The organism is Micavibrio sp. TMED2 (assembly GCA_002168225.1).
In the GTDB taxonomy this organism is placed as follows: Bacteria; Pseudomonadota; Alphaproteobacteria; order TMED2; family TMED2; genus TMED2.
This window is the reverse complement of record NHBH01000001.1, coordinates 398,037-455,707: the sequence shown is the minus strand read 5'-3', so window position 1 is coordinate 455,707 and position 57,671 is coordinate 398,037. Positions and strand designations below refer to the sequence as shown.

Below are 57,671 nucleotides of genomic sequence, written 5' to 3'. Positions count from 1 at the left end.
CGATGACCGAACAGGCCATTGCCCTGAAACAGGCACTTGCCCCTCATAGGGTGCCGCTGATCATCAATGATCGGCTGTCGGTTGCCTTGGCGAGCAGGGCCGATGGCCTGCATCTGGGCCAATCTGATGGCCAACTTTCCGTGGCCCGGCTGGCACTCGGCCCCGATGCCATCCTCGGCCTGTCGGTCGATCAGCCAGAGCATTTATCGGCGAAAGACATGGCAGCCGTGGATTATTTCGGGGTCGGACCTATTTTTCAAACCGCAACAAAGCCGGGCCATGCCACGCCCATCGGGTTTGATGGTCTGGCCGCGATCTGTCGGCGGACGGACAAGCCCTGCGTCGCCATCGGCGGACTGGACGAGCGCCATGCCCCCAGCGTGCGCCGATCACGGGCATCGGGCATGGCCGTGGTCTCTGCAATCTGCGCAGCCGATGACCCGGCACAGGCAACCCGAACCATTCTCCAGCGGTGGCAGGCAATATGAGCAAAAGCATGATCCCCAATATCCTGAGCATTGCCGGGTCAGATCCCTCGGGCGGGGCCGGTATTCAGGCCGATCTGAAGGCGATTTCGGCCAATGGCGGCTATGGCATGGCCGCCCTGACCGCGCTGACGGCACAGAACACCCGCGGCGTGCAGGCAGTGCTGGCCCTCGACCCGGATTTCCTCCGCCAGCAGCTGCAATCGATCTTCGACGATATCAGGGTCGATGCGATCAAGATCGGCGTGGTGGCCAATGCCAGCCTTGCCGGGGTGATCGCCGATGTGTTGGCTGATCATCCGGTGCCCCATGTGGTGCTCGATCCGGTCATGGTGGCCAAAGGTGGTGACCGGCTGCTGGCTGAAGACGCGATCGCGACAATCCGCGAACGTCTGTTGCCACTTGCCACAATCATCACCCCGAACCTGCCCGAGGCAGCGGTGCTGATCGACAGCGATGTCGACATAACCGAACGCGATGCCATGATCGGTGCAGCGCGGCAGTTGCAAATGATGGGTGCCCGCGCGGTGCTGATGAAGGGCGGGCATCTGGCCGACAGCACCAGCCCGGATTACCTGCTGACCCCCGCGGGCGACCAGTGGTTCGAGGCCCCGCGCATCGCCACCGACAACACGCACGGCACCGGTTGCACCCTGTCTGCCGCCCTTGCCACCCGGCTGGCACTGACCGGCGGCGACATGGTGCGCGCCGTCAGTGAAGCCAAGGCCTATCTCGGCGGGGCGATAGCGGCGGCGGGGCAGCTCGATGTCGGGCACGGCCATGGCCCGACCCATCATTTCTGGTATGCGAGCTAGGAACAGCAAGTATCGGGCTGCATCGGTTATTCTGCGGGGGCTAGGGTAGCGCATCCATCCCTAATAACGGCAGCACCATGACCCGAACCACAGCACCTGACAGCGCCACGCCCCTGACCAATACCGCCACGATCAACACGGTCATGGACTGGCGCAACTGGCTGTCGCTGATCATCCTGTCGATCCTCTGGGGCGGGTCGTTTTTCTTTGTCGAGATTGCGGTCCGCGATCTGCCGACCTTCACCATCGTCGTCTGCCGGGTGGTGCTGGCGGCGCTGATCCTCAATCTGGTGATGGTCATGCAGGGCCAGCACATGCCCAACCCGGCAACGGCAGCCGGTCGGCGCATCTGGGCTGCGTTTCTGGTCATGGGCCTGATCAACAACGCCATCCCGTTCAGCCTTATTGTCTGGGGACAGGCACATATCGCCTCGGGCGTGGCGTCAATCCTCAATGCAACGACACCGCTGTTTGCCGTCGTGGTTACCCATCTCATGACCAGCGATGAACGCATGACCCTGCCGCGCCTTGCCGGGGTGATACTCGGCATCATCGGCGTGGCGGTCCTGATCGGCGGCACCGCGTTGCAATCCCTCGGGGTCAATGTGGTGGCACAGCTGGCCGTGCTCGGCGCGGCCATCTCCTATGCCTTCGCCGGTACCTTCGGTCGCCGCTTCAAGACCATGGGCATCAGCCCGATCGCCACCGCCACCGGTCAGGTCAGCGCCTCCAGCCTGCTCATGCTGCCGCTCGTGCTCGCGGTGGATCAGCCATGGACGCTGGCCATGCCCTCAACCGGCACGGTTCTGGCCCTGATCGCGCTCGCCGCCTTATCGACCGCGCTCGCCTATATCCTGTATTTCCACATTCTGGCGAGTTCCGGGGCAACCAATGTGCTGCTGGTCACCTTTCTGGTGCCGGTCAGCGCCATCATGCTCGGCATCCTGTTCCTGAATGAAAGCCTCGGCACCAAGCATATCATCGGCATAGCGCTGATCGGCGCCGGACTGGCCGCCATCGACGGCCGCCTGCTGCGCTTGTTGAAGCGTTAGACCGGATCAGCGCTTGCGGGTGGGCACCGGTCCATGGGCCATGACGGCGGCGAGGCTGCCGCCGCGGCTCAGATTGGCGTGGAGCTGTTCCTTACCCGGTGTCTGGGCCAGTGCTGTCATCAGCGAGGTGCCGGCCTCATAATCGGCGGGCTGACCGATATTGTGATGCAGGTTCGCGCGCTGGATCACCAGCTTGGTTCTGAGCGCCTTGCCAGCCTCGCTGCGGATCTGGCCACCACCGGAGCGGGCCCAGACCATATCCATGTTTTCCTTAAGCGTCGGGATCTGTGATTCCACATGCAGGGCGCGGTGCAGGGTCTGCAGCTTGCCGGTATCGCAGACCCAGCGCGCCATCTGGCTGTTACCCGCCCGCACCCGCTCGGCGGTTTTCAGATAGCCATAGCGGTCTTTGGGAAACATCAGCCGGGCACCAATCATGCCGATACGCTGGCGGTCGGCCTTGGCCAGTTTCGCGTCACCAACCACATGATCGGCGATGCCGCGCACGACCTCATCCGCACGCGCCCATTCGGCAGCGGTATGCGGGTCCTGTATCTTGACCGGGGCAAACAACTCGGCCATGCGGGCACGGTCATGGGCGCGTTCGGCACGGGTCTGACGCCAGGCATCGGGAATGCCGAGGGCGGCGGCGGTACGATCCAGCCGCTCCCCCATGATGGCGGGAACCAGTTTCGCGCGCTCTTCCGGATTGCGCCGGGCGATGGCGGTCAGGCGGTCGGCAATGCCGGGCTGGCCCTGCAACATGGCCTGCAGATAATCACGATCCGCCGGGGCGATCTGGTTCAGTAAGGCGCGCATTGATTTTACCCCACCTCTTGTTTGCCGCTCTTTATATCACTTGGCCGTATATCACTTGGCTGTGCTTTCGCAGCGGGTGTGAACCGGTAAATACGCTTGATAGGCGAAAGTTGAAACCCGGCAGCGGCAGATCAGGGGCGCACAAAACGCAGGAGTGGCGTGCCGCCGGGATCGGCCAGATACAACTCGCCGCTGCGCAGCCACCACTGGCTGGCATTGCTCAACCGGCGCATGAAGTCCTCTTCCATCAGCCCTATCTCGCGCAGACAGGCGCGGCGGCTCATGCGCAAGGGCGATATGTTAAAATTGCCGCCGGTAAGGTCACCCTTGCCGCCATAACCGTTGCAGCCGGTGGAGCCTGAAATGCCGCCATCATTGCGAAAGGTGATGGTCTGGCCAACCCCGTCCGGTATTGCCTCCTCGGCCCGTGACATGCGCACCCGGGTCCAGACCGGACCGATCAGCTGCTTGATATGACCATCCTGCGCCGCAGCCGGTTGCGGCAGTACCGTCCCCAACGCGGTCAGAAACAGACCCAGCATAAGGGCGGTAAACAGGCCAGTGCCGATATGGCGGCGCATCCTCGTCATGATCCCGTATCCCTCGTTCGGCAGGGGGTGGTTGATGGCGATCAGCCTAGCATCATTCCTGTTCGAAATGGGTAATCACCGAGCCGGAACGGCGCATCACCACCACAACGCTGCCCGGCTGTTGCTTAAACCGAACAATCGCCTGCACCCGCTCGACGATATCCTCGACGCTGTTGCGCCGGATCGCCAGCAGCTGAATGTCGCCGATGGCAGCAGGGACGAAGCCCAGATCCTCGACCACATAGTCGCGCGCAACCTGCTTATAATCATAAGGCACATCGATATAGCTGTCATGCTGGCCAAATCTGATGCCGCCCTCCTGAGCCAGGGCCGGGCTCTGGCCCATGACCAGACCGGTAACGGCAAGACCGAGCATGACTGCGAAGGAAGTACGGTTCAGCATGGAAATTCCTTGATTGAGTAACAGGCAGGGCATGTACAGGAAATGGGATCGCGCCATCCGGCACACAAGCCCATGACCGTTATGGCACAGATTACGCGATCGGCACCTGCCCGATTTCCGGTCGCATATAAAAATCATTCTGCTATATCCCAATGCGCACAGCCGCCCCGACACCCTGAACCCGTGACCGACCCAAGCCGATGGATTTCTACCTGCTACAGGCTCTGACCGGACTTGCCAGCGCGGCCTCGCTGTTTCTGGTGGCAGCCGGGCTGACGATCATTTTCGGGGTTGTACGTGTGGTCAACTTCGCCCATGGCTCGTTCTACATGCTCGGTGCCTATATCGGTTACAGCATCAGCGCCTGGGCCATGGCCTCACCACTCGACCAGATTGCCGGATTCTGGCTGGCCCTGCCGCTTGCCGCCATTACGGTCGGGCTCATCGGTGTGGCATTCGAGGTTGTCGTGCTCCGCCGCCTCTACAGGGGTGATGAGCTGCTGCCGCTGCTTGCCAGCTTCGCCCTCGTACTCGTCATACAGGATCTGACACGTACGATATGGGGACCGACCGAGTTGCTCGGCCCGCGTGCGCCGTTGCTTGATGGCAGTATCCGTATGCTCGGCGGGCGTCTGCCCAGCTATGACCTGTTCCTGATCGTGCTGGCACCGCTGGTTCTGCTGGGTTTGTGGCTGCTGTTCAACCGTACGCGCTTTGGTGTACTTGTCCGGGCCGCAACCAATGATCGCGACATGCTGAGCGCGCTTGGCGTTGATCAGGCACGGCTGTTTACGCTGGTCTTCTTCATCGGTGCGGCACTGGCCGGGCTGGGCGGTGCCCTGCAACTGCCGCGCAGCACCGCCAATCTGGAAATGGACCTGTCCCTCATCGCCGAGGTCTTCGTCATTGTGGTAATCGGCGGGCTAGGCTCAATCACCGGGGCGTTTCTGGCAGCGATACTGGTCGGGCTGGTGCAATCCTTCGGGCTGCTGTTTTTCCCGGAACTGGCACTGGTTTTCATCTTCCTCGTGATGGCCGTCATCCTCACCATCCGGCCCAACGGGCTGCTCGGTCGGGCACCATCGGCCATGGTGCAGGCACCGGCCCACCGGCGCAGGATAAGCCGGGAACCGCTTGGTATCGTTGCGCAATCCATACTGGCAATAGCGCTGCTGGCGGCCCCGCTCTACGCCTCGCCCTACCTCGTTTCCGTCATCGCCGAGTTCTGGGTACTGGCGCTGCTGGCTTCCAGCCTGTTCCTGATCATGGGCACGGGCGGGCTGGTTTCCTTCGGCCATGCCGCCCTGTTCGGGACCGGTGCCTATATGCTCGCCTTCATCAATGCCTGGACCGCCGGGGCCGATTACGCCTGGTGGGTAGGGCTGGGGCTGGCGATGGTGCTGGGTGCGGTCATGGGGGCCGTGATCGGGGCCGTCGCGGCCCGGCGCAGCGGCGTCTATCTCGCCATGTTGACCCTCGCCGCCGCACAGGTATTGTGGTCGATCAGCGTCCAGTGGATCAGCGTCACCGGCGGCGATAACGGCATTCTCGGCCTATGGCTACCCGATGCCATGCGCGATCCGGCGGTCTCCTACTGGCTGATTGCCGTACTTGCCCTTGCCGGGCTGGTCGCCATCCGGCGCATTGACCGCAGCGGCTTCGGCCTCAGCATACAGGCGATCAGTGATGCACCCTTGCGCGCCACGCTCTCCGGTTTCGAGCCGTGGCAACGGCATGTGGCACTGTTCGCCCTCGCCGGGGCACTGGCGGGATTGGCGGGCGCGCTTCATGCCCTGCTCAAGGGCTCGGTGTTTCCCAATGATCTTGGCATCCCGCTCTCGGTGGATGCACTTGCAATGCTGCTGCTCGGCGGGATCGGCAGCGTTATCGGCCCGGTTATCGGTGCCGCTGTGTTCTTCGGCATCAAGGTTTCTTTTGCCGCGCTGGATTACTGGCGCTTTGTGTTGGGTGTGCTGATTATCCTGACCTGTGTTGTGGCACCGGGCGGCATCGCCAAGGCCATGCTCGATATCCGCCTGCTGCTGACCCGCCAGCGTGACGGGGAGGCAGAGGTATGACCGACACGCCACTGCTTTCCGTTGAGCACCTGACCAAACGCTTCGGCGGCATTGCCGCCTGTGATGATGTCTCCTTCCACCTGATGGCCGGGGAGCGGCTGGCCCTGATTGGTCCCAACGGGGCGGGCAAGACCACCTGTTTCAACCTGCTGTCGGGCCTGCTGAAACCAGACAGTGGCACGATCAGCGTCAATGGTTGCGACATTACCCGACAGCCCGCGCACCGTCGTATCAGCACTGGCATGGCCCGTACGTTCCAGATCGCCATGCCCTATCGCCAGCTTCGGGTGATCGAGAATGTCGCGCTTGCGCTCGCCGGACAGCAACGGCGTGGCAGCTGGCGGCTGTTCACCAGCCTGCCCGCCGATCAGTTCGAGCAGGCCGCCGGTATTCTCGACCGCATCGGCCTCCCCCACCTCGCCGACATGCGAGCGGAGAACCTGGCCTATGGCGACCAGAAGCGGCTTGAAATTGCCATGGTGATGGCGGCAAAGCCCCGGCTGCTGCTGCTCGATGAACCAATGGCGGGCATTACCAATCATGAACGTGCCGCCCTGATGGCACAGGCCCGGGCGCTGTCCGAGGCGGAGCAGGAAACTCCAGCCGCCATCCTGTTTACCGAGCATGACATGGACATTGTCTTCGACCATGCGACCCGCATTATCGTGCTTGATCACGGGCGAATCATTGCCGATGGCAAACCCGAGGAGATTGCCGACAATGCGCTGGTGCAGAATATTTATCTCGGAACCGAAACGGTTTACGAAGAGGGCGGGGCATGAGCGACGCATTCTTCACCGTCGAATACCTGACCGCCGGTTATGGCAAGGCGACCGTCCTGCATAATGTCAGCTTCACCCTGTCCGCCGGCAGCGTCACCCTGCTCACCGGTCGCAACGGGGTTGGCAAATCCACCCTGATGAAATCGCTGATCGGGCTGGTGCCGACCAGCAAGGCCATGGTCCGGCTTGAAAACACCACACTGATTACCGCCCGGAAACCTGGCAATCCGATTGAAATTGCCCGCGCCGGGATCGGCTATGTGCCCGAGGAACGGCGGGTATTCAGCGATCTGAGCGTGGCCGAAAACCTGATCGCCGGGGAGAAACAGGGACCGGGGCCGGTCTGGAATCAGGCGGATATCATGGAGCTGTTCCCGCCCCTGCGACCGCTGCTGTCACGCCGGGCCGGGCAGCTCTCCGGTGGAGAACAGCAAATGCTGGCGATTGCCCGGACCCTGATGGGCGCGCCGAAACTGCTGTTGCTCGACGAGCCATCCGAGGGACTAGCACCGGTCATCGTCAACCGTCTGGCCGGGGCGCTGCGTGATCTGGCGGCACGCGGCCTGACCATCCTGATTGCCGAACAGAACTGGCGCTTTGCCATCTCTGTTGCCAGTGATGTGCTGGTCATGGATCAGGGCCAGATCGTACACCGGGACAGCATGGCTGGGTTTGCCGCCGATACCGACGCGCAAAGCCGTCTGCTCGGCATTGGCAACAGCTAAAACAGCGAGCCCTGTACCGCTGCCGCTGTTGTCGCGACCGGTGGCGCGTAAGGCTCAATGCACCACGGCCCCTCGGCATCGCGCTTGTTGATGTCCGGCGATACCTGTCGACACTGCAGCGCCTGTCCGGACCATGGATGCAACAGACCGCCGAGCCGGGCCGGGTCGCGCTCCTCACCATTCAGCCACAGAGACCATTGCGCATCCGGAACGATAACCGGCATACGGCCATGGATCGGCTCAACATGCGTGTTTGGCGGGCAGGTGAGGATGGCAAAACTGGCGCTATTCCCAGCCACCGGTCCATCGGGATAGGCAGCCTCGATACCGGCAAGCGCAAATAGCGAGCGGTTCGGCAGATCGAAGTAATATTGCTCACGCTTACTTCCGGCTTCCCCTTTTGGCTCATAAAAGCCATCGACCAGCACCAGACAGCGGTTGAAACGCACGGCATCGGCAAAAGCGCGGGCCTCGAACACTGTTTCCGACCGGGCATTGATAAACGGCCCGCGTTTTGACTGGCGGATATAGTCATCACTCATCCAGCCGGGCCGATAGCCCCAGCGTGACAAGGTCAGGGAAGGAATATTTTCAGTGTTTGAGCCGGAACCGGAACGAATAATCAGGCACTGGCTCGACGGGCGGATATTATAGCGACCGGCAGCGGCTTCGTAACCGGCTGCAAAGCCCGGATCGACGGTGATGTCGTCCAGCACCTCCGCCACCTCGATGACGGCGTCTTTATGCTTCTTTGACTGGGAAAACCGGCCGCACATCAGGCAATCAGGTTTTCGAGCGGCTCACCGGCGATATAACGGCTGATGTTACCGACGAAGAAATCGGCGTAACGCGCTGTAAAGCCGACAACATTATCAGCCGTATGCGGCGTGATCAGGGTATTCGGCGCACCCCATAACGGGTCATCTTCCGGCAGTGGCTCCTTGTCGAACACATCAAGATAGGCCCCCATCAGCCTGCCGCCATAGAGCGCCTCGGTCAGGGCCGGTTGATCGACAACCTTGCCACGGGCGGTATTGATGAAGATCGCACCGCGCTTCATCGCAGCGAAGGCTTCGGCGTCGAATGCGCGCTTGGTCGTGGCATCGAACCGCAGATGCAGGCTGACCACATCGGCCCGTGGCAGCAGGGACAGCAGGGCGTCACGCTCCGGCCCGTGGACCTCATCGGCAAGCGGATGCTCCGCCGGAGTATTGCGCGTTGCCAGAACCTTCATGCCCAGCGCCTTGGCATTATGGGCCAGCCGCTGACCGATCGCGCCGAAACCGACCACGAGCAGGGTCTTGCCAGCCAGCGGACGAAACGGCATCGGTCGCCAGTCGCCCATGGTCTGCAACGTACGGTAGCTCAGGAAATGGCCATTGATCGCCAGCATCGCGCCGGTAATCGTCTCTGCCAGCGACTGCGCCAGCACACCGGCGCAGTGGGTCACCTGCACCTTGTCACGGTCCCAGTCAGGCAGATGGTCATAGCCGGACCCGCCGAGCTGGACCCATTTCACCGTCGGGTGCTCAAACACCGCGCGCAGGCTGTCACGCGGAAAAGCAGGCCCGGAGATAGAAAACACAATCTCCGGATCTGTGGCGGCCAGCACGCCGGGCAACATCTCGCCATGGGTCGCCACCTCGAACTCCTGCCCCGGAAACCGCGATTGCAGCACTTTCAGGCAATCGGCGGGTTCCGTATGCAGGACCAGAACCGGACGTTCGGAGATAACGGCTTGCTGTTGCTCGGACATTATTGCTGATCAGGTAAGTTTAGTTGGCAGGACGCATGGCGGCGGCTTCATCACCACCGGGCAGGTAATCGCCACCCTTGGCATAATGCCAGTCAACCATGCGTGGCTGACCGTCAACCACGGCGGTACGACCGACAAAGGCACCGAGCGTCGACTGGTGATCGGCGGAACGATAGACGATCGGACCGAACGGGCTGTCAACCTCAAGACCGCTCAGCGCCTCGATGATCGCGCCTGCATCGGTGCTGCCGGCCTTGTCGAGCGCTGCTGCAATTGACTTCATCGTGGTATAGCCAACGATGGAACCTACCATCGGCTCCTCATTGAAGCTCGCGCGATAGGCCTCGGCGAATTTGTCATGTTCCGGAGTATCGATCTGATCGAACGGATAACCGGTCACGATCCAGCCTTCCGGTGCCTCGGCACCGAGCGGCAGCAGATATTCCGGCTCACCGGTCAGCAGGCTGACCACAGAACGGTCGTCGAACAGGCCACGCAGGCTGCCTTCACGCACGAATTTCGCCAGATCGGCACCAAAGGTGACGTTGTAGATTGCATCGGGACGCTCACGCAGCAGCGCCTGAACCGTGACACCGGCCTCGATCTTGCCAAGGGCGGGCCATTGCTCGCCGACAAACTCCACATCGGGGCGCAGCTCCTTCAGCGCGGCCTTGAAGTTCTCAACCGCAGACTGGCCATACTCATAGTTCGGCGCAACGGTAACCCAGCGCTTGGCGGGCAGTTTCGCGGCTTCCTCGGCCAGCATTTTGGCTTGCATATAGGTGCTTGGACGCAGGCGGAAGGTGTAGTCATTGCCCTTCGACCAGACCATGGCATCGCTCAGCGGTTCGGACGCCAGGAACGGCACCTGCTCTTTCGCGGCATAATCGGCAACGGCGAGGCCAACATGGCTGAAGAAGGTACCGGCGATCAACACGGCCTTATGCGCCTGAACCAGCTCGCTGGCAACGCGCTGGGCATCGGCAGGGGTACCGCCATCATCACGGCTGATAACGCTCAACGGGCGGCCATTGAGCACGCCACCGGCGGCATTGATTTCCTCAACCGCCAGTTCCCAGCCTTTTTTGTATGGCTCGGTAAAGGCAGGCAGGCGGGTATAGCTGTTCAGTTCACCGATCACCACCGGCTCGGCCGCAACAGCAGGCAGGCCCGGCACCGAAAGGGCGAGCACACCGGCAGCGATAACGGCACGACGTGAGATGATGCCCAGACGGGCAAAGGATGACTTGGTATTCATTGGGGGCAACTCCGGGGGCAAAGTCCGAAAAAGGGATGGCCGCAGTCATAGCAGCGCAGACCCCCGAGGTTAAGTGCTGTTTACCCCGAAACCGTAATTTGTCGTGATCAGCCGAGCTTCTTCAGCAGTCTGACAATTTCCACCCGTTCATCCTGTGACAGCGGACCAAGCACAGCCGGGGTCACCCGGCTGGCCGTCGGCAGGCATTCGATCAGCAGATCACGGCCCTGATCGGTCAGGCTCAGCAAGGACCGTCGTCGGTCATTGGGATCATCGCGGCGGCAGATAAGGCCGCGCTTGATCAGCCTGCGGACAACCCCCTGATTGGTGGCCGGGTCGAGATTGACCAGACGCCCCAGATGGTTCTGCGATACTTCCTCGATTTCCGCCATTTTGCACAAGGATGCAAACTGGGTCGGGGTGAGGTCGTAATCCTTCATCCGCTGCTGGAACAGGGATGTCACCCGCTGCTGTACCCGACGCAGCAAAAAGCCGACTTCCTGACTGACGTCAAAAGCGGCTCCGTTCAACAATAATGGATTATCCGGATCTTGCGGACCGCTACCTGTCTCGGTAGCCGATGCCGTTGGAATATCCGGCCGTGTGCTCAGTGTCTCAACATCCGCGGACACCTGTCTCTCACTCGTTCGCCAATCGTTCATACCCTCCCCTTCCGGTCCGCTTGTCCCGCCGCCCTATTCAGGTGCTGGTCAGGATGCGGCCATTTTGGACCCGCCGGTCAGGAATTATGTGCTCCTGTTATTTTATCCGTGCGGGCTTTTATTATTGTTATGCGGGACAATACCCGTCTCACACCTTATGGATGGTGCTTGCAAGCAATAGCGTATTTACCATCACTTGATGTTCAGTGAGCGTCCGAACGCGCTGAATGTCTAGTAAATAATGTGATGCGTTGCGGCATTTTTTCATGATGCAGAACCGCAAGTGGCAGATATCGTTAGGCTATTTCAACCAGGCCCTTGGAACAGCATACGATTATATGCTCTTTGTCCGACAAGTCCGGTGGTTGCGGCGCATACCAGCCTCGGGGAATCTGTCATCTGCTGAATATTACGCTACAATCAGGCCTTGATCAGCTGTCTGATCGGCCCTGCCTCCCGGCTGTTCGGGAAAACATGATTCTCCACATCCGCCCATGACAGACCCAGATGCTGGGCCAGAACCGATTTCAGAATGCTGCGCGCATCCAACGTCGGCGCCAGATCACGTCCCTGATAAAGCTTTGACGTATCGAGACCCGGCCAGTTGGTCAGCACATGCCCGCCATTGACCGACCCACCGGCGAGCAGTGCCATGCCGCCGGTGCCATGATCGGTGCCACGGGTGCCATTGACCGCGACGGTGCGACCGAACTCGGTCATCACCACAATCGCGGTGCGGTCCCAGACCGGTGCCAGTTCCTTCGCCAGCAGGGCGATGCCCTCATCCAGCTGCCGCAGACGGTTGGCAAGCTGGCCGGTGCCTGCCCCCTGATTGGCATGAGTATCCCAGCCACCGACCTCAATCACCGCCATGCGCGGGCCGTCAGCGGCCTGCAGCATCCGGGCCGCCGTGCCCAGCGTCCGGGTCAGCACCTGATTGCCGCCAGCAGCACCGCCTCCCCCCATCATGCCCTGCTGCGCCTGATCGGCGATGACATCGGCGCTGACCGCCTGTTGCAGCAAGGTCGAGAACAGCTGGTCATGGGCATAGACATGTGCGAGACGGGCCAGAAAATCATCCGGCATATCGGCACCGCCGGGTGCCCATGAACTGACCGGTGTCGGCCCGGACAGGATCAGCGGTATTGTCTGGTTGAAGGCAATGCCGAGCCGCGCGCCATCGGCACCATAGAGACCCAGCATCCGGTTCATCCAGCCGTCACTGGCCCCGTTCGGGCGGTCGGCACCAACCTCGAGCAGGTTCTGGGCATCGAAGTGCGAGCGCTCCCGGTACGGGGTCGCCACCGCATGAAATACCGACAGATCACCCTGCTGATACAGCCCATGCAGGTTTTTCAGCGACGGATGCAGCCCGAAAAAGCCGTTGAGGTCGAGCACGCCGTCATCGCGGCCCGGCTCAGCCACCGCCAATTGGCCGCGTATGCCCTTATAGGCCGGATCGGCATAGGCCGGCACGGCGGCGAGGCCATCCAACCCGCCCCGCAACAGTACGAAAACAAAGCGCCGGTCGGTGGGCAGGGCGGCAAGGGACAGGCCGGGCATACCCATGGCCGCGAGCGCCATGGCGCCGGCACCGCCCTGAAACAGGGCGCGACGGGTAATCAGGCGGTTTTCCTCGCAATCATGATCATCGCAAGCAGCAGGATCATGAGAATTTATTTCGGCACCGGTATGATAATTGTCATATGCCCCCATAATCCCCTCCTATCGCCGTTGAAATTCAGGTGCCGCCAAGATCATGGCCAACCCCTCAACCCGATCCGGTGCCCGCGAGACCCAGAGCAGGGTATCGGCATTGGCCACCGGCCCGATGGTTGCCGCCATAAAGCTGTCGGGATCGAGGCTTGCGGGCAGGGCGGCAGCGACATTGCGGGCCGCCTCCACCCGCCGCATCAGTGATTCAGGCGCCAGCCACGCCTGCCCGGTATCGGGCCATCCCGCCGGGGACGGCGCATTGAACGGCTGCTGGCCGAAATCCCGCAGGGAGCGATAGACATCATTCTCCGTCACCGCGATCGGGATCGCACGGGCAACGGCGATGACATAGTCATTGGGGCTGCGCACCTTGGCCAGCGGCGCGTCCCACACCTCGGGCAGGTCGATCAGCGCATGGGCCATCGCCTTCAGATCACCACCGGTCTGGGTGAAGCGCTGGGCCAGAATGCTGACCGCCCGCTCCGGCGGATCATCGGCAATGAAGTGGCGCGCCAGCTTGGTGGCGATAAACCGTGCGGTTGCCGGATGACGCGCCAGCATGGACAGTGCCAGATGCGCCTGTGCCTCGCCCTGCTGCTCAAAACGATAGCCGAGGAAATCCTTTGGCCCCGGCTCATGGAGCAGGTCGGCAAACAGGAAATCACCGCCCGATAGGTCGGGCAGCTGTGCCGCCGCGCGTGGCGGCAACAGCCATTTCACCGCGCCCAGCGTCCAGCCGGTCAGCATCTTGGCAAAGGCGATCACATCATCCTGGCTATAGCCGCCATCGACGCCGAGCGTATGCAGTTCCAGTATCTCCCGCGCCAGATTCTCGTTCAGCCCGCGTCCACCGAACCGCCCGGCCATGGAGTTCGGGCCGATCGACTGCGCCTGATCGAGATACATCAGCATTGCCGGGTGTCTGGTCGAGGCCAGCAGCATATCCTCAAACCGGCCAAGCACATGGGGGCGGATTACCTCTCGTTCGAAGGCACCGAGGAAGGGTTGCGCCTGATTCTTGCTGGCCGAGACCGTGAAATGGTTCGACCAGAAGTGCACCAGCCGCTCGTAAAACGGTGTCCCGCTCTCGATCGAGGCCATGGTCCTGGCCAGTGCCTCGCCACGATATTGCTGGCGGAACATCCGCGCCATATCGCGATTGATCTGCTGCCGGTCATTGCGATTGGCCTCACGGCTCTTTTTCAGGGACTCAAATACCGTATTACCGAGCTCGGCGCTGCCGGGAAACGTCTGCAACCGTTGTGGCATGACCGGGGCCTGCTGCAGTTGCAGGCGGAGCCAGCCTTTCGGGTCCGGGGCAATCGCCGCAAGGTCACCGGGGCGCGGCCCAAGACCAAAGCGGGATGCAGCGATCGCCGCCTGCACCGTGGTCATGGCCCGGGCATCCGTACCGTGGCCAGCTTGCGCCGCCCATCCGGGGACAACCGGCCCGCCGCCTCGACAAAGGCCGATTGCATGGCACTGCCGACCCGGTCACGGTGCTGGTCGAAATCTGCCATCGCTGCTTCCAGCGCCGCACGGTCGAACGGCTCGGCCTTGAGCGCCCGCCTGACGGCACCACCAAGCTCGCGACGTTCCTCACGCGCACCGCGCATTGCCGACATCCCCTCTTTGAAGGCTTCGCGCAGCACCTTGCGATCGGCATCATTCATGGTGCGGGCCACCTCATGGAACCCACGCGCCACATGCCCGCCGGGTCCGTGACGGAAGCCACCCTTGCCGGCAATGAACCCGCCCAGTGCGAGATTGAGGCCAAGCGACAGGAACAGGGCAATCGCCAGCACCCAGATGCTACGACGACCGGCTTTCGCCTTGGTCGGCACCGGTGTTTGCTCATCCGTCATAGTCATTCAAAATTCTCCCCGCTATCGAATCCCGGATAAATGCTGCCAAAACCATCCTGCCAGTTGAGTGCCAGATCGGTGGTTTCCAGCGGATCCACCAGTTCATCGCCGATCACCGGCAATGCGGCACCAAGCTCGCTCAATGTCCCGGCACCGAGCATGAAGCCAACCACCGCACTGGCGGCGAGCGCCGTTGCCGATGGCACAAGGATCAGGCCGGAATGGCGGATACCGAGCTGTTGTTTCAGGTTCTGCCACCAGCCGATCTGAGCCGCCGCGACCGGGTAACGGTCCTGTGACTGCAGCATTGCCTGTTCGGCAATCCGGGCGGCCAGCGCCGGGGCCGCGGCATCGCTGGCCGCGCGCGACAGTGCTGCACCGACCAGCCGGTCGAGTTCGGTATCGGTAATCGGTTTTTCAGACGTCATGGCTGACTACCCCTTCGAGATGTTGGCGCAACTGTCGGCGTGCACGGACCAGAAGCCCTTCAAGCGCCTTGATATGCACCCCCATGATTGATGCCGCATCGGCATTGCTGTGCCCTTCCATGGCACAGAGTGTTATGGCAACCCGCTGTCGTTCCGGTAGCGAACCAATCGCATCCCGAACCTGATTATCCCGCTCCTGCGCCAGTAATTGCCGCGCAGGATCGGGGGTCTGATCGACCAGTACCGGGGCGGCATCCAGATCGACAAACTGTCGCCCCCGGCCCTTGCCGAGCCTGCGTTGGCGGTCAATGCAGAGATTGACCAGAATGCGCTGGAACCATGTGGCAAACCCGGCCTGTCCCGCGGCCTGACGCTGCTCCACCGTGGCGGTGTCGGCGGGCGGCACCCATTTCGGGGCATTGATCCAGACCTTGGAGAACGCTTCCTGCGCAATATCCTCTGCCTCGGGTCCGAGGCCGTCAAAACCGCGTATGATGACCAGCGCCCGGCCCAGATGCCGTTCGACCAGCGCGGCAAAGGCAATCCGGTCACCACGGGCAACCCGGCGCATCAGCCCGGTATCATCCTCCGGCTCATGTGACCCGCGCTCATCCTGCTCATATGGCGTCGTCAGAACGGCTTCTCCCCAGGGAATGTCGGTTCCGATAGCTGGCCCCATTTCCAGTCCGCACCGCATCAGACTATCACCATTTGACCGCAATCAAATGCCCGATATGTGCCTGATATTATGGTTGTCGCATGTCTCATACCGGACAGACACGCAGCAGCATGGGCAAACCCTGCGTGACCGGCACCGAAATTGCCGATTTTTTTGGCTAGTATTTGCCAAGCGGTGCCGAAACACCTATTTGGTGGCCCAAGAGTGTCATTTAAAACCGGGCAACTTCCCGGAATTACCAAGGATATTCATGTCCGAGATTGTCAGCGCCAGCATGACCGGTGATGGTCAGCCGAACCAGATCGCCAATGCGTTCCGGCTCGCCATGCGCCAGATGGCCCAGACGGTCACGGTAATCGCTTGCCGCGATCCCGAAACCGGCAACCGCTATGGCATGACCGCATCCTCGGTCACCTCGCTCAGCATGGAACCGCCCGCCATTGTTGCCTGCATCAACAATGATGCCTCGATGCGCCCGGTTCTGTCGGTCGGCCAGCAGATCAGCATCAATATCCTGAGCGACGAGCAAAGCGCACTCAGCAATGCCTTTGCCACCGAGCCGGATACCGCCAGCCGTTTCGATCACGGTGACTGGCGCGACGAACCGGTCGCTGCCGACGAGACAGCCAATTCTGGCAAACCGCTCCCGGCCACGCCCTATCTCAATGATTGCGCCAGCCACATGCTGGCCACCATCCGCGAACTGAAGCCATGGAGCACCCATGTTCTTGTGATCGCCGAGATCAACAGCGCCATGACCGACCCCACGCGCAAACCGCTGCTGTATCATGACGGTGCCTATATCGCCCTCGGCAACCCGATTGCCTACCAGAGCTAACGGACAAAACAGCGCATTGTGGCGCTGACAGCACGGGTGTTCATGAACCGCCCGGCATCCCGCCGTACCGATTGAGCCACCATCCCATTCATGCGACTCATGGGCTGGGCGGTTTTCTGTAGAGTTGCCCCGATTTCATTCTGCGGCAGTGACTGAACTAGCGATGACGACGCAACCACCAACCCTCAGCAGGCGTGGCTTTGGCCTGCAACTGGCCGGGGCAGCAGCCCTCGGGCTGGGCTATGGGCTTGGCAGCGGGTTTGGCTGTGGCAGCATCGGTGCCAGTTCGGCGCTTGCCAGCGCGGGAACCGGCATTCCGCTGCCAGAGACAAGGGGCCTCTGGCTCTACAACAAGAATACCGGCGAACATCTGCGCATCGCCCATGTCCGGCGCGGTTTTTATGACCTGCAGGCATTGGCGCGCCTCGACTGGCTGCTGCGCGATCATCATGTGAGCAAGTACATGCGTATCGACCGCAAGCTCTATGACATGATGTATGTGACCCAGCAGCATTTCGGCGCGGACCGTCCGCTGATCGTGACCAGCGGCTTCCGCACCGCCGCCACCAACCGCAAACTTGCCGAAACCATACCCGGCGTGGCGCGCAACAGCCTGCATATCAGCGGCAAGGCGGTGGATTTCCAGATCCCGGAATGCAGCCCGAAAACCGTCTGCCGCTACCTGAACAATCTCGGTGTCGGCGGGGTTGGCCGCTATCCGGCGCATATCCATATGGATGCGGGTAGTGTAAGACAGTGGTCTAATGTCTAATCCGGCGACCGCCTGATCGACATTTGCCATCACGTCCCCCGTCACATTCGTCACACCTGCCGCCCCATGGATAAACCCCATCATATCGCGATTATCGGTACCGGTCTTGCCGGTCTCAGTGCCGCCTATCAACTGGCCAGCCAATGCCGGGCCAAGGCGCTGAACGGGCAGGAAATCACTATCAGCCTGATTGACAAATCGCGCGGTTTGGGTGGTCGTCTGGCCAATCGCCGCCTGCCCAATGGCGCGGCTTTCAATCACGGGGCGCAATATGTCCGGGCGGGCAGCAGCCGGTTTCAAGAGCTGATGGAGCGGGCCTGCCGCCATGAGCATGCGATCCGTTGGGCCGACCCGATCACCAACGGCCCGTCACCGGAGGCCGATACCGATCGGCCCCGCTATGTCGGCACCCCCGGCATGAGCGCCCTCGGTCGGTTCATGTTCAGCGAGGCCGACCGGCAGGCCAAGGCCTGTGGCATCGAGATCGCCCGCTATCGTCAAACCCAAATCACTGAGCTTGCCCGCACCACACATGGCGAGCATGGTTGGCTGCTGATGGATAATCTGGGCACACAGCTTGGCCCCTTCGACAGCCTCATCATCGCCATTCCGGCACCGCAGGCCGGCCATCTGCTCACCGCCCTCGATGCCGGCGAGAACCCGTCCCTTGCGCCACTGATCAAGGCGACAGAGACCGGGATGGCGCCATGCTGGTCAACCATGGTCGGGTTCGATACCGCCCTCGCCAGCGCACAGGATGCCTGGCAACCGCCGGACAGCCCGCTGGTCTGGGTCGGTCGCGGCGTGCGCGCCGATACCGCTGATAGCCCTGCCGACTGGCATGGCTATATCCTCCATGCCGACCCGGACTGGACACGAACCCATCTCGCCAGGAGCGCCAATAAGATCGGGCCGATGATGCTGGACCTGCTGGCCAGCGCCATGGGCAAGCCGCTGCCGGAGCATATCCACCTGTCGAGCCATCTCTGGCGTTATGCCTTTGCCCCCAACGCCTCGGGTCAGCCATGCCATATGGCGAGCGATATCGGGCTGGTGCTGGCCGGTGACTGGTGCCTCGGCAATCGGGCGGAATCCGCCTTCGAGAGCGGCATCGCAGCGGGCAATGCGGTTATTGACACCATGCTTCAGGTGTCATAACCAGATACCGATTCAGAACGAATCGCCTTGAAAATTGCGGTTTTTTGGGGGTTCACGGCGGCCATTCGGTCCATGCCGGACACTGTTCAGAAGTATTCCACAACTTGTATGGGGCTGCCAAGTTGTTGCGATAACAACAGCTTAGCCAGACAGAAGTCATGCCGGGCAACGAGGCATGTGACCTGCGGACTTTACGAAGCCCGATCAGGCCACGTATCTCATGCTGACGCATCATTTTAAGAATAAACAGGGGCAGACAGCCAATGTCGTTGCGGACGAAACAATTTTTGCTGACCAGTGCAGCCACCATGGCGATCACCATCGCCCTTGCCACCCCATCCAGCGCCCGCGCGAATGATGCAAACGAAGTGATCGGTCAACCCGTCGTCGGTCGTCTCGCGACAGCCGCACCAAGCGGTCAGAAGGCACCGGCCTTCCTCGGTACCGATAATGACGCCCCGGCAGCAGAAGCAACCGCCGCCGCTGAGACCACTTCTGAAACTACAGTTGAGACCACTGCCGCGAGCATGGCATCCGAACTCGCCGATGCCCAAATGCAGCGCCTGAAGGGTCGGCTGACTGATCAGATCGCCACTTTGCCACCAGTTGCTGAAGCTGCTGCCACTGTTGGAGAGCCGGTTGCCGACAAGGCCAGCGACGCTGCAACCGATGATGCCGAGGAAGTGGTCGAGATTTTCTCCGGCGACATTCCCGTGCGTGAGAAAACTGTTATCCTGCCACCGGTGCCGATGAGCAAGCCGGTTACCGGCAGCTTCCATCAGTCAGAGCGCAATGATGACATGCCGCTCACCGAGAGCGTGCTCGCCAGCTCTGCCGACATGGTGCAGGTCGCTGACGCCTCACAGGTGGCGCAGGCCGTCACCGGCGATATGGCCGCGGTGATCCTCAAGGCGATCGAGAACCACCCACAGGTTCTGGGTCGTCGCGCCTCACTTGAAGCCAGCAATGAAGCGGTGAAGATCGAACGTTCCGACCTGTTCCCGACCCTTTCCGCCGAGGGTTTCACCGGTTATCGCAATACCGACAACCGCACCACCCGCGCCCGCCCGACCCGTGGCGCCAATGGTGATGGCGATGTCAGCGCCTGGGCCAGCGAAGGCACCCTCCGCTTGCGTCAGTTGCTGTTCGATTTCGGCAAATCCCCGAACGAGATTGATGCAGCCAAATCCCGCCTGAGTGAATCCCAATTCGTTGAGGCCGACAGTGAGGAACAGATCGGCCTGCGCGCCGTGGAAGCCTATCTCTCGGTCCAACAGAGCAAGATGAACACCGAACTGGCCGAACGTAACGTCGATGCCCATCTGACCACGCTGGACAATGTAAGCCGCCGCGCCGATGCCGGTGCCGGTGACACCGGTGACGTAACCCAGACCGAGAGCCGCCTCGCCCTCGCCCGTGAAATCCTGCTTGGTTTCGAGGAAGCCCTCGACATTGCACAGGCCGATTTCAAGGAAGCGGTCGGCGAGATGCCCGGTATGCTTTCCCCTGCGAAAGTGCCTGCCATTCCGGTGCCGGATCGAGTTGACGAGGCAATCGAGATTGCCAAGACCGAGAACCCGTTCATTGTTGCCGCCGGTCATGCCGCCGAGGGTTTCGGCCATGATGCCGATGCCGCCTTCGGTGATTTCTACCCGCGCTTCGACCTCGACCTCAGCTATACCCGCGGCGATGACGTCAGCGGCATCGGTGGCCGGGACGAGGAAACCCGCGCACTGGTCCGCATGGTCTGGGATATTCCGGTTGCCGGTGGCGAGATTGCCAACCGTAAGCGCCTGCTGCGCCTGCAGGAAGCAGCCGAACTGGAGCAGGAAGAGCGCGTCCGCCTGATCGAGGAAGCGGTCCGCACCAGCTATGCTCAGGTCAAGCGCACCGAGACCCAGATCGAACAGCTGCGTCTGCGTGCTGATTCAGCCGATGGCGTTGTTGAAGCCTATCAGAAGCAGTTCGGCGCCGGTCGCCGCACCCTGCTCGACCTGCTCGACAGTGAAAACGAGCGGTTTCTGGCACGGGTTGCCCTGAATAACGGCGAAATCGACCTGATCCGGGCGAATTACCAGCTATTCACCGCCATGGGCCGTCTGCGTCAGGTTCTCGGCCTGCCAGCGAAGCTGGTGGAACCGAAAGACGACTGATTTTTCAACAGTCGTCCCCATAGTCACCATGGTTCCATAAGCAACATTCCAAAACGCTGAAAAACCATTTAGGGTCGGTAGGTAACTACCGGCCCTTTTTATATCGCTAGACGGCCATGAGTGAGGCAAAACCAATCGACGCGCCCATCGACCAGAAAGATGACGGCGACGCCAGCAACCAGTCCGCCGGGACAGGCTCGGAAAAGGCTGGCCTGCGCTATCAGGAACAGCTGATCGACTGCCTCGCCTATATCAGCCGCTGGGCCGACCGACCGCGCTCGGTCGCCGCCCTGACCGCCGGATTGCCATGGCCGAAGGATGATGAGAGCCGGAAACCCGATGCCAACCTGCTGATCAAGGCCGCTGAACGGGCCGGTTTCGAGGCAAGGCAACTGACCACCAGCCTCGCGAAGCTGGATGCAACCGCACTCCCCGCGATCCTGATGACCGCAACCGGTCCGGCGGTACTGCTGCGCCTCGACGGTGCTGCTGCCGAGGTCTATCGCCCGAACAAGCGCGATGGCGACACAATACGCAAGGTCAGTCGGGAAAAGCTGCTCGAGAAAAAACTGATCGGCCCGATCATTACCATCAAACCGGCAACCGACTGGAACAGTCTCGCGGAATCCTCGGCTCGACCGGAAACAAAGGGCACCCTGAGCCAGCACTGGTTCTGGGGCCCGGTACTGGAAAACCGCTGGCTTTATACCCAGGTGGCGCTGGCCTCACTGATGATCAATCTGTTCGGCCTTGCGACACCGTTATTTGTCATGAATGTCTATGATCGGGTGCTGCCCAATTCCGCGCTTGAAACCGGTTGGGCGCTGGGGCTCGGTGCGCTGACGGTATTCCTGTTCGACTTCCTGCTGCGCGGCTTGCGCGGTTATTTCATCGATGTCGCCGGACGCCGGGCCGATCTGAAACTGGCTGGCCGCCTGTTCGACCATGTGCTCGATATCAAGCTCGATCAGGCTCAGCGGCGATCCAGCGGCGCACTCGCCAATATGTTGCGCGAGTTTGAATCCGTGCGCGAGTTCTTCACCTCCGCCACCCTCGCCGCCCTTGTCGATCTGCCCTTCGTGTTTCTGTTCCTCGGCGTCATCTACATGATCGGCGGGCCGATCGCCTTCGGCCTGACCCTTGCCGTCATGCTGATCATCGGGGTCGGCGCGCTGTTGCAATGGCCGATGCGCCGCCTGATCGAACGCAACCAGATCGCCGATGACAGCCGACACGGCCTGATGGTCGAGACGCTGGGCGGTCTTGAAACCATCCGCAGCACCGGGGCCGACCGTCGCCTTCGCGCCCGTTATGCCGACCTGCTCGCCGAGAGCACGGTTTACGGTCAGCGCTCGCGCTTCTGGTCGATGATGGGCATTCATACCGCGATCCTGATGCAGCAGGTGGCCTCGGTTTTTGTCATTCTGGTCGGCATGTATCTGGTGGCCGATGGCACCCTGACCGTGGGTGGCCTGATCGCCTGTGTCATCCTCGGCTCCCGCTCGATTGCGCCGCTCGGTCAGGTCGCACATCTGGCCACCCGGTTCCAGCAGGCGCACCATGCCCTGCAAGGGCTGAACAAGCTGATGGCGGAACCGGTGGAGCGCCCCGGCAATCGCCGCTTCCTGCACCGCGAGGTTTTACAGGGCGATATCCGTTTCGAGGCCGTGAACTACGCCTATCCCAATTCCGAGCGGCTGGCGCTGCAGAATATCAGCTTCCATATCAAGCCGGGTGAGAAAGTCGGGCTGATCGGTCGGGTCGGTTCGGGCAAGAGCACCATCGCCCGCCTGCTCTGCGGGCTGACAGAGCCGCAATCCGGCATCATCCATATTGACGGCACCGATATGGCGCAGCTCGACCCCGCCGACCTGCGCCGCAACGTGGCACTGGTACCGCAGGAGACCTTCCTGCTGCGCGGGTCCCTGCGTGACAACATCGCCGCCGCCCGCCCTGACGCCAGCGATGCCGAAATACTGGAGGCTGCGACCCTCGCCGGTGTCCACGACTTCGCCGCCCGCCATCCCCATGGCTATGACATGCGGATCGGTGAGCGCGGCCTTGGCCTGTCCGGTGGCCAGCGACAGGCGGTTGCCATCGCCCGCGCGCTGCTCGGCAATGCCAATACCCTGATCCTCGATGAGGCGACCAATGCCATGGACATACAGGGCGAGACCCTGCTGACCCAGCGCCTGCAACCGTTTCTGGAAAATCGCGGGTTGGTGCTGATCACCCACCGGCAGAACATGCTCAATATCGTCGACCGGCTGATCATCCTAGACCGCGGCCATGTGGTCGCCGACGGCCCGCGCGATGAGGTCATGGCCGCTCTCGGCAGTGGCCAGATCAAGGCGGCAGCCGGTAAACAGGAGCCATCGTGATGAGCGAGCGGACCATCGAGGGCCATAACAAGGGCCAGGGCCGTGACATCGAGCACATCCTCGAGCGCGCGCTGGCCGAGACCAAACCGGCGCTGGTCGCCAATATTCTGCTGATCAGCATTCTGGCCTTCTTCTTCTGGGCCTTTGTCTGGGCCAGCCTGACCGAACTGGATGAAGTTACCCGCGGTTCGGGACAGGTGATCCCGTCGAGCGAGGTTCAGGTGGTGCAAAGCCTTGAGGGCGGCCTGCTCTCCGACCTGCTGGTGCGTGAGGGCGATCAGGTCGAGGCCGGGCAGGTACTGGCGCGGATCGATGACGTTGCCTTCTCCGCCGAACAGCGCGGCAGCAAGGCAGAGATTTACGGCCTCGACGCTGCCATTGCCCGGCTGATCGCAGAGGCGAACGGCACCGAACTGTCGTTCCCGGAGGAAATCCGGCTGGAGCGACCGGATTTCGTCGCCGCCGAACGGGCACTCTATGAGGAACGCGATGGCAAGCTGCAGAAGTCGCTCGAGATCCTCGAGGATGAAGCGCGACAAAATCAGTTCGAGATCAGCGAAACCACGGCCAAGATCAACCAGCTCGAAACCAATACCCGGCTGGTCCGACAGGAACTGAACATCACCGCCGGTCTGGTCAAACAGGGCGTTGTCGCCGAGGTGGAGAAAATACGGCTGGAGCAGAAACTGAACCAGACCGCTGGCGAACTGCGCCAGACACGCGAAGCGATCCAGCGTCTTGAGGTGGAACTGAGCGCCAACAATCTGCGGCGGGAAGAGTTGATCGCCACCTTCCGCTCATCCGCTCGTGAACAGCTTAACCAGCGGCAGGTCGAGCGCGCCGCCCTGACCGAACGGCAGGTTTCCATGGATGACCGCGTGCGTCGTACCGAATTGCGGGCACCGGTCGCGGGCGAGATCAAGTCGATCGCCCTGAAAACCGAGGGCGGGGTCGTGCGAGCCGCCACCGATCTGATCGAGATTGTGCCGCGTGAGGATGATCTGAAAATCTCCGCCCGCATCCGCCCGGCGGATATTGCCTTCCTGCATCCGGGACAGGATGTGCGGGTCAAGATCACTGCCTATGACTACACCATTTTCGGCTCCCTCCCGGCGAAGCTGGAGCGGATCGGGGCGGATACAGTGATCGGCGATGACAATGAACGCTATTACGAGATCGAGGTACGCACCGATCGCAATTTCCTCGATGGCCGCACGGTTGGCGAGCATCTGCCGATCCGCCCCGGCATGGTGGCCGAGGTGGAAATCCTCACCGGCAAGCGCACCATTCTCGAGTATCTGCTGAAGCCCCTGACCCGCATCCGCGAACGGGCCATGACCGAGGCATAACAGTAAATGGCAGCATTCAGAAAATTCTGGTCCGGCCTCGGTCGGTTGTTCCGCAAGCGCTGGCTCGAGATCACGCTGCCGCTCGTGCTCGGCTTCATGCCGATTTACGAGAGCCTTGAGGGAATAGGCCTGATGAACCGGCTGACCCGGCTGAACTTCGATTTCTATCTTGAGACCTTCCCACGCGAACCGGATACCACATGGCCAGTCAAGATCGTTGATATTGATGAAACAGCGCTCGCTGAAATCGGCCAGTGGCCCTGGCCGCGCAGCACGGTTGCCAGCCTCGTCGACCGGTTGACCGCCATGGGGGCCAAGGCCATCGTCTTCGATATGGTCTTTGCCGAACCGGACCGCCTCTCGCCGAAACTGATGATGGCCGAGCTGGTCAAGGCCGATCGCGGCAGCACCATCGACCAGACCATGGTTGATAGCATCATGGCAGGCCTCGGCGATAACGATCAGCGATTGGCCGAGGCGATCAAGGCATCGGGGCGGGTGGTAACCGGAGTTGCCCTCGACAATGCCGCGTCGAAAACGCCCGCCTACCTGCCCAAACGCTCGCGCATATATCTAGTGAACAAGAATCTGCCCGCAGGCGGTGACCGAAGTGGCGATCCCGGTCTCTGGAAAAACTACAATCCGGTTGAGGGAATCATCAGTAATCTCAGCCCGATTGAGCGGGCAGCCAGTGCCAATGCCCATTTCAATATGAACAGTGGTGTTGACGGACTGGTCCGCCGGATTCCGATGATCAATATTTTCCACCCAAATCCGGACATATCAGCATCAGACAATGAAGGTGCCACCTATTATCCAAGCCTTGCCATTGCTGCACTGAAAGTAGGGGCAGATGATCGTCGCACCCAGATCATTGCCGAGACCAATTCAAAACCTGACAAGCCATTGAAGCTCATATCAAATGGTAAAGTTTTCACGATATCTCGGGTCTATTTCACCTCTCTCAAGGTTGGCGCCCATGAGGTGCCGGTACGTGAAAACAGTGAACTTCCGCTTTATTTCTCCGGCCATATCGGCCCGGACCCGGAGAACCCGTATTACGAACACCGCTATATCTCGGCCGCCCATATCCTCGATGGCACAACGCCGGATGAGGCGGTGCGTGACAAGTACATCTTCATCGGCACCAGTGCCTCGGGCCTCAAGGATTTGCGGTCCAGCCCGCTCGACCACCTGATTGCCGGGGTCGAGTTCCATGTAGAGGCACTGGAGCAGATCCTGCAGGAAAAATTCATCACCCGGCCCGATGATGCCCGCGGTTTTGAAATGCTGGCGGCATTCCTGCTCGCGGTACTCGCCGTACTGGTGCTCCAGCTCTGCGGGCCGATCGTCTCCGCCGGTCTCGCCATCATGGCCGGTGCCGGTATCTATGGTCTGTCGATATATGAGTTCAAAGCCAGCCTGCTGCAGATCGATCCGATCACGCCACTGGCCTCGCTCAGCCTCGCCTATCTCTCGGCGCTGGCACTCAACCTGTGGCGCACCCAGTCGGAGAAGGCGGAGCTGCGCGGTGCCTTCGGCCTCTACCTGTCGCCGGAACTGGTGGATGAGCTGTCCGATAATCCGGAGCGCCTGACCCTTGGCGGCGAAATCCGGGAGATGACCATCCTGTTCTCGGATATCCGCGGTTTTACCTCGATTTCCGAGCAGTATGATCCGCAATCCCTGACCAAGCTGATCAATGCGTTCCTGACGCCGATGACCGCCTCGGTTCTGTCCAAGCGCGGAACCATCGACAAGTATATGGGCGATGCGCTGATGGCATTCTGGAACGCCCCGCTCGATGATGCCAATCATGCGGCCAATGCCTGCCGGGCGGCGATTGAAATGACCGCCCTGCTCGGCCCGCTCAATGATCGGCTGGAGGAAGAGGCAAAAGCGGCGGGCCGTAAATTCCTGCCGCTCAATGCCGGGATCGGCATGAACACCGGCCCCTGCTGTGTCGGCAATATGGGATCGGAGCAGCGCTTCGCCTACTCCGTGCTCGGCGATGCGGTCAACCTCGCCGCCCGGCTTGAGGGCCAGACCAAATCATATGGCATGGCGATGATTGTCGGCGAGACGACCAGGGCAGAGATACCGACCTTCTCCACCATCGAGCTTGACCTGATCCGGGTGAAGGGCAAGCTGCAGCCGGTCACCATCTATGGCCTGCTCGGTGATGAGACCGTGGCGAATGACCCCGGCTTCAAAAAGCTGGAACAGACCATTGACGAAATGCTGATCGCCTACCGCGCCCAGAACTGGGAGCAGGCACGGGCACTGTTGAATGAGGCGAGAGCCGCCAGCGAGGCAATTGCTGATCGCCTGCCGCGCGGCACCAAATGTGAGGTGCTGTTCGACCTCTATGACGGGCGGATTGCCGAATACCGCAGCAACCCGCCGGGCGAGGACTGGGACGGCGTCTTCACCGCCACCAGCAAGTAAGCAGCCTGCAAATCCTAGGCTACAGGTACGGAACCGAACTGAATCGTGCCGCCAGCATCATTGTTGACATAGAGATATGTGCTCGGTGAGTCGATATCATCCACATACTCATGGAAGATGCCGCCATCGCGGAACACATCCCGGCCAGCATCCTCGAAATCACTGTCGAGCACCAATGTCGACGTACCGGAATCAAGCGTGATTTCAAGCTCATTGTTGCCGCTGATATCCACCACGTCACCGACATCAAGCGAGGCCGTGGTACCGGAACCGATCTCAATACGCTCGAACCCGTTAATAGAACCGAAGAAATTTTGTGCTGAATCAACAGTAGAAAAATTGAACTCCATACCACTGGCGTCAAGGACCAGCGTATCCGTGCCGGAGCCACCTTCAAGGGACGCGGTGGCACCGATGTCATTGGTCTTCAGAATGACCTCGTCGTCACCACTGCCAGCAATGATCGTATCATCAACGGTGCCGGCACCGGACTGAACCTCAATCACATCATCACCAGCCCCGCCCAGCACACTATCGGTGCCGCTTGTACCGGTATTAACGTAGATCAGGTCATCACCATCACCGCCAACAATAACGTCACTGCCGTCATTGCCATTGATGGTATCATCACCATCATCGCCAGCGATGGTGTCATCACCATCACCGCCCGAGATGTGGTCGCGACCATTATTACCCTCCAGGGAATCATTGCCGGCATCACCACTGATACTGTCATCACCGGCATCACCACTGATACTGTCATCACCATCACCAGCAAAAACCGTATCCTGATTGCCGCCAGCGGTATGAAGCTGGCTGCCTGTACCGGTGAATGTCAGATTCTCGGCATCGCCATTACCACCATACATGCTGTCGGTCTCAAGCGTTGATTCGAAATACAGCTCATTTCCGGAAAAGTAATAACCGTTGATATTGCTGTCACCCGTAATACTGATGGTGGCATCAAACTCCCCATCCAGATCGTAATCAATCATTAGGGTCGCCGTCAGCGCGCCGCCAGTCAAACGAATATGATCTTCATTGATGGTGGATAATGCCCCGCCGAACTTGATGCGATCACCGCTGGAACCAACCTCGAAATCATGCAACTCATCGCCATCGGCATTGGTGGCATTGTCCATGTAGAAGACATCGATCTCGCCATTGCCGCTACCGCCATAGAGCGTATCCGCGCCAGCGCCACCACTCAGCGTATCGGCACCGCTGCCACCGTAGAGAACATCAAGTCCCTTGCCACCATGCAGACTGTCGTCTCCGTCACCACCATATATGACGTCATCATCTTCATTACCGAAAATGAGATCGTCCTGATAGCCGCCATAAATTGAATCACGACCAACACCGCCATAGATCGTATCGGTGCCATCAAAGCCATAAATCAGGTCATCACCTGCCTGGCCATAGAGCAGGTCGGCGGGCTCCGCGAAATCTATACTATCATCACCGAGAACTACATCATCACCATCGCCGCCATAGAGGGTATCTACTCCCTCCCCGCCATAGAGCGTATCGGCACCCTCATCACCATAGAGAACATCATTGCCATCCTGACCACGAACGGTATCGTCGCCAAAGCCGCCATAGACGATGTCATCGTCCTCATTGCCCCTGACCGCATCGTCGCCAGCACCGCCATAGAGGATGTCACCCCCATAACCAGCACCAAAGCTGTCATTACCAATGGATCCAAATCTCGTATCATCGCCAGCCGTTGAGCTGCCAATGATCGGATATCCCATATTGGTGATGCTGAACTGACTTCCCGAAGAAATCGGCGAACCATCCGATACAAATGTATCCAAGGCACCATTGATATAAATGTCGAAAGTATCGCCACTACCAAACGTGTAGCTCAGCTTTGTCTGGCCCGTAACAGAATCCGGCGTGGCGGTCTGGTACTCAATATTTGTACCGACCAGATAGAGCGAATCACTCGGGCTGCCACTCAGTGAATCAAAACCGAAATCGGCGAGCGTTACAGAGCCGCCATTGACACTCATATCAACGACGAAGACGTCATCGTCCTGGCCACCGTAAAGAATATCGCCGTTGCCGCCATAGAGCGTGTCGATGCCAATGCCGCCATAGAGAATATCCGCGGCGTTGTCTTCCGGCGTTGTGGCTGAGCCGCCATAGAGCAGATCGCCAAAATCAGAGCCGATAACCGTATCGGCACCGGCATCCCCTTCAAATGTACCGCCGGTAGTCTGGCTGCCATCGACAATATCCGCCCCGGCACCACCATTGAGGTTGCCCGAATTTAACGTGACATATTCAGCATTTGCGGTACCGGTTGTGGTCAGGGGCAGGCTGGAGAAAGTCACCGTAGCCCCATCGAGGCTATCAACACCGAAATCGATATTTCCGGCTGCCAAAGTTACCGGCCCGGTAATCCCGATACCGAAAAGTTCAACTTCCACATCTGTCGTACCATCGCCATCCATATCGAAAAGGATGGTTGAGCTGCTGGACGAGGCATCAATGGTATAGCTGATTGAGCCGACATCGGTGGTATCGAAGCCGGGCACGATGAATAACGTGTCTTCACTGGCGTTATAGTCAACCAGATCATATGACACACTTGAATCCGGATCACCGGCCACAACGAAGGTATCGTTACCTGATCCACCACTGGCATTGCTACTGTTGGCAACAAGCAGCATGATATCATCACCGGCCTCACCGTGCAGGCCATCATTAAACTCGCCACCGATCAGGGTATCGTCGCCCGAACCACCATACAGATTATCATAGCCTTTCTGGTCCATGATAAAATCGTCATCGGCCCCACCATAGACAAGATCGTTGCCGACACCGCTGAAGATCGTATCGGCACCGTCACCACCGTATATATGGTCCTGATCCGCACCGCCGGAGAGGTAATCATTGCCCGCCTGACCTGAGATTGTATCATTGTCACCATTGCCATGAATGGTGTCATCATCTGCTGATCCAGACAGATTCTCTGCCGTCTCGTCACCGACAAGGAAACTGCCGCCGCCGCTATCTTCCTCCAGCGTGAAGCTGACACCGACACTGGTAGGGGTTTCACCACTGCCCAGATTTGGCACATGGTCAAGGTAGAATTCCTGCCCGGTACTGAGCGGAACGGCGAGCATGTCACTCGAAAAATCAGGACTGCCATCAATCGTTGGAGAGCCACCACTGTCACGAATAATCAGAACGTCTTCGGTGAAGTCAAAGCCCTTGATCGTGTCATTGGCAAAATCTTCGGCATAGCCGATCAGGCTATCCGCACCAGCACCAAGGACAATGGTCTCCGCATCACCGCCGAGATAGATACGGTCATCACCGGCACCGTCATCAATGACATTGGCACCATCCTCACCATAGATGATGTCATTGCCAGCACCACCATAGATCGTATCATCCCCTTCACCGCCACTCAGTACGGTTTTGGTTGAGGCACTGATGTAATCGGATACGACAATGTAATCATCACCGGCATCGCCAAGAATGATTGCCGACATGGATGAGCTGACCGAGATATAGTCATTGCCGGTCCCGCCCTGGACGGTGTCAGTATAACCATCGGCAACGATATAATCATTGCCGTCGCCGCCCTCGTACCAGTTGTCACCGCCGCCGCCGCGGAGATTGTCATCACCGCCACCGCCGAACAGGTCGTCATTATCCCCTTGGCCATAAAGGGTATCGCGCCCCTCACCACCGGCCAGGGTATCGTTGCCACCGTTGCCGTACAGCGCATCGTTACCTGTGCCACCGGACAGCACATCACCGCCATAATAGGTACCGATCAGGGTATCGTCCCCGCCCTGACCATAGAGGGTATCATTGGCACCATAGGTACCATTGGAATAGATACCGTCACCATAGATCAGGTCGGAACCGCCATTGCCATAAACAACATCGGCTTCTGAACCGGCATAAATGAGATCAATGCCGCTGGTACCAACCAGATTATCGGCGACCGGCGTGGAATTGCCATCATCGCCATAGATCGCATCGATGCCAAAGGCATCAGCAAGATCGGTCGAGAGAGACAGATTGCTGTATGGCAATCCTTCCTCAGAATCGCCGTAAAAATTGGCAACAAACAGGGGCTTGTAGGAATTGATAGTAAACTCGACTTCCGCCGATCCATTGCCATCCGCATCGATCTCGACAGTCGTGGAGCCTGATGAATTGGTAACCGTAATGACAGTGCCCGGCTCGCTGAAATCCACGTCATTGAAATCAAGCGAAAAATAATTGTCAGCGACATTGTCGATGGTCAAACCATCATAATCGGTGAAATAGCCACCAATACTGTCGAGACCGAAATTGGCCAATATCGTATCGTAGTCACCAGCATCAATAGAATCATAAGTGGGGATCGCCGTGCCGGATGCGGTTTCAAACGTCACTTCGCCGCCATAAATCGGTGCCGTCAGGTCATTTACACCCTGATAGCTGTACAGAGTAAGGGTTGACGCACCACTATCAATATCAAGCGTTACTGTATTGCCGTAAATACTAGAGACATCAACCGTTGTCGCATCGGTAATGTAGAGTTTATCGAGACCAAAATCAAAATCATCAATAGTATTATTGTGAAGCTCTGCAACAGTGCCATAAATACTGACCTGGGTACCTTGCAGATTGATGGTGTTGGCACCGGCACCGCCATATACGGTATCCAGAGATGAGGCCACAATGGTGTCATCGCCATCACCGCCATAGAGCTCATCTGCCGAAGAATCATTGGCATCGATATAATCATGGCCCATGCCGCCAAACAGGGTGTCGACACCATCACCGCCAATGATGGTGTCATTGCCGACATCACCATCGATGCGATCGTGGCCCTTGCCGCCCTGCAGCAGGTCATCACCGTCACCGCCATCTATGCTGTCGTCACCAGCAGCACCCAAAAGGGTATCTGAGCCATTATCACTGCCGCCAAGCAGCGTATCATGCCCCTCACCGCCATCGACATAATCATGCCCATTGCTGCCATCAATGGAATCAGCGCCTTCTCCGCCGAGGATATAGTCCTTCCCGATAGAGCCATTGATGGTGTCGTTACCGTCATGACCGAACAGGGCATCATTGCCACCGCTACCAAAGATGCTGTCATCACCGGTGTTGTACGCATATGTTGGCGTGACATCAAACAGGGTGCTCTCGGTCGGATCACCAGTGACCGTATAGGTCTTGCCGGTTGGCAGGCCGGTCAGATGGATTTCATAGGGTGAGCCACCGACCGTGGTTTCGATCACATACTCCCCACCACCAACTTCAGAAATGTCGATCGCGTCGCCAGACGGGTCGTAATCCTGAATGAAGATGGTGTCTTCGGTAATATCGAAGTCATGGATGGTGTCGTTATCCAGCTCTGCAGCGGTGCCGCTGAAGGTATCTTCCGCATTGCTCGCATAGATCAGATCGGCACCGAGGCCACCATAATCAGCACCGTCGCTGCCGGAATTGATCGTGTCATCACCATCAAGCCCGAGTGTGCCGGCATCATCGGCCGTGCCGGTGATTGTGTCATTGCCAAAACTGCCGATGCCGCGATCAAGAAGCGATGTACGGGTCGGCAAGGGATCGACCGGATCCGCGCCGGGATCACCACCACCACTGCCGCCGCCATTGCCACCGTCACCGTCACCGATGATGGTGTCGTTGTCATCGCCGCCAATGATGGTGTCATTGCCGTCACCGCCATCAATGGTGTCATTATCATCGCCACCGATGATGGTGTCGTTATCCTCACCGCCATCAAGCGTGTCATCATCATCGTCACCACCAATGATCGTGATGATCTGATCGTCATCATCATCGTCGTCGCTGTTACTGCGGTTGGTGGTTGAGCTGGTCTGGCGACTGCCGGAACCCGAGCGCGTCGACAGCCGATCCTGACCGGTGCCACCGCTTGTTGTATCCTCACCGGATCCATCCGATGGTTCTTCCGACTCACCGTCATCCTGGAACTGGCGATTGGTGGAACCATCACCGTCACCGCCGGTATCACCGCCATCATCGGTCTGATCATCATTCTGATCGTCGCCGGTCTCTTCGCCCTCGTCCTCATCCTGTTCCGTGGTGGTCAGGATGGTGGCCCAATCAACCTCAGGAGCGGCGGTTTGCAGCACCCGAACGCCGCCCTCACCAATGATATTGGCAAAACGCTGCAAGCCTTCAGCATCGAGCGTAAAAGTCTGGGCACCATCAGCGGTCACCTGAACCGAGGCAAACTGGCCGACCAGATCGATGATGTCGCCAAGGCCGGACTCAAGAAAGCCCTGCCCCTGAACGAAAGTGAACTGCATGCCGTCGGTGACCTGCTCGACCTCGATCGAACCGGCAATGACGGTACCGCGAATACCCAGCGTACCGGCAGGGGTGTTGATCGAGACGTTTTCCGGTGCATCATCGGCAACCAGACCGCTGACGAACACGAAGACCCCCTTCAGGGCAGAAAACTTGTGCTCACCCTCATTGGTGGCCGGGTCATAGATATACTGATCCACCAGCATCGCGCTGTCGGGGCCTAGGGAATAGGTGGTTTCATCGGCAAAAGTGATGGTCGCCGCGCCACTCTCGAAAGTCTCGACCTCGTCATTCTGGAAAATCGGGCTGCCGATGCTCAGAACGCGCTCGACATCGTCGGTCTGGATGGCAATCACCTCACCGGTCATCTCGGAGATAACGCCGATCGGCTCGCCATAGGTTTCAATGAGTGCCTGCAGGGCCGGATTATCGATGGTGCTGAGCTGTGCGACCTCGGTCACCGCCAGAGGGCCGGTTGCCAGATTGCCCGCACGGGAAACGCCGACATCATCCGAAGTCAGATCTGATGGATCAATTTTTGAGTTCTGACCCGCGAAACCGTCTAGCAAACCATCCATGGTCTGGCCCCCTTCAAATACTGCATCGCCCATTCTTGGGCTTTAGCTGTTTGGACCAGTCAGCAACGCTTTTTGCGTCCTCAAACGGCTGACAGGCCGGCAGTTACATGCACCAATCATATGCAACCAATGCGCCAGTTCGCCCATCACACGCCTGATCCTGCCGGATAGACGCTGATCGACAATTCAACTGACACATATCCAACACGCAGGCCATATCGACCACGTCATTGAACCACGTCACAGATGGTGCGCCACCTGTACCGCCTGCCTCATTTTCCTGCCCAGCCAGATAACCAGATACAAGCCAAAATCACCTCGATCCGCAGATTGGATTGTCGATGATGCCCCATTGGCCTGTGCCCGAAACCTGACACTTTTGGAAAAATATCATACTTGGTTAGTGCATTTCCACCGAATCCGTTGGTTAAAGAGTAGTGTGGGCACCAGTATGCGCCCGCTTCAGCTTGCGCGTGCGCCTTCAAGCGGTTCAGATTGGTTAATAAAAACAAGGGTAAGTGGAGTTCCAAAATGTCCCAATCACTGATCGTCGTGATTGTTGAGAAAGACTTCTTTCTTGATGTCTGTGAGGCGCTGGAAGCAGCAAACATCAAGGCATTTACCTGTTTGCACGGTACCGGCACCGGTGTCTGGCAAAAAGTCGACCGCTGGGTGAACCCTGAAAAGATCGTCTTTCTGAGTGTCATTGATTCGAGCCAGCGCGAGCCCGCCTATGAAAGCCTGCGCAAGCGCGTCTCCCTCGACCTGCCCGGTCGCGGCATCGCCTTTACCATGCCGGTCGAGAGCGGCATCGGTGTCGGCCTGCCGACCGGCAAGCCGAACAAGGCAACATCCTGAGTTTCTGACAGTTCCGGTAAAACCTGTCTGCTGCGCAACGAGCTTATGGTCTATTACCGATAAATCGGTTAGCTTATCCGGATTGACTGCTAACAGCCGGAACCTTTCGGCTGGCCCAACTGTTTCCTCTGGCATGTTATCCGCTGCCAAGAGGCCTTAAGGAGTGGCATTTCCCACCATGTCCGCTGATAATTCAACGGCATCCAGAAGACCTGATGAGCAACAGGCCCTTGGTGAAGAGGAGGCTGCAAAACGCGATGCAAAGCGCAGCCAGCCGCCCCCTGACAAACAGCACGAAAAACAACGCCAGCGCCCACAGAAGCCTGGTGAGGGCGCTCCCGGCGCAAAAGCCCTGAGAAACGCCATGCGCGATGGCAGTGGGCGCCCGCGCCCGGATGCGATCCGGCCCAATCGCGCCCAGCAATCATCCGGTTCCGCCAGCTCCGCGCGTGACCCGGAAGAAGGGCTTGCCCCCCGGCCATATCCACCAAAAAAGCATCAGCGAGCACAGGTTTTATCGGCCCGCGATGTTGTAGCATCCGGCGCGGATGATGATGGCCAGAGAAGACAGGCCAGAGGTGAGGGGCGGCCACAGGCACCCAGTTCGCGCCCGGCCAGCGCCCAGGATGCCACGGCAATACGCAGCCGGATCAAGGACCTTGAGTTCGTCGATATGTATGTGCCGATGCATAACCATGGCGTGGCCCGATACAACCCCAAGAATGTCCGCCTCGGTGAGCCCGGCAATATTCCGGTCGGCAAGGAGTATCGCGGCGACCTCTCCGCACTTCGGGAAAGACTCCAGCATATTCCCAAGGAAGATTTCAGCGTCGTCCATGATGATGTCCGATATCGCGGATCGAAGGCAGCGCTGGCCAATGGTGAACAATGGGTCTGTCTGCGCCGGATTTCCGGTGATGTGCCGACGCTTGAGAAGCTTCGTATTGATCCGATCCTGCTGCCGAAAATGCGCGACCTTGGCCGCCGCAACGGTCTGGTCATTGTCTGTGGCGGTACCGGGCAAGGCAAATCAACCACTGCCACCGCCCTGCTGGCCGATTACCTGAACCGCATCGGCCATGTGGCCATGACCATTGAAGATCCGGTGGAGTTCAACCTCCACGGTGAACGCGGCAATGGCGGCTATTGCTTTCAGGTCGAGGTGGATGACGAGGAAGCATGGGCCCCGGCACTGAAACGTGCCCTGCGCTGGCATCCGCGCTATATTCTCGTCGGCGAAGTCCGCTCCGGTGCCGCAGCGGCGCAAATGCTCCGTGCCGCCACATCCGGTCATCTGGTCATCGCGACCTTCCACGCCGGGTCGGTTGAAAAGGGCATCCAGTCGATCATTCAGGTCGCAGAATCCGAGGTCGGTGCCCGGGCACAGGATCTGGTGGCCGAGGGTCTGGCAGCTGTATTCCACCAGACGATCACGCCATCCGGGCCGGAAATATCCTACCTGTTCACCGATCCATCCGGCTCTGATCCGGCACGGCAGTATATCCGTTCCGGCAAGCTGCACATGCTCAACTCCTATATGGAGCAGCAGGCCGTGCGCATGGCCAATGAAGCGGCCGGCAAGAACCCTGACGGCACCTATGGCCGCCAGTCCTGACCGACCGGCGGATCATACCTAAAGTTCAAAATCGGGCAGGCAATCCCTGACCCGCTGCTGCAACGGTTTCACCGCATCGGCGCGTGCCAGAAACTCATCCACCACCATCATGCACCAGCGCTGGCCCTCATCACCGAACCGGATTTGCCCCAGCTGTCCCGGCGCAAGGTAACCCCAATAGAAGAATACCGGCAGTGGTGTGGTTTTCGACGGCGGATAACGCCTGACGCCGACCAGCCGGTCGCGGTCCAGACGGATGCCGAACTCCTCGAACAACTCCCGAGCAACGCAGGCTAAGGGCGTTTCGCCGCCTTCACGGCCACCACCGGGCAAATCCCAGAGGCCGGGAAAGCGAATATCCGGCTTGTCATCACGCAGATAGGTCAGGATCAATCCGTCCTGCACAAGAGCGATTTTGGCGCCGCCGAATGGCGTACCGTCCCATGCCTGATCCGGCAGCAACGCCACCCGCTCAACCCCGGGTTTTCAGGAATCGGATATCGGGCCAATTCTTGGTCGTGTCCTCGAGATGCCAGGCATTGCGCGCCATGAACACTGGCTGTTCGTCATGGTCATCGGCAATTGCGGATGGCTGGGCGTCGACGAATTTCTTCAGCTTCTGATGGTCATCGGCCTCAACCCAACGCGCCGTGTAGAGGCTGGTCGGCTCGAACTTCACCGGAATGTCGTATTCGGTGCGCACCCGGTCGGCGAGAACGTCGAATTGCAGCGAACCGACGACACCTACAATCCAGTCGCTGTCCATGCGCGGCTTGAATACTCGGGCACCGCCCTCTTCTGCAATCTGCTGCAAGGCGCGGCCCAGATGCTTGGCCTTCATCGGATCTTCCGGACGCACCCGTTGCAGCAGTTCCGGCGCAAAGCTCGGGATGCCGGTGAACTTGATGTCCTCGCCCTCGGTCAGGGCATCGCCGATCCGCAGATTGCCGTGGTTCGGCACGCCGATGATGTCACCCGGAAACGCCTCTTCCGCCAGTTCCCGGTCCTGCGCCAGAAACAGCACCGGGTTGTGCATGTTTACCAGCTTGCCCGAACGCGGGTGCTTCAACTTCATCCCGCGTTTGAAATGGCCGGAGCAGAGACGCATGAAGGCGATGCGATCCCGGTGTTTCGGGTCCATATTCGCCTGAATCTTGAACACGAAGCCCGAGACCTTCTTCTCATCCGGGGCGATCGAGCGGCCTTCCGCCGGTTGCGGGCGCGGCGGCGGGGCCATGCTGACCAGACCGTCGAGCAATTCGCGTACGCCGAAGGAATTGACCGCCGACCCGAAATAGATCGGCGTCATATGGCCTTCGCGATAGCTGGTCACGCTGAGCGGCTGCATCAGCCCCCGCGCCATCTCCACTTCCTCACGAAGCTGGTCGAGCTGATCGGCATCAAGCATGGCTTCCAGCTTCGGATCATCAAGGCCGGAGCAGGCCTCACGGAACCCGCCGAGCGCCGTGCCGCCCTTTTTCTTCTCACCGCGATCCATGAGGATCAGCTGGTCATGGATCAGATCATAACAGCCCCGGAACAGCGGCCCCATGCCGATCGGCCATGAGGCCGGCGTGGCATCCAGCGCGAGTTCCTGTTCGATCTGGTCGATCAGCTCAAACGGATCGCGGGCTTCCCGGTCCATCTTGTTGATGAAGGTCATGATCGGCACGTCACGCAGGCGGCAGACTTCAAACAGCTTGCGGGTCTGCGGCTCGATGCCCTTGGCCGCATCGATCACCATGACCGCGCTGTCGACGGCGGTCAGAGTGCGGTAGGTGTCTTCCGAGAAATCCTCGTGACCCGGCGTATCGAGCAGGTTGAAGGTACAACCGGCATATTCATAGGTCATGACCGAGGACGCGACCGAGATACCGCGCTCGCGCTCAACCTTCATCCAGTCCGAGCGCGCACGGCGCTGTTCGCCCCGCGCCTTCACGGCACCGGCGAGCTGGATCGCACCACCGAATTGCAGCAGTTTCTCGGTCAGCGTCGTCTTACCGGCATCCGGGTGCGAGATGATCGCAAAGGTGCGGCGGTTGGCGATTGGTTCGGGCAGGTTGGTCATATCGTTCATGACTGCGGGTTCTAGCGATAAATCCCTCGGCAATCCAGCGCTGTTATCGACAAGCCGTTCATGAAAGCAGCCAGCGTTTCAACAGCAACATACGAAAAAAATGCTTGTCATAATCTTGTAACATTCATAAAACCCTGTAATCCTGAATTTTAGTCAATCAATGCGACTTGATTTCTCGGGTTTTCCGGGATTTTGACCGCATAAAGACGATATTTTTTAGTCAAGTATCGTGACTACAATTTAGTTACACGAACAATAAAACGCAGAATAGCAGGATAAATGAACGGTTCCGAGACACTGATCTGGTTACTGGGCGGCATTGCGTTGATCCTCTGGTCAATCCGCATGATCCGCACCGGTATGACACGCGCTTTTGGCAACAAACTGCACGATGTGGTGGGTGCTGCCTCAAATAACCGTATTACCGCCTATATCAGTGGCATTCTCGTGACCTGCGGTCTGCAGAGCAGCACCGCAACCTCGCTCATCGTGGCTTCACTGGCCCGTCAGGGTGCGGTAACCACCGCAGCCGGCCTCGCCATCATGCTGGGTGCCGATGTCGGCACCACCTTTGCCGCACAGCTCCTGTCGTTCAAGGTACACTGGCTGGCCCCGCTGTTGATCCTCGCGGGCTATATCATCCACAGCCGCAATGACCATAACCCGCGCCGCCATTTCGGCCGCATCGCCATTGGTCTCGGCCTGCTGATGCTGGCCCTGCGCCTGATCATGCAGGCAACCGATCCACTGCGTTCGCATCCGGTGATGCTTGAGGTCATTCAGGCCATGGCTGGCGAGCCCCTGCTTTGCCTTCTGCTCGCCGCCGGGATCACCTGGATGGCGCATTCCAGCCTCGCGACCGTACTGCTGGTCATGTCCATGGCCGCCGGTGGTGCCTTGCCGCTGGATGCCGCCTTCATGCTGGTTCTCGGCGCCAATCTCGGCGGGGTCATTGCCCCGATCGCCGCCAGCGCCTCCTACGAGCCCGCCGGTCGCCGCGTGCCTGCTGCCAATGCGTTTGTCCGCATCATCGGTGTGGTACTGATGATCCCGTTTATCGGGCTGGCCATAAAATATGTCCCGCTCGCCGACCCAGACCCGGCCCGGCAGGTGGTGAATTTCCATACCGCCTTCAATCTGGTTCTGTCGCTGGCTGCCCTGCCATGGTGCAATGTGGTCGCCCGCATGCTGGTGCGGATAATCCCGGACAAGGAAGCGGAACAGGCACCCGGCAAGCCGCTCTACCTTGATGACCGCACGCTGGAATCACCCGCGGTTGCCATTACCGGCGCCACCCGCGAAGCCCGGCGTATGGCCGATCAGCTGTCGATCATGATGCATCAGAGCATGGTCGCCATCCGCGCCGACGACCGAATGGTCATCTCACGCATTCGCAAGGCCGATGATGCGCTGGACCAGCTCTATGACCGCATCAAGCTGTTCGTGACCCGCATTGCCTTCGAGGATCTGGACCCGCAGGAAAGTGCACGGGCGATGGAGATCATCACCTTCGTCACCAATATGGAACATGCCGGTGACATTATCGACAAGAGCCTGATGGACCTTGCCGAGAAGAAGCGTGAGAACGGTATTTCCTTCTCACCCCAGGGCATCCGGGAAATCGAGGATATCCATACCAGCCTCTGTGCCAGCCTTGACCTCGCGATCAATGTGTTCACCACGCGTGATCCTGATCTGGCCCGCGATCTGCTGGCGCGTAAAGCCGATATGCGCCTGATGGAACGCAGCAGCTATGATGCGCATCTGCGTCGTCTGGTGTCCGGCAATGCCAGCACGATCGAAAGCTCGAGCCTGCATCTGGATATTATCCGCGATCTGCGCCGCATTCACTCGCATCTGGTCGCTGTTGCCCATGCGGTTCTGGACCGCACCGGCCTACCGATCGATCCAGACCCGGCTGCCAAGACAGCTGAAAAATCCGATACCGAACAACAGCGTGACACCGCTGACTTGTCGGACAGTCAGGCTGGCGCACTGCCATCGGCAGGGTAAATGACACTCGTGTCATCCCGCCTATTTTCGCCAAGGGAAAACTTTGGCGAATAGCCCTTGGCAAACCGGCCCGGTTTATGGATAGTGACACCCGCAAGTTGTTTGGTGCCAAGCACCGACAAATAAAGAAAAATTCAGGCCGCCAATCTCAATGGCTGCCACCACCCCGAACCGGCTCTGGCCGATGAAGGGTACATAGCGTTGTCATACCGGGAGGAAATACATGACTGCACGAATTACCCGCCGCCTTGCGGCCACCGCTCTTGTTGCCGCAACCGCCCTCATGGGCACCGCCCTGGCACCGGCCACCGCGAAGGCTGAGGGAAGCTATCTGCTCGCCACCGCCTCTACCGGCGGCACCTATTATCCGGTGGGCGTCGCGCTCTCCACCCTGATCAAGGTCAAGCTCGAGCCACAAGAAAAGATCGGCATGTCGGCCATCAACTCTGCCGGTTCCGGTGAGAATGTGAAGCTGCTGCGCGACAACGAGGTCCAGTTTGCCATTCTGCAGGGCCTCTACGGCTATTATGCGTGGCAGGGTGTCGGCCCGGTTGAGGCCGATGGCCCACAAAAGGACCTGCGCTCCGTTTCCATGCTCTGGCAGAATGTGGAACAGTTCGTCGTTGATGCCGACAAGGCCAAGACCGGCACGATTGCCGACCTCAGGGACCTTGAGGGCGAGCGCATGGCGTTCGGCAGCAAGAATTCCGGCACCATCGGTTCCAACACCGCCATCCTGAAAAACCTCGGTATTGATATCGAGGAAGCCTATGACCTCGTCTATGTCGGCTATGGCCCGAGCGCCGATGCCCTGCAGAACGGTCAGGTTGCTGGCATGAATACCCCGGCCGGTGTGCCAACCGGTGCGGTCACCAAGGCATTTGCTGCCATGGGTGATGACATCACCATGCTGTCCTTCACCCCAGACCAGATCGAGGAAGCCGATGGCGGTTTCGGCCTCTGGACCGAATACCTGATCAAGGGCGGCACCTATCCGGGCCTTGACGAAGACGTGGTGACAATCGCCCAGCCGAACTTCCTCGCTGTTCGCGCGGATATGTCCGAGGAAGACGTCTACAAGATCACCAAGACCATGTACGAGAACCTGCCGTTCCTGAATGCCATCCATGCCGCCACCAAGGCGATGGACATTTCCAAAGCGGTTGCCGGTCTGCCAATGCCACTGCACCCCGGTGCCGTGCGCTATTACCGCGAAGCCGGTCTCAACATCCCGGATCGCCTGATTGCAGAATAAGCCCTGCACATCAGCAGACTGATAATCCAAGGCATTGAAAACCGGGGTCCTGCATCATCAACAGGACCCCGTTTTCGCATATCTCCCAATCCGTATTGATGGACGAGCGCGCTCATGTCGATGATCGAACCCGCCGCCGCAGCTGAAACCGAACCAGCAGTCGAGGCCGCCCCCGAACCGGTCGAGGACAGCCGCATGCCCGGCTTCACCGAAACCGGCAAGCTGCGCCTGCTGATCATGGCTCTCGGTGTCGGCATCTCGCTCCTGCATATCTATTTCAATATAATCACGTTGCTGCCGACCCTCTGGCAGAATGCCCTGCATTATGCGGGCTTTGCGCTGCTCTGCGTGCTTATCTACCCGACATCCAAGGCAAAGCGGGAAGCCGGTAAACTGCACTGGACCTTTATTCTCGACATTGCCATCGGCGTGGCGGCTGCAGCCTCCGCGATCTATCTCGTGGCGATGGAGGATGCGATCTATGCCCGCGGCGTACGCATGACCGATGCCGAATGGGTTGCCGGTTTCATCCTGATCGCCAGCGCCCTTGAGTTGACCCGGCGCACCACCGGATGGATTATTCCGGTCCTGATCGTGCTGGCCCTCACCTATATTGTTTATTGGGGTCAGTTCGTGCCCGGCGTCTTCAACTTCGCCGGTCTGTCGCTGGAGACGGCCCTGTTCCGCAGCATCTTTGGCGATGACGGCATTTTCGGCAATATCGCGCTGATTTCCTCGACCTTCGTCTTCATGTTCATTCTGTTCGGCGCATTTCTGATGCGCTCGGGCGGTGGTGACTTCGTCATTGATCTGGCCCGGGCACTGGCCGGGCGTACCACCGGTGGCCCTGGCCTTGTGGCGGTTATCGCCTCCGGTCTGACCGGCACGATTTCAGGCTCGGCAGTCGCCAATTCCGCCTCAACCGGCGTGATCACTATTCCGCTGATGAAAAAGGCCGGTTTCCCGGCCAAGTTCGCCGCCGGGGTCGAGGCCGCCGCCTCAACCGGTGGTCAGTTGATGCCGCCAATCATGGGCGCTGGCGCCTTCGTCATGGCGAGTTACACCCAGATCCCGTACACCACCATCGTCGCCGCCTCTGTGCTGCCTGCCATTCTGTATTTTGCCTCGGTCGGCTTTTTCGTACGGATCGAGGCCAAGCGCTCGGGTGTCCGCCCGTCGGCAGATGCCGGGGTCAGCTTCCTCGACGTGTTCAAACAGGGTGGTTTTGCCTTTCTGCTGCCGATCGCGGTGCTGATCACCCTGCTGATTGTCGGCTTTACCCCGACCTATGCCGCCGGGATCAGCATCCTCGCGGTCATCGCCTCATCATGGCTGACCCCGAACCGCATGGGGCCGAAAGCAATTATCGAGGCCATGGCACTCGGTGCCCGCAATATGGCGATGACAGCAATCCTGCTCTGTGCCGTCGGGCTGGTGGTCAACGTCATTGCCACCGCCGGGATCGGCAACACCTTCTCGCTGATGATTACCGAATGGGCGGGGAACAGCCTGATTATCGCTATTGTGCTGATTGCCCTCGCCTCGCTCGTGCTCGGTATGGGCCTGCCGGTCACCGCCGCCTATATCGTGCTCGGTACCCTGTCGGCCCCGGCGCTGTTCAACCTGATCGCCGATGTTCAGGTGATACAGGCGATTACCGACGGCACGTTGCCCGAACAGGCGCGCACAATCATGATGATCAGCATCCCAGATGCCCTCACCGCGCTGGCCCAGCCCATGCCCTATGACCAGGCGGCAGCGCTCTATGACGGCATACCGATCGACCTCAAAAGCACCGTGCGCGATATAGCACTTGACCCGGCAGTAGCCATGACCGCCCTTCTGGCCGCGCATCTGATCATCTTCTGGCTCAGTCAGGACAGCAATGTAACCCCACCGGTCTGCCTCACCGCCTTCACCGTGGCGGCGATTGCCAAGACCCCGCCGATGGCCACCGGCATGACCTCATGGAAGATCGCCAAGGGCCTCTACATCATGCCGCTGCTGTTCGCCTATACACCGATCCTGTCCGGGGACTGGGTTGCCGCGATTACAGTGTCGATATTTGCGCTGTTCGGCCTGTATTACTTCACCGCCGCGATTTCCGGGCATATGGAGCGGGCGATCAATCCGCTCGAGCGCATTGTGATGCTCGCTGCTGCCGCGCTCTGCCTGTGGCCGAGCATGATCTGGCTGCATCTGCTCGGTGTTGCCATTGGTGCCGGCATCTTCGCCTGGCACCTGCGCCGCCCGGAGACAGAAGTACAGGTTGCGACTGATACAGCCGCCGCCGAAGCGGCAGATACTGCTACGGCTAATCCTGAAGCGTAAAGGGATTGGGACTGGCTGCGTCGATCACCTCGACCTCCACCGCCCAGACATCCGGGTCACGCGCATGATTGCGCGCGATATAGGCATCGGCCTCTGCCTCGGGCACGAACTCATCACGGAACGCGGACATCCATTGCAACCGGCCATCAAGATCACGCTGCTGTAACTGCAGACGGCATGACCGGTCACGTCCGATCAGCTTGACCAGCACCATGCCGCGCTCGGCATCACCCTTGTGGAGTACATAGGCAGCACCACCATCAGTGGCGGCACGGCGGATGACCGCCGAAACCGTCACATGGGTCGGCAGGCGGCCATCATCATCACCATACATCGGCAGATACGATCTCTACCCGGCGCTAGACAATGAAGGAGGTATCGAAGCCGAGGACACCCTCAATCGTCACAACCCGACCAAGGCCGAAATCAAGGACGGTATTGCCGTCAATCTCGGACAGGCTGTTGAGGGCCATGCCATTGCTGTTGATGAGGTCACCCTGAGAGGCACTGAAATCGGTAATGGTTCCGGTGTCACCGACAAAGGTGTCGAGCACAAAGATGTCCCCACCAAAACCGCCGGTCAGCACGTCATTGCCACTATTGCCGATCAGCACGTCATTGCCGTCACCGCCATCAAGGGTGTCATCGCCCTTGTTGCCGAGCAGGCTGTCCGCACCGACATTGCCGAAGATCTGGTCATTGCCCTGACCGCCGAACAGGGTATCGGCACCAAGCCCCCCATCAAGCGTGTCGAACTCTTCATTGCCATAGAGCACGTCATCGTCGTCCTGACCGAACAGCTCGTCATCACCCTTGTTACCGAACAGGGTATCGGCACCGGCACCGCCCAGCAGATCATCATCATCCTGACCACCATAGAGATGGTCGAGGCCGTCACCGCCACGCAGGGTATCCTCATCCGTGTTGCCGTAGAGAACGTCATTGTCATTGTCGCCGGAGATATCGTCGCTGTCTTCCTCACCGAAGACGGTGTCATTGCCATCGCCAGCATTGATGGTGTCCTCGCCATCGCCACCATAGAGATGGTCAACGATCGCGGAACCGGTAATGAAATCGGCACCGCCACCGCCGGAGAAGGTGTCCGCACCACCGGGAGCCGTCAGGATATCGTCACCCTCGGTCGGATCGCCGCTCGGTGGTGGGGCGGTTGAGAAGACAAAGGTAGTCTCGGCATTGGCGACAATCGATGTTGCCAGTGCGGACGGATTGCTTGACGGCAATGTCAGCAACATGCTGCCAGCCGTGATCTGCACCGCGCCCGGAATAACCGTCAGGCTCAGATCATCGAAATCCTCGAGCTCCTGACCGAAGACCGTCAGATCAATCACATCACCGATGGCAAAATCGCTGATCGTGGCATTGGTGATAACGGTATCGACCTCGAATGTATCATTGCCGAGACCGCCATAGGCCGTATCGCCGGTGTCAATGATCAGGGTATCGACATCATCCCCGCCATAGAGCAGGTCATTGCCAGCTCCACCATTGAGAATGTCAGTGCCCAATCCACCGTACAGGGTATCCGCGCCTTCATTGCCATAAAGTGCATCGGCTGCGTTATCACCGAAGAGGACATCATTGCCGGAACCGCCGCTGACGGTGTCGGCATCATCGCCGCCATAGGCAACATCATTGCCATTGCCGGCACTGATGATATCGGCGCCGCCATTACCATAGATCAGGTCGTTGCCACCGCCGCCATTGATGGTCTCGGCAGCGGCAATGCCGTCAAGAATATCGGAGTTTTCAGTCGGGATATTAGATGGTCCAGCAAGGGTAATCTCGCCATTAACCACAGTATCGACAGAGAAGTCGCCCTGCAGGTCTACCCGGCTCGTAATGCCGCCCTTGCTGATGATGAGGGTGGTCACACCACCGCTGCGGGTCAGATCAATATCGGCAATGGTCAGGCCGGGCTGATCAGTGACCACAATCTTCTCGGCAGGCAGGAACAGGTCCGGATCGCCGGCATCGTAATCGGTAATGAAATCGCCATTCAGTTCTGAAAGGGTACCGGCAAATGTATCGGTATCATTGCCACCGGTCAGCGTATCCCGCCCGGCACCACCGAAGAGTACGTCATTGCCATCGGCACCATCGAGCGTATCCCCCGCCGTGATGATAACGTCAAAAGCATCAGTATAAGTAACACCGTCGCCGCCATAGATGATATCACCGCCATTGGAGCCGATGATCGAGTCAGCGCCCGCTTCACCGAATATGGTGTCGGAATCCTCAGCCATGATGATGATGTCATTACCAGCGCCACCGAAGATCAGCGAATTATCCGCACCGCCGACAACCTCGGTGATCGTATCGGCCCCGTCGCCGCCATAGATGGTGTCCTGATAGGCGATGATGATTGAGTCATTACCAGTTTCGCCGAACACCAGATCATTGCCGTTGCTGGTAAAGATGGTGTCTGCGCCACTGCCGCCATAAACGGTATCATTGCCGACATCCATGGTCAGGCTGTCGATGACATCATCACCGGCATCAGCGTTTATCAGGTCATTACCGGTATTGCCGAGAACCGTATCGTTCCCGGTACCGCCATCAAGGCTGTCATTACCCTGACCGCCGTCAATGCTGTCGGCCTCGCCACCACCGCGAATGGTATCGGCATCATCCAGACCGGTAATGGTGTCATTGCCACCACCACCGATGATGCTGTCCGTTGCCGCAGTACCCTCGATTGATTCGCCGCTGGATGTGCCTGTAATAGTTGCCATGGGAGCTTACCCGTTTGTTCCGTAAGGTTAAGTTGCCGATGCAAGACCTGTGCCTGTCATCGCCACTCATACGTTCATTTCGGTGCGATATTTCAACATCGCTTAGGTTCCGAGAATAATACCTTCGGCACCGATCAAGCGGCTGCCGGGGGTTCAGGGTCAAACAAAGCGGCCGGTGTGGAGAAATCGTCACGAAACCCGGCAGAACTTGACCAGCTGAATGGTTTTCACCGCTTGCCTCATCCGGTTCCTGTCCTTAAAAGGTGGCACAGCAACTGACTCAACCGCGCGGCCCCCGCCCGAGTCGTCCGTAAACCAGCACGAAACCGAGGCGGATCACCCATGAGCATACCCGATAGCAGCAAAGATTTCCCGGCCTATTTTGACGCCCAGCAGGAAGCGATCTCGGAGATTCTGAAGCAGCCGTTGCTATTTGTCTGTGGCGCGCCGAAGAGCGGCACCACCTGGGTTCAGCTGGCACTCAACGGACACCCGGAAATCCATTGCGGTGGCGAGGGGCACTTCACCGACTGGTTCGGCCGTCCGATCCACAAGATGATTGCCGAATACAATGACAAAATGGGCAAGACCAACGGCTTTATCTACAATGAGCGCGCCACCTATACCCAACCGCTGGTGCGCCGGGATGTGCAGTTCATATTGCGCACTATGATCGGCATGGTCCTGCTTAACGTGGATGTGAAGCCGGGCGCCAAATGGATCGGCGACAAGACCCCACTTTATACCCAGAGCATCGACTATCTGCACCATGTGTTCCCGCAGGCCCGTTTCGTCAATATCGTGCGCGACGTTCGGGATGCCTGCACCTCGACCTTCCATCAGGCCCAGCGCCTGTACCGCGAGGGGCTGAACACCAACCGCCGGGAACAACCGGAAGAAGTGATCGAGCCTTTCGTCGAGACCTGGCGCCGGGCGGTGAATGATACGGCGCGGTTCCAGAAGGCCAATCCCAACGTCATCCATACCCTGCGCTATGAAGACTTGCATGCAGAGCCGATGGAAACCATGCGCAAGGTCATGCAGTTCCTTGAGGTCGATGACAGTGACGACAGCGTCCAGACCTGCCTTGATTCAGGCAGCTTCGAGACGCTGGCCAAGGGCCGCAAGCGCGGCGAGGAAAACCGCGACAGCTTCTTCCGCAAGGGCGTGGTCGGTGACTGGAAAAACGTCTTCAACGCCGATCATCTGCAAACCATTCTGAAGCTGGCTTCCGATGAGCTGACCCATTACGGCTATGACATCACCGAAACCGTGAACGAGAATGCCGAGGCAGAGGCCTGATCGCTGCTGCTTGCCGCACGCACCTACTGCATGAAGGCGTCGGTCAGCGCCCGATATGGCAGCAGCACCGCATCGTGACGCGGCGGGAAGTCCCGGACAGGCGCAAGCACGGCCATATCCGGCCATAGCAGTTCTTCCGGCACCTCACCGCGCAGGATCGCCTCCATCTGCGCCATGGCGTCAGCAAGAGCGGCGGCGGTCAGCCCGATGCAGTGGCTGGCAACAATCGCCGCCGATGCCTGCCCGAGGGCGCAGGCCTGCACCTCATGGCCATAATCGGCAATCTGCCGTTCATGATCAAAACACAGACCGACCCGAATGCCGGAGCCGCAAACCGCACTGCGGCGACTGACCACCACATCGGCGTCATCCGGCAAACGGTTGCGGGTTATCGATGCCGCAAGCGACAGAATTTTTGAGCTATACAGCGCTTCGAGCGTTACTGTCATCGTAGCCACATAATACCCATGCCCAGTTCACAGCTGCCGGGACCCACGAATTTGGTCGATCTGTCTATCATCATCCCCACTTGGCGGGCCAGTCAATCGATCAGCGGTCTGTTTGATGACCTGAAGCGGGAATGTAACGGAGCCGAAATAATCATCAGTAATGCCGGTTATGATGATTATGTCAAACCGCTAGCCGTGCAGTACGGCGCCCGAGTGCTCTCCGGCCCCAAGGGCAGGGGCCAGCAGCTCCATACCGGGGCGCTCGCCGCCCATGGTGCCTGGCTGCTGATCCTCCATGGCGACAGCCGCCTACCGCGTGGGTTTGGTGCTGCCATCCGTGACCACCGGCAGAGCTTCCCGGACAGCGCAGGCTATGCCAGCCTCAGATTCAACAGCAATGACTGGCGCGCCCGGCTGATTGCCCATGGCGCCAATCTGCGCAGCCGGATATTCGCCCTGCCCTATGGTGATCAGGGACTGCTGATCCCGCGCTGGCTGTATGATGATATCGGCGGCTATCCCATATGGCCGTTGATGGAAGATGTGGAACTGGTCCGCAAGCTGGTGAAAGCCCATGGTCGAGGCAGCCTGAGGCCATTAAAGACAAGCATTATAACGTCACCGGAACGATATCAGCGCGATGGTTATCTGAAACGGGCCATGCGCAATCTCGACTGCCTGCGCGACTTCCTCAACGGCGTGCCGATCGAGGACATCACCCGCCGCTATTACGATGTTGCCGAATGACCGTGAGGCAGAAACCCATACTGGTGATTATGGCGCGGTTTCCACGCTATGGCCGCGGCAAAACCCGGCTGGCCGCCAGCACCTCGAAGGCCACCGCCGCCAATTTCCAGCGCCATGCGCTCCGACGCCTGCTCCGCGAACTTGGTGGCAGAAGCCGGCCATGGCAAACCCGGCTATCCCTGATCCCGAAGCAGGATTGGCGCCTTGCCCGCCGGGTATTGCCAATCCGTGATTGGCAGCTGGTCGATCAGGGGAGCGGCGATCTCGGTGACCGGATGCAGCGCCTGCTGAGGCTCGGTGCACCACAACAGCCGGTGATCGTGATCGGCAGCGACACCCCCGATATCAGGACAGCGGATATTCACCATGCGCTATCCGCCCTGCGTAGCCATGACATGGTGCTGGGGCCAACCACAGATGGCGGTTACTGGCTGATCGGCTGGCGTGGACGCCCATGGCTCGGCACAAGCCGTCACTGCCCGCGCCTGAACCCGGTTCGCTGGTCCACCGACCATGCCCGCGCCGATACAATGCAATGCCTGCAACCCCGGCATCGCGCGGCCCTGATCAGCACAAAAACCGATGTGGATGACCGCGCCGATCTGCGCCAGCATTACCAAAACCGTTTTCGCCAAAAACACATAGCCGTAAATACTGCCTGATACCCCTCTTACCCTATTATTGTCGCAAGAGTTTTTATGGGGTTCCGAAATGATCTGGTGTATACTTCCTATCGGGGAATGGGGAGGCGCTTTTGGCGATCATCAGTGGCACAATCAGTCCGGGTTCCGGTGGTTTCGAGAACGCGCGCGTTCTGATTGCCGACGGCGACAATGCGGAATGTGATCGCTTCACCGATGCCATCAATGGCATGGGGTGCCAGAATGTCAGCGCCGTCAATGATCTGGCCACACTGAAATCCACACTTGCCCCCGCTGATCAGGCCTGTCCGACCGACGGGATCATTCCCGATCTGATCATTATCGACGAACAGATAACCCAATCACTCGGTAGCTTTATCGATGCCATCCGCCATGGCCGGATCGGCAGCAACCCGTTTGTGGTCATTATTGTCACCACACGATCGGTCGAGGGCCGCCATATCACGAGCCTGATCCGTCAGGGCGCCGACGATGTGATCGTTAAGCCGATCACCGCCCGGACCCTTGGCGAGCGGATCGAATATGTCGCCATTCACCGGCGACCATTCATCGTCACCAGCGACTATGTCGGCCCGGACCGGCGGCTCGATGATGACCGCCCCTCGACCATCGACCAGTTGGCCGTGCCCAATACCCTGTTGCAGCAGATTACCGGCGAACCAACCACCGATGGCGGTGCCGGCCAGACCATCAAGAATGCGGTCGAAGCCATCATCGGCGCACGGCTGGAGCAACATGCCCAGTCACTCGGGGTCTTGAGCCATCTGGTACTGGAAGCGCATTTCGACCAGCAGGCGAGCGCGGATAACACCGCCGGATCGAAGCAGATACGCGGCTGGTTCCGTGTCATGCTAAGCCTGCTCCGTGACATCCAGCGTATCGGCGAACAATTGGACAATCTGGCCATGGTCGAACTGGCCCGCAGCCTGCGCGAACAGATACAGATGATCGCGCGCCATACGGACCAGATCAGCGATATGGATGTGATGCTGCTGAAGGATCTGGTCGAGGCGGTCAAGATGACCATCGGCCTGACTGCACTGCCCAATCCGGATATTATCAATCTGGCCAAAACCTATCAGAAGCACGGCCAGCAACCGATCGCACCACAAGGGCCGATCATGCTGCCACCCATACAGCCCCCGGGTGAGGGTACGGATAGCTGAGTTTCAAATTCAGGATCAGGTTTTGGTCAGTTTCTGCTTGGCAATCGCCAGAGACTGCAGCAATTCCTTGCCCACCGGACCGCCATCGCCGCCCAGATCATGGGCCACGACATTCTGCATCACACCCAGATGCGCCTCGGCGAAGGCCATTTCCTTCGGGCCCAGTGATGACCGGTCAGCCAGAAACTTGTACAGGGATTCGGCCACATTGGTCAGCAGGCTGTAGCCACAGGTTTTTGCCTGTCCCATGATTTCCCGTGCGGTCATGGCCACCTGGGTGATGGCACTTCGCGCATCCTTGGGATTGGCACGGACGGCAGCAAACTGGCCGATCAGTGTTGCTACCTGCGACCGACCGACCTCGATATAGTTCTCACCGACCTTCTTAACTGCCTTCTCGGCCTTGGCAATCGCATCGGCACTGATCTGGCCCCGACGCCCCGGACGGCCACCCATTTTCATTTTCAGGTTTATGTCGGCCGGGATGACCTCAACCGTCGATGCCGGTTCAGACAGGTCATCCGAAGGATGGTGTGTCCGGGAGGATTCTTGTCCGGTCATGCGTTCGTCGTCAGTCATTATGGTAGCCAGCGGGAGTCTGTGAACGTGATTTTCTCAGGATAGTTTGATGTCACATGATCTCCAAGAACCCATTTAACATCAAGCCGGTTTCAACATCATTAAAGTGTCGATAAGGACCGCATGCTGTCCAGCACCGCCACCATGACCCGGGCATCGGGCATCGGCGCGATCAGGTCGAGCTGGCTCGGCACACCGGGAATACCGAGATCGGCATTGCCCGCCCCGCCGAGCTGGCCACGGAATCCGTGATCGGACCATGCCATATCCTGAATAACCGGGTCCTTCAGCGCGGCAATCAATCGGTCGGCATTCTGGTTCAGACTGAGCAGCGGATGGGCAGAATAAACCGTCGGCTCGGGATAGAGCGCCACCGGGCGCATCGGCGAGGTCCTAATCCGTGACCAGCTGTCGGGCTGGCCGAGCACGAATTCGATCAACTGGTTCTCATAGCCGATGACCAGCGGTTTGCCACCCATGCCTTCGTTGAGATAGCTGTTCCAGAGCTTGCCGCTCGAATGCTCCTTGTAACCCATGCGCTCGAACAGATGGTCAATGGCATCCAGATGCCGTCCGATACCGTCCGTGGTCGCCACACCGTCGCTGAGCAGATTGGCCACCAGCCCGGCAAACATGAAACCGCTGTTGGATTTGGTCGGATCGGTGGCGTTGATGATGACCTGTCCATAGAGCCGGTCGACGCCGAGCGATGCCCAGCTCCGCCCCTCGATCACCGCCTCGATCAGACGTTTGAGGTCAACGACAAAGAAATCCGGCTTGCGCTCCTCGACAATGCCCTCGGCCATCAGCGCCTGCACGATCGGCAGCCAGCTGTAGAGCACGATCGGGGAGTTGAAGATCACCTGATCCCGGCGCACCGGCACACCGTGTTGCCGGGCCATCTCGACCATGACGCTGCTGGAGGGCCAGAGGAAATCCGGCCCCTGACCGAATATCTGCTGCTCGCTGACCATTTCCACGGAGCCGGCACGGCGGGCATCGATCGTCAGGCCATGGGCACGTTTCAGATGCGCCACCACCTGCGGATTGCGGATGAAATCGGCCTTCTCACCACCAATGAAGCCCCAGAGGTCAATCGGGTCGGCATGCTGACCGGTGACCAGCGCCGCCAGATCACCATCGGACAGCAAGGAATAGGCAGCGGTCCCGCCGATCCCGGTGGCGAGCAGGCCGAGGCCCATCTGTCGTCTGTTGATACCCATAATCCAGCCGTTCTAAGCCTTGAACTCTTCATCCCGTATCGCATCATCCAACAGACGAAGCTCAACGTCCAATCCTTCGACCTCCGGCATCACCAGACGGTCGGCATAATCATCAAAAATCTTGTCCAGACGGGCAATCATCGCCTCGGTTTCCGCCACCCGTTCAGGGTTTGGGTTACGCTTGCGCTCAAGGGCGAGATAGCCGGTGGACAAGCGGCTCGCCGCCGGCAGGTAATAGGTCAGCAGACGCTGCACCTGCATCAGACGTTCCGGGTCACGCTCGACCTCGCTCACCACCTCGCTGGCGATGCGGTGCAGATGCAGCAGCTTGTCCTGCACCGCCTCATTGCGCAGATGTTCAACCGTGGCGGCGAGACTGGCCAGAGCGTGATCCGCCGCAATCAGCACATCACGGGCAAGATCGATACGGGCCTCGCTGAACTCGCCCTTTGGCAGGTCCTCGAAAAAGGCCTTGGGCGTCAAAATCAGCCGGGTACCGAAAAACACCAGCAGCGCCCCGGGCAGTGTGGCATAGATCGGCAACCCGAACAGGAATGTCGCCAGCGGGGCAAAGCCGCCACCGACCGCCCCGGCGATCAGATCGCGGTTATCTGTCAGAACACTGCGCCGGGCCATAGATCAGTTATATCCACGCGCTGTACGGAAGGCACTGACCAGCGATTTGGTGCCGTCAAACACCCGGGCACTGGTCTGATCGGCCAGCCGGTCAACCTGACTGCGATCGGCATTGCCGAAGGTGATACCGAAAACCGGTACATCACCGACAAGACCACGGCGGGCAGAGGTAATCTCCGCCACATCGCCATCGGAACGTCCATCGGTCATCAGCACGACCGCTGGCAGGTAGTTCTCGAAATCCGTTATCGTGCGCATTTCCTCCAGCGCCCGGCGGACACAGGCATAGATATTAGTGCCGCCACCGGACATTTCCCGGTTGATCGCCGAGAGCAGGCGGGCCTGATCCTCGGGCGAGCCGGTACCATCAATCACGTCACGCGGGTCGTTATCAAACGGAATGACCATGAACCGGTCCTGTGATCCCGCCTGAATCAGTACCTCACGCGCCCGCGACGGGGTCAGCAACAGGCTCATCGCCTGTTTCAGGTCAGCCTCGCCGCGGCCTTCCATACTGCCGGAGAAATCAAGGCAATAGATGGTCAGCGACGGACGGCGCAGGGTTTCCTGATACAGGATCAGCGCCCGGCGCACCACATCCGGCTCCGGCATACGGATGGCGGTCACAAACCGCCGGGGATCGAAATTCCAGCTCGGGTCAGGTGTACCCACCGCATTGGCCCGGCCCAGCGCGACCCGACGATCGGCGGCGACCAGCTGGCTCTGGACCTTTTCACTCAGCAGATATTCCTGCAGGGACAGGAAGAACTCTTCAAAACCGGCCTCCTGCCCACGATCGACAAAACCGAGCGGACTGTCGGCAAAGGCAACGCCATCGGTCGGATAGACCGCCCAGAGCAACTCGCTGTTACGCTCACGCAAGCTGCGATTGGTTTCCGCCAGAATGGCCTCGTAATTCCACATGGCATCGTATTTGACGCCCTCGGCATCGGATTTCAGGAACAGATCGCGCAACCAGCCGGATGACCCGGAACTGCGCGCCACCCCATGCAGCAGGGATTTGATCTTCTGCTGGGTATCCGACAGCTCGAGATCAGCAGCGGTCAGAACGGCATCGCTGCCGACCGTGGCCGACAGCATGGCGAGATAGGCACCGGCACCGGAATTGGATTGCGTGGCCGAGGTCATGAGGAACCGGAGCCGTCCCTCGGTGACCGCCCGGACAATATCATCCATGGAGACATCGGCATCGATCCAGCCCAGCTCTGCCGCCTTCGACTTCCGCACGCCGAGGATAACCGGCGAGCGACTGATCGAGGCCAGATGCTTGACCCGCCGCGAGCGGTCGAACATGTCGATCCAGATGCCGTTGGCAGGCCAGACCGCATCGATCTGCTCGACCCCTTGCTCCACCGCCATGCCGATATCGAGCGAGCCCTTGTACTGGACATCGCACAACACGTTCTGGTCCTGACAGTATTCAGTGACAATCGGCTCCAGACTCTTGTTCTCGGACCCGGAATAGATCACGAAGGCCCGACCGAGCTTGCCGGGACTTTCCGCTGTCAGATCATTGATGACGCTGTCCATAAAGATATTGGACAGGGCAGACACCATGATGAGGATGCCCGCCGCCATCAGCAGCAGTTGCGGAAACGTCTTGCGGCGACCCGATTGGCCACGATTGCCGGATTTGCGGGGTCCCCAGGGATTCTTGTCAGCAGACATGAGTGTTTACCTCGTCCCAACCATACCGATCAGGCGGCCGGTTTTCCGTCTTGTTGCCGGGCCGCAGCCTGTGCCAGCGTATCCTTCAACTCACCCTCAATGCGCTTCATCTCGACTTCTGCCGCCTTGCGCTGCTGTCTGCCCTCTTCCTGAATCCGCAGAACATCATTGATGGTGCCGATGAGCTCGTCATTCACCTTGGTCAGGGTCTCGATATCGACCACGCCGCGCTGGCTTTCCTGCTCGACCTCAACCGTACCGGCCCGCAGCCGTTCGGCATTGTCGCGCAGCATCTGGTTGGTGGCCTCGGAGACATTCTTCTGCAGCTCCAGCGCCTCACGCTGGCGATGGATGGCGAGCGCGATGGTCATCTGGTTTTTCCAGGTCGGGATCGTGGTCGCAACCGAGCTTTGCAGTTTTTCAACCAGGGTCGCATTACCGCTCTGGACCAGACGGATCTGCGGCAGGGCCTGCAGGGCAATCACCCGGCTCAGTTTCAGATCGTGGATTTTCTTCTCCAGCCGCTCCAGCGCCTGACGGGCATCGTTGAGCGCTTGCGCCGCCAGCTGTCCCTCAGCGCCCTCACCGGCGCTTTGTACCTTTTGTTCCAGCTCGGGCAGCAATTTGGTCCGCGCTTCCTCGACATATTCGGTACCGGCCACGATGAAGGCCTCGAGCATCTTCATCTGGTCGAGATTCTTGCCATGCAGACCGTCGAGCATGGCGATGTCGCGCTTGAGGATTTCCTGCTGGCTCTGCAATTCGATGGCAATCCGGTCGATCTGGGCGGCAACCGTGGTGAACTGGGATTTGAACCGCTCAACCTTGGCTTTCAGCCCGCCGAAAATCCGCTCGAAGAAGCCAAGCTTATCAAGGCTTTTCGGGTCAAGCCCCTTGACCTTCAGCATCATGTCACTGAGGAGGTTACCGACCGGACCGGTATCCTTGTTCAGGGTTTCCGACAGGATACGGTCGGCGAATGCCGCCACTTCCCGCTGTGCCGTATCACCGAAGGAGATCAGCTGAGCCCGGTCGGCGAGGTCGATCTCGCCCTTGATCTTGGACACCAGCGCCACGTCCGGGCTGAGTGCGGTTTCCTCGGCTTGCGCCGTGGCAACAGCGGTCGTGGTAATGGATGGCACGGAAGGTTGGGTATCAGACATGTGACAGTGGCCCTGAGAGAAATATAGAAAATCACGAATGCGACCGGAATAACCTACCAGCCTTAACCCGATGCGGCAATTTAAGCCGTCAAAAACCCGCCAATTAGTTTACACGTTTCTCAATCAGCGACTTCCTGACAAAACGCCCCATACAGAAGGGATTGCAGGACCGGAAACCGGCAGCCATGACAGCTTGTCACTTGTTTTGGGTGATCGGCTCATGATTGTCTGCTTTCTTCGATCACTCCTCGCCCTTAACTTCCCATCGGCGACCCTTTAGCAACAGGCGACAACAGCCCATGAGCGACCAAGCAGCATCCCGTCAGTCCGCTTTACCAGCCGATATTCTGGCCGAACAAACCACCCTGCTGGCCCAGCTCGACCATTATATCGACGCCCCGACCGGCAGCGTCATCCCGCCGATCTATCCGGCCACGACCTATGCCCGTGATGCGCAGTACCAACTCCCGTCCCATGGCGGCACCTATATCCGGGACGAAGACCCGACGGTGGCACAGGTCGAAACCGTGCTGGCAAAACTCGAGGCAGGGGCCGACAGCAAGGCCGAGGCCATGCTGTTCGGGTCCGGCATGGCCGGGATCACCGCGATCATGCGGGCGGCGATTGCGGTTGCCGGACAGCAGGGTCGCCGGGCGCGGCTGGTAATCCAGCGCTCGATGTATTTCGGCACGGTGAAACTGGTGGAAACACTGGTCGCCGCCAATGCCGCCGAGATTGTCTGGTTCGATCCGCATCAGGCGGACAGCCTCGATGCCGCACTGGACCAGCCAACCGATCTGGTCTGGATCGAAGTGCCCTCGAACCCCTATCTCTACATTCTCGATATTGCCGCGATTGCCGCCAAGGCCCATGGGGTTGGCGCGGTGGTGGCAGTGGATGGCACCGTCGCCCCGCCGCTGCTCAGCCGCCCGCTCCATCTCGGTGCCGATCTGGTGTTTCATTCCGCGACCAAGTCACTGAACGGTCATTCCGATGTGCTGGCCGGGCTGGTGACGACCATCCAGACCGATCACCCGATCTGGAC

Annotated in this window: 46 protein-coding genes (2 of these 46 cut by a window edge); 23 read left to right on the top strand and 23 right to left on the bottom strand. The window is 59.5% G+C overall.

Annotated features, from left to right (window positions below):
* From CBB62_02230 to CBB62_02220, 3 genes are all read left to right on the top strand, one after another.
* Positions 1-488, top strand: the 3' portion of a protein-coding gene (locus CBB62_02230) for a thiamine-phosphate diphosphorylase (GenBank protein ID OUT41198.1). The gene continues 136 nt to the left of window position 1, outside the view; only the last 488 of its 624 coding nucleotides appear in the window; the start codon falls outside the window, past its left edge; it ends in the stop codon at positions 486-488.
* 8 nt (positions 489-496) lie between these two features.
* Positions 497-1,300, top strand: a complete 804-nt coding sequence (locus tag CBB62_02225) for a bifunctional hydroxymethylpyrimidine kinase/phosphomethylpyrimidine kinase (GenBank protein ID OUT42595.1) — start codon at positions 497-499, stop codon at positions 1,298-1,300.
* A gap of 143 nt (positions 1,301-1,443) precedes the next feature.
* The gene (locus CBB62_02220) at positions 1,444-2,352 is read left to right on the top strand and encodes an EamA family transporter (protein ID OUT42594.1); all 909 of its coding nucleotides are present in this window, start codon (positions 1,444-1,446) and stop codon (positions 2,350-2,352) included.
* 6 nt (positions 2,353-2,358) lie between these two features.
* Here CBB62_02220 and CBB62_02215 read toward each other — a convergent pair whose 3' ends face one another.
* The 3 genes from CBB62_02215 to CBB62_02205 form a co-directional block, all read right to left on the bottom strand.
* Positions 2,359-3,171, bottom strand: a complete 813-nt coding sequence (locus CBB62_02215; protein OUT41197.1) for a hypothetical protein — start codon at positions 3,169-3,171, stop codon at positions 2,359-2,361.
* Positions 3,172-3,302: 131 nt separating this feature from the next.
* The gene (locus tag CBB62_02210; GenBank protein OUT41196.1) at positions 3,303-3,761 is read right to left on the bottom strand and encodes a hypothetical protein; all 459 of its coding nucleotides are present in this window, start codon (positions 3,759-3,761) and stop codon (positions 3,303-3,305) included.
* Positions 3,762-3,813: 52 nt separating this feature from the next.
* Positions 3,814-4,164: a hypothetical protein gene (locus CBB62_02205; protein OUT41195.1), complete on the bottom strand. Its 351-nt coding sequence runs from the start codon at positions 4,162-4,164 to the stop codon at positions 3,814-3,816.
* A gap of 200 nt (positions 4,165-4,364) precedes the next feature.
* Between CBB62_02205 and CBB62_02200 the strand changes: the two genes are divergently transcribed.
* Genes CBB62_02200 through CBB62_02190 form a run of 3 tightly spaced genes read left to right on the top strand, consistent with a single transcriptional unit; the run spans position 4,365 to position 7,749 of the window.
* Positions 4,365-6,242, top strand: coding sequence for a hypothetical protein (locus tag CBB62_02200; protein ID OUT41194.1), 1,878 nt, complete (start codon positions 4,365-4,367; stop codon positions 6,240-6,242).
* On the top strand, positions 6,239-7,024 hold the full coding sequence (locus CBB62_02195; GenBank protein OUT41193.1) for a hypothetical protein: 786 nt from the start codon (positions 6,239-6,241) through the stop codon (positions 7,022-7,024). Before CBB62_02200 ends, CBB62_02195 begins: the two co-directional genes overlap by 4 nt.
* The gene (locus tag CBB62_02190) at positions 7,021-7,749 is read left to right on the top strand and encodes a hypothetical protein (GenBank protein ID OUT41192.1); all 729 of its coding nucleotides are present in this window, start codon (positions 7,021-7,023) and stop codon (positions 7,747-7,749) included. The genes CBB62_02195 and CBB62_02190 overlap by 4 nt, the downstream gene beginning before the upstream one ends.
* Here CBB62_02190 and CBB62_02185 read toward each other — a convergent pair.
* The 9 genes from CBB62_02185 to CBB62_02145 all read right to left on the bottom strand — a co-directional run bounded on the left by CBB62_02185 (position 7,746) and on the right by CBB62_02145 (position 16,131).
* Positions 7,746-8,525 (bottom strand): hypothetical protein, encoded by a 780-nt coding sequence (locus CBB62_02185; GenBank protein OUT41191.1) that lies wholly within the window; start codon positions 8,523-8,525, stop codon positions 7,746-7,748. The two genes, CBB62_02190 and CBB62_02185, sit on opposite strands and share 4 nt — an antisense overlap.
* Positions 8,525-9,505 carry a hypothetical protein gene (locus CBB62_02180; protein ID OUT41190.1) on the bottom strand — a complete coding sequence of 327 codons (981 nt, stop codon included), beginning with the start codon at positions 9,503-9,505 and terminating at the stop codon, positions 8,525-8,527. Before CBB62_02180 ends, CBB62_02185 begins: the two co-directional genes overlap by 1 nt.
* 19 nt (positions 9,506-9,524) lie before the next feature.
* Positions 9,525-10,763 carry a hypothetical protein gene (locus CBB62_02175; protein ID OUT41189.1) on the bottom strand — a complete coding sequence of 413 codons (1,239 nt, stop codon included), beginning with the start codon at positions 10,761-10,763 and terminating at the stop codon, positions 9,525-9,527.
* A gap of 107 nt (positions 10,764-10,870) precedes the next feature.
* Complete coding sequence (locus CBB62_02170) at positions 10,871-11,425, bottom strand: hypothetical protein (GenBank protein OUT41188.1); 555 nt, start codon at positions 11,423-11,425, stop codon at positions 10,871-10,873.
* Between the two features lie 420 nt (positions 11,426-11,845).
* The gene (locus CBB62_02165) at positions 11,846-13,141 is read right to left on the bottom strand and encodes a hypothetical protein (GenBank protein ID OUT41187.1); all 1,296 of its coding nucleotides are present in this window, start codon (positions 13,139-13,141) and stop codon (positions 11,846-11,848) included.
* 9 nt (positions 13,142-13,150) lie between these two features.
* The gene (locus CBB62_02160; protein OUT41186.1) at positions 13,151-14,536 is read right to left on the bottom strand and encodes a hypothetical protein; all 1,386 of its coding nucleotides are present in this window, start codon (positions 14,534-14,536) and stop codon (positions 13,151-13,153) included.
* Positions 14,533-15,012: a hypothetical protein gene (locus CBB62_02155; protein OUT41185.1), complete on the bottom strand. Its 480-nt coding sequence runs from the start codon at positions 15,010-15,012 to the stop codon at positions 14,533-14,535. Before CBB62_02155 ends, CBB62_02160 begins: the two co-directional genes overlap by 4 nt.
* Entirely contained in the window at positions 15,009-15,434 is a 426-nt protein-coding gene (locus CBB62_02150) for a hypothetical protein (GenBank protein ID OUT41184.1), read from the bottom strand. Before CBB62_02150 ends, CBB62_02155 begins: the two co-directional genes overlap by 4 nt.
* Positions 15,424-16,131, bottom strand: coding sequence for a hypothetical protein (locus CBB62_02145; protein OUT41183.1), 708 nt, complete (start codon positions 16,129-16,131; stop codon positions 15,424-15,426). Before CBB62_02145 ends, CBB62_02150 begins: the two co-directional genes overlap by 11 nt.
* Here CBB62_02145 and CBB62_02140 point away from each other — a divergent pair.
* The 7 genes from CBB62_02140 (at position 15,926) to CBB62_02110 (ending at position 27,212) form a co-directional block, all read left to right on the top strand.
* Positions 15,926-16,951, top strand: coding sequence for a hypothetical protein (locus CBB62_02140; protein OUT41182.1), 1,026 nt, complete (start codon positions 15,926-15,928; stop codon positions 16,949-16,951). The genes CBB62_02145 and CBB62_02140 overlap by 206 nt on opposite strands.
* A 163-nt stretch (positions 16,952-17,114) precedes the next feature.
* Positions 17,115-17,723, top strand: a complete 609-nt coding sequence (locus CBB62_02135) for a hypothetical protein (GenBank protein OUT41181.1) — start codon at positions 17,115-17,117, stop codon at positions 17,721-17,723.
* Between the two features lie 66 nt (positions 17,724-17,789).
* The gene (locus CBB62_02130) at positions 17,790-18,881 is read left to right on the top strand and encodes a hypothetical protein (protein ID OUT41180.1); all 1,092 of its coding nucleotides are present in this window, start codon (positions 17,790-17,792) and stop codon (positions 18,879-18,881) included.
* Positions 18,882-19,144: 263 nt separating this feature from the next.
* Positions 19,145-21,034, top strand: coding sequence for a hypothetical protein (locus CBB62_02125; protein ID OUT41179.1), 1,890 nt, complete (start codon positions 19,145-19,147; stop codon positions 21,032-21,034).
* A 116-nt stretch (positions 21,035-21,150) separates the two neighbouring features.
* Positions 21,151-23,415, top strand: coding sequence for a hypothetical protein (locus CBB62_02120; protein ID OUT41178.1), 2,265 nt, complete (start codon positions 21,151-21,153; stop codon positions 23,413-23,415).
* Positions 23,415-24,764 carry a hypothetical protein gene (locus CBB62_02115; protein OUT41177.1) on the top strand — a complete coding sequence of 450 codons (1,350 nt, stop codon included), beginning with the start codon at positions 23,415-23,417 and terminating at the stop codon, positions 24,762-24,764. The genes CBB62_02120 and CBB62_02115 overlap by 1 nt, the downstream gene beginning before the upstream one ends.
* Before the next feature lie 6 nt (positions 24,765-24,770).
* Positions 24,771-27,212: a hypothetical protein gene (locus CBB62_02110; GenBank protein ID OUT41176.1), complete on the top strand. Its 2,442-nt coding sequence runs from the start codon at positions 24,771-24,773 to the stop codon at positions 27,210-27,212.
* Between the two features lie 14 nt (positions 27,213-27,226).
* On the opposite strand, the gene CBB62_02105 is transcribed toward CBB62_02110, so the two are convergent.
* Positions 27,227-34,141, bottom strand: coding sequence for a hypothetical protein (locus CBB62_02105; protein ID OUT41175.1), 6,915 nt, complete (start codon positions 34,139-34,141; stop codon positions 27,227-27,229).
* A gap of 498 nt (positions 34,142-34,639) precedes the next feature.
* Here CBB62_02105 and CBB62_02100 point away from each other — a divergent pair, with 498 nt between their 5' ends.
* Together CBB62_02100 and CBB62_02095 are read left to right on the top strand one after the other, a co-directional pair.
* Complete coding sequence (locus CBB62_02100) at positions 34,640-34,966, top strand: hypothetical protein (GenBank protein ID OUT41174.1); 327 nt, start codon at positions 34,640-34,642, stop codon at positions 34,964-34,966.
* A 178-nt stretch (positions 34,967-35,144) separates the two neighbouring features.
* Positions 35,145-36,581, top strand: coding sequence for a hypothetical protein (locus tag CBB62_02095; GenBank protein OUT41173.1), 1,437 nt, complete (start codon positions 35,145-35,147; stop codon positions 36,579-36,581).
* Between the two features lie 18 nt (positions 36,582-36,599).
* Here CBB62_02095 and CBB62_02090 read toward each other — a convergent pair whose 3' ends face one another.
* Both CBB62_02090 and CBB62_02085 read right to left on the bottom strand, forming a co-directional pair.
* Positions 36,600-37,040 carry a hypothetical protein gene (locus CBB62_02090; protein ID OUT42593.1) on the bottom strand — a complete coding sequence of 147 codons (441 nt, stop codon included), beginning with the start codon at positions 37,038-37,040 and terminating at the stop codon, positions 36,600-36,602.
* Between the two features lie 13 nt (positions 37,041-37,053).
* Positions 37,054-38,649, bottom strand: coding sequence for a peptide chain release factor 3 (locus tag CBB62_02085; protein OUT42592.1), 1,596 nt, complete (start codon positions 38,647-38,649; stop codon positions 37,054-37,056).
* Positions 38,650-38,937: 288 nt separating this feature from the next.
* On the opposite strand from CBB62_02085, the gene CBB62_02080 reads away from it, so the two are divergent.
* The 3 genes from CBB62_02080 to CBB62_02070 all read left to right on the top strand — a co-directional run bounded on the left by CBB62_02080 (position 38,938) and on the right by CBB62_02070 (position 44,257).
* On the top strand, positions 38,938-40,671 hold the full coding sequence (locus tag CBB62_02080) for a hypothetical protein (GenBank protein ID OUT41172.1): 1,734 nt from the start codon (positions 38,938-38,940) through the stop codon (positions 40,669-40,671).
* 223 nt (positions 40,672-40,894) lie between these two features.
* Positions 40,895-41,926, top strand: coding sequence for a C4-dicarboxylate ABC transporter substrate-binding protein (locus CBB62_02075; GenBank protein OUT41171.1), 1,032 nt, complete (start codon positions 40,895-40,897; stop codon positions 41,924-41,926).
* Between the two features lie 114 nt (positions 41,927-42,040).
* On the top strand, positions 42,041-44,257 hold the full coding sequence (locus CBB62_02070; GenBank protein ID OUT41170.1) for a C4-dicarboxylate ABC transporter permease: 2,217 nt from the start codon (positions 42,041-42,043) through the stop codon (positions 44,255-44,257).
* On the opposite strand, the gene CBB62_02065 is transcribed toward CBB62_02070, so the two are convergent.
* Together CBB62_02065 and CBB62_02060 are read right to left on the bottom strand one after the other, a co-directional pair.
* Positions 44,241-44,591: a hypothetical protein gene (locus CBB62_02065; GenBank protein ID OUT41169.1), complete on the bottom strand. Its 351-nt coding sequence runs from the start codon at positions 44,589-44,591 to the stop codon at positions 44,241-44,243. The two genes, CBB62_02070 and CBB62_02065, sit on opposite strands and share 17 nt — an antisense overlap.
* 25 nt (positions 44,592-44,616) lie before the next feature.
* Positions 44,617-47,010, bottom strand: coding sequence for a hypothetical protein (locus CBB62_02060; GenBank protein ID OUT41168.1), 2,394 nt, complete (start codon positions 47,008-47,010; stop codon positions 44,617-44,619).
* Between the two features lie 342 nt (positions 47,011-47,352).
* Between CBB62_02060 and CBB62_02055 the strand changes: the two genes are divergently transcribed.
* Positions 47,353-48,312: a hypothetical protein gene (locus CBB62_02055; GenBank protein OUT41167.1), complete on the top strand. Its 960-nt coding sequence runs from the start codon at positions 47,353-47,355 to the stop codon at positions 48,310-48,312.
* A gap of 23 nt (positions 48,313-48,335) precedes the next feature.
* On the opposite strand, the gene CBB62_02050 is transcribed toward CBB62_02055, so the two are convergent.
* The gene (locus CBB62_02050; protein ID OUT41166.1) at positions 48,336-48,761 is read right to left on the bottom strand and encodes a hypothetical protein; all 426 of its coding nucleotides are present in this window, start codon (positions 48,759-48,761) and stop codon (positions 48,336-48,338) included.
* Positions 48,762-48,779: 18 nt separating this feature from the next.
* On the opposite strand from CBB62_02050, the gene CBB62_02045 reads away from it, so the two are divergent.
* The 3 genes from CBB62_02045 to CBB62_02035 all read left to right on the top strand — a co-directional run bounded on the left by CBB62_02045 (position 48,780) and on the right by CBB62_02035 (position 51,336).
* Positions 48,780-49,508 (top strand): hypothetical protein, encoded by a 729-nt coding sequence (locus tag CBB62_02045; GenBank protein OUT41165.1) that lies wholly within the window; start codon positions 48,780-48,782, stop codon positions 49,506-49,508.
* A complete protein-coding gene (locus CBB62_02040; GenBank protein OUT41164.1) occupies positions 49,505-50,170 on the top strand; it encodes a hypothetical protein in 666 nt (221 codons plus the stop codon). The genes CBB62_02045 and CBB62_02040 overlap by 4 nt, the downstream gene beginning before the upstream one ends.
* A 92-nt stretch (positions 50,171-50,262) precedes the next feature.
* Entirely contained in the window at positions 50,263-51,336 is a 1,074-nt protein-coding gene (locus CBB62_02035) for a hypothetical protein (GenBank protein OUT41163.1), read from the top strand.
* Between the two features lie 15 nt (positions 51,337-51,351).
* Here the strand turns inward: CBB62_02035 and CBB62_02030 are convergent, their stop codons facing one another.
* The 5 genes from CBB62_02030 to CBB62_02010 form a co-directional block, all read right to left on the bottom strand.
* Positions 51,352-51,915 (bottom strand): hypothetical protein, encoded by a 564-nt coding sequence (locus CBB62_02030; protein ID OUT41162.1) that lies wholly within the window; start codon positions 51,913-51,915, stop codon positions 51,352-51,354.
* Between the two features lie 101 nt (positions 51,916-52,016).
* Entirely contained in the window at positions 52,017-53,138 is a 1,122-nt protein-coding gene (locus CBB62_02025; GenBank protein ID OUT41161.1) for a hypothetical protein, read from the bottom strand.
* A gap of 12 nt (positions 53,139-53,150) precedes the next feature.
* Positions 53,151-53,774, bottom strand: coding sequence for a hypothetical protein (locus tag CBB62_02020; protein OUT41160.1), 624 nt, complete (start codon positions 53,772-53,774; stop codon positions 53,151-53,153).
* A gap of 3 nt (positions 53,775-53,777) precedes the next feature.
* Positions 53,778-55,352, bottom strand: a complete 1,575-nt coding sequence (locus CBB62_02015; GenBank protein ID OUT42591.1) for a hypothetical protein — start codon at positions 55,350-55,352, stop codon at positions 53,778-53,780.
* Between the two features lie 140 nt (positions 55,353-55,492).
* Positions 55,493-56,626, bottom strand: a complete 1,134-nt coding sequence (locus CBB62_02010; GenBank protein ID OUT41159.1) for a hypothetical protein — start codon at positions 56,624-56,626, stop codon at positions 55,493-55,495.
* A 299-nt stretch (positions 56,627-56,925) separates the two neighbouring features.
* On the opposite strand from CBB62_02010, the gene CBB62_02005 reads away from it, so the two are divergent.
* Positions 56,926-57,671, top strand: partial view of a hypothetical protein gene (locus tag CBB62_02005; protein OUT41158.1) — the 5' portion only. The gene runs 472 nt beyond the window's last position; 746 of the gene's 1,218 nt are visible here — the first part of the coding sequence; its start codon is at positions 56,926-56,928; its stop codon lies off the right edge, out of view.

Excerpts from the sequence above, each read along its gene's own strand:
- CBB62_02180 (OUT41190.1), bottom strand. The coding sequence starts at position 9,505 with ATGTCCGAGCAACAGCAAGCCGTTATCTCCGAACGTCCGGTTCTGGTC.
- CBB62_02040 (OUT41164.1), top strand. The coding sequence starts at position 49,505 with ATGACCGTGAGGCAGAAACCCATACTGGTGATTATGGCGCGGTTTCCA.
- CBB62_02145 (OUT41183.1), bottom strand. The coding sequence starts at position 16,131 with ATGCGGTGCGGACTGGAAATGGGGCCAGCTATCGGAACCGACATTCCC.
- CBB62_02115 (OUT41177.1), top strand. The coding sequence starts at position 23,415 with ATGAGCGAGCGGACCATCGAGGGCCATAACAAGGGCCAGGGCCGTGAC.
- CBB62_02120 (OUT41178.1), top strand. The coding sequence starts at position 21,151 with ATGAGTGAGGCAAAACCAATCGACGCGCCCATCGACCAGAAAGATGAC.
- CBB62_02170 (OUT41188.1), bottom strand. The coding sequence starts at position 11,425 with ATGAACGATTGGCGAACGAGTGAGAGACAGGTGTCCGCGGATGTTGAG.
- CBB62_02015 (OUT42591.1), bottom strand. The coding sequence starts at position 55,352 with ATGGTGTCTGCCCTGTCCAATATCTTTATGGACAGCGTCATCAATGAT.
- CBB62_02050 (OUT41166.1), bottom strand. The coding sequence starts at position 48,761 with ATGACAGTAACGCTCGAAGCGCTGTATAGCTCAAAAATTCTGTCGCTT.
- CBB62_02025 (OUT41161.1), bottom strand. The coding sequence starts at position 53,138 with ATGGGTATCAACAGACGACAGATGGGCCTCGGCCTGCTCGCCACCGGG.
- CBB62_02020 (OUT41160.1), bottom strand. The coding sequence starts at position 53,774 with ATGGCCCGGCGCAGTGTTCTGACAGATAACCGCGATCTGATCGCCGGG.
- CBB62_02220 (OUT42594.1), top strand. The coding sequence starts at position 1,444 with ATGGACTGGCGCAACTGGCTGTCGCTGATCATCCTGTCGATCCTCTGG.
- CBB62_02105 (OUT41175.1), bottom strand. The coding sequence starts at position 34,141 with ATGGGCGATGCAGTATTTGAAGGGGGCCAGACCATGGATGGTTTGCTA.
- CBB62_02010 (OUT41159.1), bottom strand. The coding sequence starts at position 56,626 with ATGTCTGATACCCAACCTTCCGTGCCATCCATTACCACGACCGCTGTT.
- CBB62_02060 (OUT41168.1), bottom strand. The coding sequence starts at position 47,010 with ATGGCAACTATTACAGGCACATCCAGCGGCGAATCAATCGAGGGTACT.
- CBB62_02210 (OUT41196.1), bottom strand. The coding sequence starts at position 3,761 with ATGACGAGGATGCGCCGCCATATCGGCACTGGCCTGTTTACCGCCCTT.
- CBB62_02205 (OUT41195.1), bottom strand. The coding sequence starts at position 4,164 with ATGCTGAACCGTACTTCCTTCGCAGTCATGCTCGGTCTTGCCGTTACC.
- CBB62_02125 (OUT41179.1), top strand. The coding sequence starts at position 19,145 with ATGTCGTTGCGGACGAAACAATTTTTGCTGACCAGTGCAGCCACCATG.
- CBB62_02110 (OUT41176.1), top strand. The coding sequence starts at position 24,771 with ATGGCAGCATTCAGAAAATTCTGGTCCGGCCTCGGTCGGTTGTTCCGC.
- CBB62_02130 (OUT41180.1), top strand. The coding sequence starts at position 17,790 with ATGGATAAACCCCATCATATCGCGATTATCGGTACCGGTCTTGCCGGT.
- CBB62_02135 (OUT41181.1), top strand. The coding sequence starts at position 17,115 with ATGACGACGCAACCACCAACCCTCAGCAGGCGTGGCTTTGGCCTGCAA.
- CBB62_02155 (OUT41185.1), bottom strand. The coding sequence starts at position 15,012 with ATGACTATGACGGATGAGCAAACACCGGTGCCGACCAAGGCGAAAGCC.
- CBB62_02080 (OUT41172.1), top strand. The coding sequence starts at position 38,938 with ATGAACGGTTCCGAGACACTGATCTGGTTACTGGGCGGCATTGCGTTG.
- CBB62_02200 (OUT41194.1), top strand. The coding sequence starts at position 4,365 with ATGGATTTCTACCTGCTACAGGCTCTGACCGGACTTGCCAGCGCGGCC.
- CBB62_02215 (OUT41197.1), bottom strand. The coding sequence starts at position 3,171 with ATGCGCGCCTTACTGAACCAGATCGCCCCGGCGGATCGTGATTATCTG.
- CBB62_02070 (OUT41170.1), top strand. The coding sequence starts at position 42,041 with ATGTCGATGATCGAACCCGCCGCCGCAGCTGAAACCGAACCAGCAGTC.
- CBB62_02030 (OUT41162.1), bottom strand. The coding sequence starts at position 51,915 with ATGACTGACGACGAACGCATGACCGGACAAGAATCCTCCCGGACACAC.
- CBB62_02175 (OUT41189.1), bottom strand. The coding sequence starts at position 10,763 with ATGAATACCAAGTCATCCTTTGCCCGTCTGGGCATCATCTCACGTCGT.
- CBB62_02075 (OUT41171.1), top strand. The coding sequence starts at position 40,895 with ATGACTGCACGAATTACCCGCCGCCTTGCGGCCACCGCTCTTGTTGCC.
- CBB62_02085 (OUT42592.1), bottom strand. The coding sequence starts at position 38,649 with ATGACCAACCTGCCCGAACCAATCGCCAACCGCCGCACCTTTGCGATC.
- CBB62_02225 (OUT42595.1), top strand. The coding sequence starts at position 497 with ATGATCCCCAATATCCTGAGCATTGCCGGGTCAGATCCCTCGGGCGGG.
- CBB62_02190 (OUT41192.1), top strand. The coding sequence starts at position 7,021 with ATGAGCGACGCATTCTTCACCGTCGAATACCTGACCGCCGGTTATGGC.
- CBB62_02140 (OUT41182.1), top strand. The coding sequence starts at position 15,926 with ATGATGACCAGCGCCCGGCCCAGATGCCGTTCGACCAGCGCGGCAAAG.
- CBB62_02165 (OUT41187.1), bottom strand. The coding sequence starts at position 13,141 with ATGGGGGCATATGACAATTATCATACCGGTGCCGAAATAAATTCTCAT.
- CBB62_02195 (OUT41193.1), top strand. The coding sequence starts at position 6,239 with ATGACCGACACGCCACTGCTTTCCGTTGAGCACCTGACCAAACGCTTC.
- CBB62_02150 (OUT41184.1), bottom strand. The coding sequence starts at position 15,434 with ATGACGTCTGAAAAACCGATTACCGATACCGAACTCGACCGGCTGGTC.
- CBB62_02045 (OUT41165.1), top strand. The coding sequence starts at position 48,780 with ATGCCCAGTTCACAGCTGCCGGGACCCACGAATTTGGTCGATCTGTCT.
- CBB62_02065 (OUT41169.1), bottom strand. The coding sequence starts at position 44,591 with ATGTATGGTGATGATGATGGCCGCCTGCCGACCCATGTGACGGTTTCG.
- CBB62_02100 (OUT41174.1), top strand. The coding sequence starts at position 34,640 with ATGTCCCAATCACTGATCGTCGTGATTGTTGAGAAAGACTTCTTTCTT.
- CBB62_02055 (OUT41167.1), top strand. The coding sequence starts at position 47,353 with ATGAGCATACCCGATAGCAGCAAAGATTTCCCGGCCTATTTTGACGCC.
- CBB62_02185 (OUT41191.1), bottom strand. The coding sequence starts at position 8,525 with ATGTGCGGCCGGTTTTCCCAGTCAAAGAAGCATAAAGACGCCGTCATC.
- CBB62_02095 (OUT41173.1), top strand. The coding sequence starts at position 35,145 with ATGTCCGCTGATAATTCAACGGCATCCAGAAGACCTGATGAGCAACAG.
- CBB62_02160 (OUT41186.1), bottom strand. The coding sequence starts at position 14,536 with ATGACCACGGTGCAGGCGGCGATCGCTGCATCCCGCTTTGGTCTTGGG.